The organism is Pseudomonas sp. B21-032 (genome assembly GCF_024748965.1).
GTDB lineage: Bacteria > Pseudomonadota > Gammaproteobacteria > Pseudomonadales > Pseudomonadaceae > Aquipseudomonas.
This window is the reverse complement of the sequence record NZ_CP087180.1, coordinates 1,536,693-1,593,550: the sequence shown is the minus strand read 5'-3', so window position 1 is coordinate 1,593,550 and position 56,858 is coordinate 1,536,693. Positions and strand designations below refer to the sequence as shown.

Below are 56,858 nucleotides of genomic sequence, written 5' to 3'. Positions count from 1 at the left end.
GCAGCCTGAATCTGACCCTGGTGTTCGAAGCCGAGCTGTCTGCCAAGGCTTTCGAAGTGCGCGAGTCGACCTCATTGCGCAGCAGCGGGCAGTTCGCTGCCCCGGCCTCCGGCAGCACTGCCGAACTGGCTCTGCAATGGCAGATCCAGCCAGCGGCCTGCACGCCATTGCTGTCCCAGGGCGGGGTGGTGGACTACGGCAAGATCAGCCTGCAAAGCCTTAACAGCGACAAGCGCACGCGCCTGCCCACGCGCCAGCTCAACCTGTCGATCCAGTGCGACAGCCCGGCGCGCTATGCCCTGCTGATGCAGGACAACCGCGACGGCACGGCGGTGGTCGATTCGCTGAATTTCTACGGTTTGGGCCGCGATGCCAGCGAGAACAAAATCGGCCTGTACGAGGTGCAGATCGACCCGTTGCACATCAGCGCCGACCAGTTGCCGGCGGTGTACCTCACCCAGTCGACCCGCGGCACCGGCTGGAGCACCGCAGGCAGCACCAGCAAAGCGCTGACCACCACCACCCTGCTCGGCTTCAATGATGTCGAGAACAACAGCAACGGCCCGATCGCCATCCGCCACCTGAGCACGCCAATCAACATCATGCCGGTGATCGCCGCCACCAGCGAACTGGACAACCGCCAGGACATCCACCTCGACGGCTCGGCGACGATCGAGATCATTTACCTGTAAACGAAAACGCCCCGGATAACCGGGGCGTTTTTTCAACCGTGTGAATCAGCGCTTGAGCGAGGCCGGGGTAGCCGCTGCCGCCGCTTTGCTGCGGTTGGTTTTCAGGCTGTAGCAGACCACCATCACCAGCAGCCAGACCGGAATCGCGTAGACCGAGATCTGGATGCCCGGGATCTGCAGCATGATGCCCAGGATCAGCACCACGAAGGCCAGGCAGATGTAGTTGCCATAGGGGTACCACAGCGCCTTGAACAGCGGGGTCTGGCCGGTCTTGTTCAGGTGCTGGCGGAACTTCAGGTGCGAGTAGCTGATCATCGCCCAGTTGATCACCAGGGCGGCCACTACCAGCGACATCAGCAGCTCCAGCGCGTGCTGCGGGATGAAGTAGTTGAGCAGCACCGCGACCAGGGTCACCGCTGCCGAAGCCAGGATCGAACGCACCGGCACACCGCGCTTGTCGATCTTCGCCAGGCCCGCCGGGGCATCGCCCTGTTCGGCCATGCCGTAGAGCATACGGGCGTTGCAGTAGGTACCGCTGTTGTACACCGACAGCGCCGCGGTCAGCACCACGAAGTTGAGGATGTGCGCAGCAACATCACTGCCCAGCAGCGAGAACACTTGCACGAACGGGCTGGCGCCGTAGGTTCCACCGGCGGCATCGAGGCTGGTGACCAGGCTGTCCCATGGGGTCAGCGACAGCAGCACAACCAGGGCACCGATGTAGAAAATCAGGATGCGGTAGATCACCTGGTTGATCGCTTTGGGGATCACAGTCTTCGGCTTGTCGGCTTCAGCGGCGGTGAAACCGAGCATTTCCAGGCCGCCGAAGGAGAACATGATGATCGCCAGGGCCATGACCAGGCCGCTGACGCCATTGGGGAAGAAGCCGCCGTGTTCCCACAGGTTGCTCACCGAAGCTTGCGGGCCGCCGCTACCGCTGGCCAGCATCCAGCTGCCCAGGGCGATCATGCCGACAATGGCCAGGACCTTGATGATCGCGAACCAGAACTCGGCCTCGCCGAACACCTTGACGTTGGCCAGGTTGATCGCGTTGATGAGGATGAAGAAAGCAGCCGCCGAGGCCCAGGTCGGGATCTCCGGCCACCAGTAGTGCACGTACTTGCCAACGGCGGTGAGCTCCGACATGCCCACCAGAATGTACAGCACCCAGCAGTTCCAGCCCGACAGGAAGCCGGCAAAACCGCCCCAGTATTTGTGCGCGAAGTGACTGAAGGAGCCGGCGACCGGCTCTTCGACGATCATCTCGCCGAGCTGGCGCATGATCATGAAGGCAATGAAGCCACAGATCGCATAGCCGAGGATCATCGACGGGCCCGCCGACTTCATCACCCCGGCCGAACCCAGGAACAGCCCGGTACCGATTGCACCGCCCAGGGCGATCAACTGGATATGGCGATTTTTCAGGCCGCGTTTCAGCTCGCCTGAATGCGTGTTTTGTCCACTCATGAACGAAGTCACCTGCTTGTTTTTATCTGTGACGGAATCGGACCCACCGCGCTCGTGGCGCAGCGGAATTAACAAGGTGATTACCTTGAGGATCTTGGCCAACTGCTGCCCGTCCAGGGCATAAGCCGTGGGCGAATCAGCCGGGTGTCAGCAAGAGTGCGCGGTACGCATTGGGGTCACAGTTAAAACGCGGCGCATTGTATACCCCTACAGACGCGCAGGGGTCAACACGTTGCGTGACTGTCTGACGACAAAACGCACCGGTCCTGAGGAAGGGTTCTAGCCTGGGGAGGTAATCGGCGTACATGGCGCCTCCATTTGTTCTTATTGAATGCCCGGCTCTCCGGCCCGGCTTTGCACACGGCAATGGCGCCTATCTCACCGCTCCCGGGGCCTGCGAACAAGCTGTTGACGGGCAAGTAAAGCGCCCTGGCCCGGGGCTTTCGGCAAGTTCTGTTTACACCCATAGAAATCTCCAGCCAGGGCCCGTGTACCGGCTGACATTTGTAACGATTTATTTACACGATGGTGTAAAAACTTTCCACGGCTTACGGAAGTGTCTGTAAGACAAGGAAATTTGCGCAAAAAAAAAGCCAACCCGAAGGTTGGCTTGTTTAACCGGCCCGACTTACGGGCGCGGTTTGTTGCGGGTGCTGCCCGGACGCTTGGGCGCCGGCTTGCCGCGTTTGTTCATGTCGCTTGGGCGCTCGGCCACGGTGCTGCTGCCACGGCCGCTGTCCTTACGCGGCGCTTCACCACGCGGCTGACGGGCTGGACGCTCGTCGCCACGGGGCTGGCGAACCGGACGCTCGGCTTCACCACGAGGCTGGCGCGCAGGGCGCTCGCCGGTTGCAGCGCCGTCCTGGGCCGGACGCAGGGTGCGCACGCGCTCGCCACGGCCCAGCGGACGGGTGGACTTGCGCTGCAGGCGCTCGAGCTTGTCCTTGCTCTTGTGGTTCAGGGCCGGCATGGCCACTGGGGTCAGGCCCACTTCGGCGGCAAGAATGTCGACTTCCTGCTGGCTCATTTCGCGCCAGCGGCCCATCGGCAGGTCGGAGTTGAGAAACACCGGGCCGAAACGCACGCGCTTCAGACGGCTGACCACCAGGCCCTGGGATTCCCACAGGCGGCGTACTTCACGGTTGCGACCTTCCATCACCACGCAGTGGTACCAGTGGTTGAAGCCTTCACCGCCAGGGGCTTCCTGGATGTCGGTGAAACGCGCCGGGCCGTCTTCGAGCACGACACCGGCCTTGAGGCGGGCAATCATGTCTTCGTCGACTTCACCACGCACACGCACGGCATACTCACGGTCCATTTCGTAGGACGGGTGCATCAGGCGGTTGGCCAGCTCACCGTCGGTGGTGAACATCAGCAGGCCGGTGGTGTTGATGTCGAGGCGACCGATGTTGATCCAGCGGCCTTCTTTCGGCCGTGGCAGGCGGTCGAACACGGTCGGACGGCCTTCCGGGTCGTCACGGGTGCAGATCTCACCGTCGGGTTTGTTGTACATGATCACCCGGCGCACGGTTTCGGCAGCTTCTTCGCGCTTGATCACGCGGCCGTCGACCGAGATCGCATCGTGCAGGTCGACGCGCTGGCCAAGGGTGGCATTGACGCCATTGACCTTGATCCGGCCCTGGCTGATCCAGGCCTCGACGTCGCGGCGCGAGCCCACGCCGATACGGGCGAGAACTTTTTGCAGTTTCTCGCCTGATGGTGGCAATGGCTGGGTTTCTTGCAGGTCTTTTTCACTCATGCTGGGCACCTCCCGGTGTATTTACGAAAATCTGGTATGGCGAACAAGCGCCAAAAAGGGTCGCGAATCATACGCTGATCGCGACGTGAACGCACCTGAGACTAGCCGAAATTGCAAAAATTGCCGGGTCTATCCGCCCGAAGGCCAGGGTTACTGATGCGGCGTCTGCGGTTCGGTTGCCAACGGCTCGTCGTCCAGATCCACCTGGGTATCGTCGACCAGGTCATCGAAATCGGTTTTGAGCCCTTCTTCCATGGCGTCCAGTTCGGTCAACAGGCTGCGGAAGCTGGTTTCTTCCTGGGGCTCTTGCGGCTCGGCACTGGCATCGGCCAGGGCCTGCAGGTGCGCCGGTACCGGGGCATCGTCCAGTTCCAGTACCGGTTCGGGCTCAGGCTCCATCTCGCGCAACTCGGCCAGCGGCGGCAGGTCATCGAGGTTCTTCAGGTTGAAGTGGTCGAGAAAGGCCTTGGTGGTGGCGAACATCGCCGGTTTACCCGGCACTTCACGGTAGCCGACGATGCGGATCCACTCGCGCTCGAGCAGGGTCTTGATGATGTTGGTGTTGACCGCCACACCGCGCACGTCCTCGATCTCGCCGCGGGTGATGGGTTGGCGGTAGGCGATCAGCGCCATGGTCTCCAGCAGGGCCCGGGAGTAGCGCTGCGGGCGCTCTTCCCACAGCCGGCCGACCCAGGGTGCGTAGTCTTCGCGGATCTGCAGGCGGTAACCCGAAGCCACCTCCTTGAGCTCGAAGGCGCGGCCATTGCAGGACTTGCGCAGCACCTCCAGGGCCTTCTTGAACACCGCAGGTTCCGGGCGCTCGGCTTCCTCGAACAATTCGTACAGGCGCTCAAGGGATTGCGGTTTGCCCGAGGCCAGCAAAAAGGCCTCGAGCAGGGGCGCCAGGTCGCGCGGTTCGTTCAGGTTCATGGGCTTGCTCAGTTGTTACTCGGCGCGGGCGCGGACATGGATCGGCGCAAAGGGCTCATTTTGCACCAGTTCGATCAAGGATTCCTTGACCAGTTCGAGAATCGCCATGAAGGTCACCACCACCCCGAGCTTGCCCTCCTCGGCGCTGAACAGCTCGACGAAGGGCACGAAGCCGCCGCCCTTGAGGCGCTCAAGCACTTCGCTCATGCGCTCGCGGGTCGACAACGCCTCACGGCTGACCTGGTGGCTTTCGAACAGATCACCACGGCGCAGCACTTCGGCCATCGACACCAGCAGCTCTTCCAGGCTGACCTCGGGCAACAGCTTGCGCACCTTGGCCTGCGGCGCGTCCAGGCGCGGCACGATGACCTCGCGGCCAACCCGGCTGAGGCCGTCGATGCCTTCGGCGGCGGCCTTGAAGCGCTCGTACTCTTGCAGGCGGCGGATCAGTTCGGCACGCGGGTCGGCCTCTTCTTCCTCGACCTCGGCCGAACGCGGCAGCAGCATCCGTGACTTGATCTCGGCGAGCATCGCCGCCATCACCAGGTACTCGGCGGCCAGCTCCAGGCGCACGGTCTTCATCAGTTCGACGTAACCCATGTACTGGCGGGTGATTTCCGCCACCGGGATGTCGAGGATGTCGACGTTCTGCTTGCGAATCAGGTACAGCAGTAAATCCAGAGGCCCTTCGAAGGCCTCCAGAAACACTTCCAGGGCATCCGGCGGAATGTACAGGTCCACCGGCATCTCGGTCATGGCTTCGCCATACACCAGCACCAGCGGCAGTTCCTGCTGGGCGCCTGCTTGCGGGTCGATGCTCGCTTCGCTAGTGGTCGCCTGGCTCACGCTTCGACCATGAACGGCGCAGGGTCGCCGCAACCGACGCGGATCACTTCCGGCTCATCGCCCGCCAGGTTGATCACGGTCGAGGCCTTGAGGTCACCAAAGCCGCCATCGACGATCAGATCGACATGATGCTCCAGAGCCTGGCGAATCTCGTAGGGATCGGTCATCGGCTGGTCTTCGCCGGGCATGATCAGGCTGACGCTCATCAGCGGCTCGCCGAGCTCTTCGAGCAGGGCCAGGGCAATCGGGTTGGACGGCACGCGCAGGCCGATGGTGCGGCGCTTTTCGTGCAGCAGCAGGCGCGGCACTTCGCGGGTGGCGTTGAGGATGAAGGTGTACGGCCCCGGTACATGGGCCTTGAGCAAGCGAAAGGTGGCGGTGTCGATCTTGGCGAACAGGCCCATTTGCGACAGGTCGCAGCAGATCAGGGTGAAGTTGTGGTTCTTGTCCAGCTGACGCAGGCGGCGAACCCGTTCAACCGCGTTCTTGTCGCCGATCTGGCAACCCATGGCGTAGGAGGAGTCGGTGGGATAAACCACCACGCCGCCCTTGCGGATGATTTCGACGGCCTGTTTGATCAGGCGCGGTTGCGGGTTTTCCGCATGAATCTGGAAAAACTGACTCACGTTCTCTTCCTGTTCAGACTGCCGCGATAGGCTGCTCATGTTTGAATCGGCGCCACAGTGGTGGCAGGTCCTCTGGCAATGGCCGGTAGACACCGATCTCGCCCCAGGTGCCAGGGCCATGGAAATCACTGCCGGCACTGGCCAGCAGACCGAATTCACGGGCCAGGATCGACAGAGTGCCTACCTGTTCGGCCGGCATCATGCCGTTGACCACTTCCAGCGCCTGCCCGCCTGCTTGAATATAGTCGGCAATCAGCCGGCGGCGCTTGCTGCGGGTTAAATCGTAGTGCATCGGGTGGGCCAGGCTGACCCAGGCATCGGACTGGCGCAACGTCTCGACGGTCTCCTCCAGGGTTGGCCAGTGCAGCTTCACGTCGCCCAGCTTGCCGGCCCCCAGCCACTTGCGAAACGCCTCGGCGCGGTCTTTTACATAGCCTGCGCGCACCAGGTACTCGGCAAAATGCGGGCGCGCCGGGGCATTGCCGCTGTCGCCCAGTTCCTGCTGGATGGCCCGCGCGCCGTCGAGCGCGCCCTTCATGCCCTTGAGTGCCAACCGTCGGTCGATTTCTTCCGAACGCAACCAGCGACCACGGTGCAGCGACTCGACGGCGGCCTGCAACGGTGCGGCGTCGAGGGGGAAGTTGTAGCCCAGCACGTGAATGGTCGCCCCGCCCCAGGTGCACGACAGCTCGATGCCGCTGACCCAGTGCATGTCCAGGGCCTGGGTGGCGGCGCGGGCTTCGAGCTGGCCTTCGAGGGTGTCATGGTCGGTCAGCGAGAGCATCCGCACGCCGTGCTCATGGGCCCGGGCGACCAGAACCGTAGGCGACAAGGCGCCGTCGGAGGCCGTACTGTGGCAGTGCAGATCAACATTCATAGGTGGCGCTTTCGCTGTCATTGATGTTTGTTATTATGCCGTCACATCCTGCTTCTGGCTGCCACTGTGAAACAATTCATCGATTTCATCCCGCTGCTCCTGTTCTTCATCGTCTATAAGCTCGAACCGCGTGCCGTCGAATTTGCCGGGCACACCTTCGAACTGGGTGGCATCTACAGCGCCACGGCGATGCTGATCATCAGCTCGCTGGTGGTCTACGGCGCCCTGTTCCTTCGCCAACGCAAGCTGGAGAAAGGCCAGTGGCTGACGCTGGTCGCCTGCCTGGTGTTCGGCGGCCTGACCCTGGCCTTCCACAGCGAAACCTTCCTCAAATGGAAGGCGCCGGTGGTCAACTGGCTGTTCGCCCTGGCCTTCACCGGCAGCCACTTCATCGGCGACCGGGTGCTGATCAAGCGCATCATGGGCCACGCCCTGACCCTGCCGGAGCCGGTATGGACGCGCCTGAACATCGCCTGGATCGGCTTTTTCCTGTTCTGTGGCGCGGCCAACCTGTTCGTTGCCTTCACCTTCCAGAGCTTCTGGGTCGACTTCAAGGTGTTCGGCAGCCTGGGCATGACCGTACTGTTCCTGGTGGCCCAGGGCGTGTACCTGTCGCGCCACCTGCACGACAGCGACCCGAGCACTCCGCCTTCCACTCCCAAGCACGAGGAATGACATGCTTTACGCCATCATTGCCACAGACGTAGCCGACTCGCTGGAAAAACGCCTGGCCGCGCGCCCGGCGCATATCGAACGCCTGCAGCAGCTCAAGGAGCAAGGCCGCGTGGTACTGGCCGGCCCGCACCCGGCCGTTGACAGCAACGACCCGGGCGCCGCCGGGTTCACCGGCAGCCTGATCGTCGCCGAATTCGACTCGCTCAGCGCCGCCCAGGCCTGGGCCGACGCCGACCCGTACATTGCCGCCGGCGTCTACGCCAACGTCATCGTCAAGCCGTTCAAGCAAGTCCTGCCGTAATGCCGCAGGGCGGTGGCCAAGCCGGCACACCGCCCCTTGCAGCTTTCTCTTGGCAAATGCTCATTATTCTCGCCCGATGGCCGACAACCTCCTGAACCATCCAATGGAATCAGGAGTTCCGATGCGTCAAGGTCCGTTGTCCCTGCTGCTGTGCCTGTTGCTGCTGACCCCATTGGCCCAGGCTGAAGAGCCCAGCGGCTCCAGCACCCCGCTGTCGCTCAGTGCCGGCAGCCAGATCACCGAGCTGCAACAGCGCCTCAAAGAAAGCGAGCGCCTGCGCGAAACCCTGGTCCAACAGCTGCACAACGCCGACAGCGAACGCGAAAGCGCCCAGCTCACCCGTCTGCGCCAGGAAAACCAGAAACTGAAGCTGGCACTCAAGGAATTGCAGGCCAGCGCCGCGCCGAAACTCATCACCGAGCAGCAACAATGGTTCCTGATTGGTGGCGCAGTTGCCCTGTTTGCAGCACTCTGCGGTATCTTTGCCAGTGGCGGACACAGAAAGCGTCGGCAATGGTTGAATTGAGTGAGTCATGAGCGAGCTGTTACTGATTGATGATGACCAGGAACTCTGCGAGCTGCTCGGCAGCTGGCTGACCCAGGAAGGTTTCGTGGTACGTGCCTGCCACGATGGCCACAGCGCCCGCAAAGCGCTGGCCGAACAGGCGCCGGCCGCCGTCGTGCTGGACGTGATGCTGCCCGACGGCAGCGGTCTTGAGCTGCTCAAGCAGCTGCGCAGCGAACACGCCGAACTGCCGGTGCTGATGCTCTCGGCCCGTGGCGAGCCGCTGGACCGGATTCTCGGCCTGGAGCTGGGCGCCGACGACTACCTGGCCAAACCTTGCGACCCGCGTGAACTCACCGCCCGCCTGCGCGCCGTGCTGCGCCGCAGCCACCCCAACGCGACGCCGAGCCAGGTGGAAATCGGCGACCTGTGCTTCAGCCCGGCCCGCGGCGTGGTCAGCATCGACGAGCAAGAGCTGGCCCTGACCCTCTCCGAGAGCCGCATCCTCGAAGCCCTGTTGCGCCAGCCCGGCGAGCCACTGGACAAGCAGGAACTGGCGCAGATCGCCCTGGGCCGCAAGCTGACCCTGTACGACCGCAGCCTGGACATGCACGTCAGCAACCTGCGCAAGAAGATCGGCCCGCACGCCGATGGCCGCCCGCGCATCGTCGCCCTGCGCAGCCGCGGCTACTACTACAGCCTGTAATGTCAGCACGGCGCGCAGGCATCTTTACCCAAGCTTTACCCTTGCCTGACCGCCGCTGACCTTGATCTCCCTAGACTGGGCACATCCGGTAACGACCGGCCTCAGAAAGGAGAGTCACCATGCGCAAGACCCTTATCGCCCTGATGTTCGCCGCTGCTCTGCCCACCGTTGCCATGGCCATGCCAGATGCCGGCGGCCCGCGCCACGGCGAGCACCACCGCGGTGGAGCGCCTTTCGCCCAGCTGGACCTGAGCCGCGAACAGCGCCAGCAGATCGGCAAGCTGATGGGCGAGCAGATGAAAAGCCGTCAGGAAATCACCCAGCGCTACCTGGAAAAACTCCCGGCCGCTGACCAGAAGGCCCTGAAAGACGAGCTCAAGGCCAAGAAGGACAAGACCCAGGCCGAGATTCGCGCCCTGCTCAAACCCGAACAGCAAAAACAGTTCGACGAAATGAAGAAAAAGCAGGATGAACGCCGCGCCGAATGGGCCGAGTTCAAAGCCTGGAAAGCTGAAAAAGCCAACAAGGCCCAGTAAGCTGTCAGCCACCCGCCCGGCCTGCCCCAGCAGGCCGGGCTTTTTCCGTTAGAGGTGCCTCTTTTGCGTTCATTGTTCTGGCGCATCCTGGCCAGTTTCTGGCTGGCCATCGCCCTGGTTGCCGGGCTGTCGATCCTGCTCGGGCACATGCTGAATCAGGACGCCTGGATTCTCAGCCGCCACCCGGGCCTCAATACCCTGGCCAAGAACTGGACCCAGCGCTATGAACAGCAAGGGCCGGAATACGCCCAGCATTACCTCGAACACCGCAAGCGCCGCTACAACATCGATGTGCAAGTGCTCAACGACAGTGGCGACGCCGTCGTGCCCGGCACCTTCCCGCGCCGCGCCGCCGCCTTCGAGGCGCGCCGCCACAACGACGACCGGCGCCTGCCGTGGCGCCGCCTGACCGAGGAATACACCAGCCCCGACAGCGGCGAGACCTACCTGCTGATCTATCGCATCCCGCACCCGGAACTGGATGCCTGGCACCGCGACAGCCTGCTCTGGCCGTTGAGCGCCCTAGGCATCGCCCTGGTGGTGCTGACCCTGTTCAGCCTGCTGGTGACCCTGTCGATCACCCGCCCGCTGAGCCGCTTGCGCGGCGCCGTGCATGACCTGGGGCAAACCACCTACCAGCAGAACAGCCTGGCCCGCCTGGCCAACCGCCGTGACGAGTTCGGCGTACTGGCCAACGACTTCAACCGCATGGGTGCAAGGCTGCAAAGCCTGATCGGCAGCCAGCGCCAGCTATTGCGTGATGTGTCCCACGAACTGCGCTCGCCGCTGGCACGCCTGCGTATCGCCCTGGCCCTGGCCGAACGCGCCGAACCCGAGCAGCGCCAGGCCCTGTGGCCGCGCCTGACCCGCGAATGCGACCGCCTCGAAGCGCTGATCAGTGAGATCCTGGTGCTGGCCCGGGTCGATGCCGAACAGGCACGGGCCGAACCGGTGGACCTTGATGCCCTGCTGGCCGCCGTGCACAAGGACGCGCAACTGGGCGCGCCGGAGCAGGAGATCCTGCTGCAGCATGAACCCGGGCTCAACCTGCAAGGCTGGCCGACGCTGCTGGAACGGGCGCTGGATAACCTGCTGCGCAATGCCGTGCGCTTCAACCCGGCCGGGCAGCCGATTGAAATCACCGGGGTGCGCGAAAGCGACAAGATTGTGCTGAGTGTGCGTGACCATGGCCCGGGAGTGGCCGCAGAGCACCTGGCGCAACTGGGCGAGCCGTTCTACCGGGCGCCCGGGCAGAGTGCCGCAGGCCATGGCCTGGGGCTGGCCATTGCGCGCAAGGCGGCGGAGCGCCATGGCGGCAGCTTGAGCCTGGGCAATCATCCCCAGGGCGGGTTTGTTGCCACGCTAGAGTTGCCACTGGCAAGGCCTGACTCAATATAGCTTCGCGGGGCAAGCCCGCTCCTACATTGTGGGAGCGGCGGTGCGACGCCTCGACTTGCCCCGCGATGAGGCCCTAACCCCCCCTGCTACTCCCAGGCACTGACAAAATCAGCCGTCGCCAGCACCGGCGCGGTGCGCGGTTCATTTTGTGGAGTACCCAGGTACAGGAAGGCGATGATCTCTTCGTTGTCCGCCAGCCCCAATCCCTTGGCCACATGCTTGCTGTACGAAAGCTCACCGGTACGCCATACCGCACCAATACCCTGGGCATGAGCCGCGAGCAAAATACCGTGGGCAGCGCAACCGGCCGCCAGGCGCTGCTCGGACTGCGGCACCTTGAAGTGATCCTGCAGCCGCGCAACCACAACCACCAGCAACGGCGCCCGCAACGGCATGGCCCGGGCCTTGTCCAGCGCCGCCTGGCCGGTCTCGCCATTGAGTTTGACCGCTTCGGCGAGCAGTTCGCCAAGCTTGGCCCGCGCCTCGCCCTCGACCGTCAAGAAGCGCCAGGGCCGCAACTGGCCGTGGTCCGGTGCCCGCAGGGCGGCCTGAAACAGCGCCTCGCGTTGTGCGGTATTGGGTGCCGGATCCAGCAGACGTGGAACCGAAACCCGGTTGAGCAATGCGTCGAGAGCCTCCATTGGCTACCCCTTGTGGATAAATGTCGGGCTATTCTAGCGTTTACTTAAAAAGGTCCATAGGTAGAATGGCGCCCTTCCGTTTTGAGTCAGAGCAGATCACATGGCGTTGCCGACCTTAAGGATCATTGGTTTCATCATCGGCATCTTCCTGATCACCCTGGCGATCAGCATGGTCGTGCCCATGGCCACCCTGGTGATCTTCGACCGCACGGGCGACCTGCCGTCGTTCCTGTGGGCCAGCATGATCACCTTTATCGCAGGCCTGGCGCTGATCATCCAGGGCCGCCCCGAGCACGTGCACCTGCGCCCGCGCGACATGTACCTGCTGACGGTCAGCAGCTGGCTGGTGGTGTGCATCTTCGCCGCCCTGCCGTTCCTGCTGACCCAGCACATCAGCTACACCGACGCCTTTTTCGAAAGCATGTCCGGCATTACCGCCACCGGCGCCACCGTACTCAGCGGCCTCGACAGCATGTCGCCGGGTATCCTGATGTGGCGCTCGCTGCTGCACTGGCTCGGCGGTATCGGCTTTATCGCCATGGCCGTGGCGATCCTGCCGCTGCTGCGCATCGGCGGCATGCGCCTGTTCCAGACCGAGTCCTCGGACCGTTCCGAGAAGGTCATGCCACGCTCGCACATGGTCGCCAAGTCGATCGTGCTGGTGTACATCGGCATCACCACCCTCGGCGCCCTGGCCTTCTGGCTGGCGGGCATGAACGCCTTCGACGCGATCAACCACGCCATGTCGGCGATTTCCACCGGCGGTTTCTCTACCTCCGACCAGTCCCTGGCCAAGTGGGACATACCGGCGGTGCATTGGGTAGCGGTGGTGGTGATGATCCTCGGCAGCTTGCCGTTCGCCCTGTACGTGGCGACCATCCGCGGCAACCGCAAGGCGCTGATCAAGGACCAGCAGGTCCAGGGCCTGTTGGCGATGCTGGTGGCGACCTGGCTGGTGCTCGGCACCTGGTACTGGGCCACCACCAACCTGCACTGGCTCGACGCCCTGCGCCACGTGGCCCTGAACGTCACCTCGGTGGTCACCACCACCGGCTTCGCCCTGGGCGACTACAGCCTGTGGGGCAATTTCTCGCTGATGCTGTTCTTCTACCTGGGTTTTGTCGGCGGCTGCTCGGGCTCGACCGCTGGCGGCATCAAGATTTTCCGCTTCCAGGTGGCCTACATCCTGCTCAAGGCCAACTTGAACCAGCTGATTCACCCCCGGGCGGTGATCAAGCAGAAGTACAACGGCCACCGCCTCGATGAAGAGATCGTGCGTTCGATCCTGACCTTCTCGTTCTTCTTCGCCATCACCATCTGCGTCATCGCCCTGGCCCTGTCGCTGCTGGGTGTCGACTGGATGACCGCCCTGACCGGCGCCGCCAGCACCGTATCGGGCGTCGGCCCGGGCCTAGGCGAAACCATCGGCCCGGCCGGCAACTTCGCCACCCTGCCGGATGCGGCCAAGTGGATCCTGGCCTTCGGCATGCTGCTCGGGCGTCTGGAGATTATTACGGTGCTGGTGCTGTGTATGCCGGCGTTCTGGCGTCACTGACCGGCGGATCCTCTACCGGGGCCACCACGGCCCCGTTCAAGCGCGCCCGGTACTCGCCAGGGGTGACATCGAACCAGCGGCGAAACGCCCTGAAAAAATTGCTCGGGTCGGCGAAACCCAGAAGATAGGCAGCCTCCAGCAGGGTCATGTTGGCTTGCGCCAGGTACTGCTCGGCAAGCTCGCGGCGGGTATCGTCCAGCAGCGTCTGAAAGCTCGTGCCCTCTTCCTGCAAGCGCCGCTGCAAGGTGCGCTGCGACAGGTGCAGGGCCTGGGCGATGGTTTCGCGCTTGGGCTCGCCCTGGGGCAAAACCCGGCACAACACCTGGCGCGCACGATGGGTAACCCGGCTTTCCGAGAAGCGCGCCAGGTATTCGCCAGCAAAGCGGTCGTGCAAGGTGGCCATGGCCTCGTTGGCCGTCGGCAGCGGCGCCTCCATATCAGCGCGCTCGAACACCAGCGCATCGTAGGGCGCGCTGAACACCAGCGGGGCATGGAATGCGGTCTTGTAAGGGCCCAAGTCCTTGGGCTGCGGCCCCTGGACCAGCACCCGACGCGGCTGGATCACTCGCCCGCTGAGCCAGCTGCACAGCGCCAGGGCGCAGGCCAGCGAGGCTTCGGCACTGTGCCGGGTGGGTGGCAGGTGATCGCCATGCACGGTCAGAATCAGCGCATAGCCGTCGGGCTCAAGGCGAAAACTCAGGTCGGAGCTTTCGGCGATGATCCGCTGATAGCGCACCAGCCGCTCGAAACCTTCGGCCAGGGTGCGGCTCGACATCAGCGCGTAGCCGACCACATGAAAGGACGCCGGGCGTACCACCCGCGCCATGTTCAGGCCAATCGCCTGGTTGCCGGAAAGGTCGACCGCCAACTGCCACAGGCGGGTCATGGAGTCCTGGGTGAAGCGTGCGTCGGGATCGTCCAGCGCGGTGAAATCCAGGCCAAGTTGCTTGAACATGGCACGGCAATCGAGCCCTTCCAGTTCAAGTGCCTTGACGATCCCTGATGCCCAGCTTGCTGACGTGGTTCTTTCGCTCATGGCTGGCTTCTTTTGTTACCGACAAGCCGCTCCTGCGGCGATCTCAAAGGATACTCAATTGGCGCCTATTGTCACTGCTCTGTAGTGTTACTCACTCTAGACTCAGATCAGGCTCCACGCCGTGTATCTTCGTCAGATTGACCAGACTCTGGAGCAGTGTCGTGAACAGCCCTCAGCAATTTCGCAGTTTTGCCGAGTTCTACCCCTATTACCTCGGCGAGCACAGTAACCCCACCTGCCGGCGCCTGCATTTCGTCGGTACCAGCCTGGTCATCGCCGTACTCGCCTTTGCCCTGGGCAGCGGCAACTGGTTGCTGCTGCTGGCCCTGCCCTTTGCCGGTTACGGCTTTGCCTGGGTCGGGCACTTCTACTTCGAGAAAAACCGCCCCGCCACCTTCAAGCACCCGCTGTACAGCCTGATTGGCGACTTCGCCATGTACCGCGACATGCTGCGCGGCAAGGTCAGCTTCTGATTTCGGCCCGCAAGGTCAGAAACCCGTCCCGTGCGGCCACTGCCCCGACCAACGGTACAGGTAGAGTGCCCTGAAACCCCGCGTTTCGGAGCGCCGATGAACCAGCAAGCCCGCTTTAACCACATGCAGGACGGTACCGAGCAGGACTGGGCAATCATCGCCGAGGATTTCAGGGCCTATGCCAGCCAGCTGGCCGATCGCATCCTGGCGCACCTGCACCTGCTCGATGGCGACTTCGGCGGCTTTCCCATCGACCGCCTGAGCCACTCCCTGCAAACCGCCAGCCGCGCCTGGCGTGACGGGCGCGATGAAGAGTACGTGGTCTGCGCGCTGCTGCACGACATCGGCGACACCCTGGGCAGCTATAACCACCCGGACATCGCCGCCGCCATCCTCAAGCCGTTCATCAGCCCGGAAAACCTGTGGATGGTAGAAAAACACGGGGTGTTCCAGGGCTACTACTTTTTCCATCACCTGGGTATGGACCGGCACCTGCGCGAGCAATTCCAGGGCCATCCGCAATTCCAGCAAACCATCGAATTTTGCGCCAAATACGATGCCGCTGCCTTCGATCCGGGCTACGAAAGCCTGCCCCTGAGCTTCTTCGAGCCGATGCTGCAGCGCCTGTTCGCCAAACCCCGCCAGTCGATCTACAAGGCCGCGCTAGAGCAACCCGCCGCCACTGCCTGAATCCACCAGCTCCTCCAGCCCGGCCTGGCGCCGGGCGGCTTCGGCCTGGGCGTCGGCCAGGCGATAAAGCTCGATGCTGCCGTCCCAGTGCTCGATCAGTGCCGTGCACGACTCGACCCAATCACCGCAATTGAGGTAATCCACCTCGCCGACCTTGCGGATCTCGGCATGGTGAATGTGCCCGCAGACCACACCATGAAAGCCGCGTTTGACGCACTCATGGGCGATGGCCTCCTCAAAGTCGCTGATGAAGCTGACTGCGCTCTTGACCTTGTGCTTGAGGTACGCCGACAGTGACCAGTAGCCGTAGCCATAGCGCGCACGCCAGTGGTTGAGCCAGCGGTTGAGGGTCAGGGTGAATTCGTAGGCCGAATCGCCGAGGAACGCCAGCCAGCGGTGATAACGGGTGATCACGTCGAACTGGTCGCCATGAATCACCAGCAGGCGCCGGCCATCGGCGGTCAGGTGCTCGGCCTGGTCGACCAACTGGATATTGCCCAGCACCAGCTTGGAGTAGCGACGCAGGAACTCGTCATGGTTGCCGGTGACGTAGATCACCTCGGTGCCGCGCTTGCTCATGGTCAGCAGGCGGCGGATCACGTTGGTGTGCGCCTGGGGCCAGTACATGCCGCCGCGCAGCTTCCAGCCGTCGATGATGTCGCCGACCAGGTAGATGCGATCGGCCTGGTAACCCTTGAGAAACTGCGACAGGTGTTCGGCCTGGCAATCCCGGGTGCCCAGGTGCACGTCCGAGATCCACAGGGTGCGCACGCGCTGTTTGCGCGAGGGTCTGACAAGCTCGGCACGGGTCATCGGCAGGCTCCGGGAAGGTTTGCGCCAGCTTGCCAAGCAGCGGTGAATCGAACATGACCGCCCGGTGTCGGTCTGATGACATGCCCGGCCCGCCTGCTTGCCTGTACACTGCTGCGATTGCCGGAGGAGCCTTCGATGAGCCGCGCCCCGATACTTTCCCTGCGCCATTATCGCCACGACCTGATCGCCCATAGCCACGACCATCCGCAACTGGTGTTCGGCCTGCGCGGGCGCCTGGAGTTCGAGGTCGAAGGCCGCGGCGCGCAGCTGGACCGCCAGGACCTGATGGTGGTCCCGGCTGGCCGCCATCACACCTGCGGCAGTACTGTCGGCAGCGATTGCCTGGTGCTGGACGTCCCGGTCGACAACTGGCTGGGCCAGAGCCTGGGCGCGCACCTGGACGCCAGCCAGCGCCTGCTGGAGCGGGCCGGGCCGTTGAGCCTGGACACTCGCCAACAGCAACTGGTCGACTGGCTGGCGGCCAGCTCGATCAACGATCCGCTGATCGCCCAGCACGGTGCAGTGTTGCTGCTGGCCAGCCTGAACGGCGGCGCGGCGCCCGTTGCGCCGACAACCTCACTGCCCTATGCCCGCTTCGATGCGCATATCGAGCAGAACGCCGCCTACCCGCTGCAGGTGGCCGACCTGGCGCGCCTGGCCGGGCTTTCCAGCGCGCGCCTGCATGCGCGGTTCATGGCTGAATGCGGGGTCACGCCCATGGACTATGTACGCCAGCGTCGCCTGCTACGCGCGCGGCAGCTACTACGCGATACCCGCTTGCCGATCGGCGATATCGCCTGCCAGGTCGGCTACAGCTCGCAAAGCGCCTTTGCCGCCGCCATGCTCAAGGCGTTTGGCCGCACGCCTGGCGCCTTACGGCGCGATTGTGCCGACAATTGACGCGAGGACCGCGACAGACAGCGCCAGCGCCGCCCCCGTAAACTGGCGCCGCTGCCCTGCTCTCTGACAAGGACCACCATGAATCACCGCACTGCCCTCGGCGCCCTGCACATCGGCGCACTGTTTTTCGGCCTGACCGGCGTGTTCGGCAAACTGGCCAGCGCCGCGCCGGCGATCATCGTCTTCGGCCGCGCCGCCTTTGCCGTGCTGGCATTGGCCGTGTTCGCAGGCTTTGCGCGCAAGGCCTGGCAGCCCCTGCAGGCCCAGGACTGGCGCCGCCTGCTGCTCGGCGGCGTACTGCTGGCCGGGCACTGGGTGAGCTTTTTCATTTCGGTGAAAGTCGCCGGTGTCGCCATCGCCACCCTCGGCTTTGCCAGCTTCCCGGCCTTTACCGTGATCCTTGAAGGCCTGCTGTTTCGCGAGCGCATCCGCACCAACGAGATCGTCCTGGTGCTGCTGGTGAGCATCGGCCTGGTGCTGGTAACCCCGGACTTCGACCTGGCCAGCCAGGCCACCGGCGGCCTGCTTTGGTCGCTGCTGTCAGGCCTGCTGTTTTCACTGCTGTCATTGACCAACCGTGCAGGCTCCGGGCGCATCCCGGCGGTGCAGGCGGCACTGTGCCAGAACGCCGTGGTCGCCCTGTGCCTGTTGCCGGTGGCCGCGCCGGCGCTGGGCAGCGTCAGCGCCATGGACTGGCTGTGGATCGGCCTGCTCGGGGTGTTCTGTACCGGCGTCGCCCACAGCCTGTTCGTCGCCAGCCTGGCGGTGATCAAGGCGCGCACCGCTGCCGTGGTGTTTGCCCTGGAGCCGGTCTACGGCATCGCCATGGCGTGGTTGATCTTCGCCGAAACCCCGACTTTGCGCATGCTTATGGGCGGTGTGCTGATCATTCTCGCCATCGTCATTTCCAGCCGCCTGGCGGCCGGCAATCAAGTAGGCAAGGCGGCGGTCGCCGAGGGCTGAGGGTCAGGGCCGGTCGTTGTGGCCCAGATCACGCTGCGGGTCGATCTGGTCGCGCACGCGCTGCTTGAGCACCTTGGCTTCAGGGAAGCCGCCATCGGCCTTGCGCTCCCAGATCTGCACGCCGTCGCAGGTAATACGGAAGGAGCCACCGGTGGCGGGTTCAAGGGCCACCCGCGCCAGATCGTCGCTGAAGGTGCTCAGCAGTTCCTGGGCCAGCCAGGCGGCACGCAACAGCCATTGGCACTGGGTGCAGTAGGTAATGACAATTTCCGGTTTATGCGCGGACATACACTGAAGGTCTCCTGACAGGTGGGCGCGCTTATACTAGCGGTCTTTAGCCTTCGCTCCGAGAGTCATGATGCACCGCCTGCTGTTATCCCTGCTGCTGATGTTCGTTTGCTTCCCGCTGCTGGCCGCCGAAGCGCCCCGACCGAAAGTCGGCCTGGTGCTCTCCGGCGGTGCTGCCCGTGGCCTGGCCCATATCGGCGTGCTCAAGGCCCTGGAAGAACAGGGCATCAAGGTCGATGCGATTGCCGGCACCAGCATGGGCGCGGTGGTCGGCGGCCTGTACGCCTCCGGCTACAAGATCGACGAACTGGAAAAGCTCGCCCTCAACATCGACTGGCAGCAGGCGCTTTCCGACGCGCCGCCGCGCAAGGACGTGCCGTTTCGGCGCAAGCAGGATGACCGCGACTTTCTCGTCAAACAGAAGCTCAGCTTTCGCGACGACGGCAGCCTGGGCCTGCCGCTGGGGGTGATCCAGGGCCAGAACCTGGCCCTACTGCTGGAAAGCATGCTCGCCCACACCAGCGACACCCGCGACTTCGACAAGCTGCCGATTCCCTTCCGCGCCGTGGCCACCGACATCGCCAGCGGCGAAAAGGTGGTATTCCGTCGTGGCCACCTGCCCCAGGTGATTCGCGCCAGCATGTCGATCCCGGCGGTGTTCGCCCCGGTCGAGATCGATGGCCGGCTACTGGTCGATGGCGGCATGGTCGACAACATTCCCCTGGACGTCGCGCGCGAGATGGGCGTGGACGTGGCCATCGTCGTCGATATCGGCACCCCGCTGCGCAGCCGCAAGCAACTGGCAACCGTGGTCGATGTACTCAACCAGTCGATCACCCTGATGACCCGACGCAACTCCGAAGAGCAACTGGCAGCGCTGCACCGCGACGACATTCTCATCCAGCCACCGCTGTCGAGTTTTGGCGTCACCGATTTCGGCCGCGCCCAGGACATGATCGACGCCGGCTACCGCGCCGCCCGCGCTTTGGACGCACGCCTGGCGGTGCTCAAGCGCCCGCAGGCCAGCGACGGCGAGCTGCTGGCCGCACGCTCGCCGAGCCAGCGCACACCGGTGATCACCGCGATCCGCATCGAGAACGATTCGAAAGTCAGCGACGACGTGATCCGCTACTACATTCGCCAACCCATCGGCGAGCCACTGGAACTGGGCCGCCTGCAGACCGACATGGGCACCCTGTACGGCCTCGACTACTTCGACCGGGTCCAGTACCGGGTAGTGCACAAGGGTGACGACAACACCCTGGTGATCAACGCCCGTGGCCGTCGCGGCGGCACCGACTACCTGCGCCTGGGCCTGAACCTGTCGGACGACATGCGCGGCGACAGCGCCTTCAACATCGGTGCCAGCTACCGGGTCAACGGCATCAACTCCCTCGGCGCCGAATGGCTGACCCGCGCGCAGATCGGCGACCAGCAAGAGCTGTACAGCGAGTTCTACCAGCCGCTGGATGCCGGCTCGCGCTATTTCATCGCGCCATACATTGACCTCGGCTCGCAAAACATCGAGGCGACCCTGGACGACGACCCGATTGCCGAATACCGTCTGGAGCGCTATGGCTTTGGTCTCAACTTCGGTCGGCAGATCGGCAACAACGGCGAAGTGCGCTTTGGCGTCGGCCAGGCCTGGGGCCAGGCCGAGGTGCGCATCGGCGACCAGGACCTGCCCAAGGTCAACTTCAACGAAGGCTTCTACGAACTCAAGTACTCGTTCGACAGCCTCGACAACGTCTACTTCCCCCACAGCGGCGAAGACATCAACCTGACTTTGCGCCAGTACGACCCGAACCTGGGCTCGGACCAGCGCTACCGGCAGTGGGACTTGAACATCGACAAGGCCATGAGCAGCGGCCCCAACACCTGGGTGGTAGGCGGGCGCTACGGCAGGACCCTGGATGATGCCGAAGTGGTCACCTCAAGCTTCGTGCTCGGCGGCGCCCGGCAGCTGTCGGGCTTTCGCCAGGATTCGGTATCCGGGCAAAACGTCAGCCTGATGCGCGTGGTCTACTACCGCCGCCTGACCCCACGCGCCTACCTGCCGCTGGACTTCCCGTTGTACCTGGGCGGTTCGCTGGAGCGCGGCCGGGCCTGGAACAACGACAACGAGTTCGACAGTGGCTACATCAATGCAGCCAGCATCTTCGTCGGTTTCGAGACGCCCCTGGGGCCGCTGAATTTCAGCTACGGGGCCAACAGCGAGAATCAGAAGGCGATGTACCTGAACCTGGGTCACACCTTCTGAGCAGGATCAGGACTTTTCCAGGTTGGCCAGGATCCGCGCATGGACGCGCATGCAAATGCGCATGTCCTCTTCGTCAACACCGACGAACAGCTCGGCGCGCAAGGCGTTGGCAATGGTTTCGATCTGGTCGATCAAAGGCTTGGCCGGTGGGCAGAGGAGGATTTTTTTCGCCCGCCGGTCTTCGAGCACCGCCTGACGGCGCACCAGCCCCTGGGTTTCCAGGCTATCGAGCAAGCGCGCCAGGGTCGGCCCCTCGACGCCGACACTCTGGGCCAGCTCGCGCTGGGTCGGCGCCTCATCGAAACGGGCCAGGTGCAGCAGCACCAGCCAGCGGGCCTGGGACAGGTTCAGCCCGGCCAGGCGGCGATCCAGTTCGGCGCGCCAGCCGCGGGACATGTGTGCCAGCTGCATCCCGAATTTGTGTTGGTCGGTCAACGGCATAGAGAAACTCATCATCAGAACTAATTATTAGTCAGCTAACCATGACCGTGAGCCGCAGGCAAGGCTCATACGGCTGGCGGTGCTTCGATAATCGTTATAAATGATGACAAGGCCGGTTTTACATCTCGAATTCGGCAGCCAGCGCGGCCCGTACGCAATACAAAACACCTTCGGGCACTCGCCCGCCAAACTGCTCGGCAATCGCCGACACCGGCGGCAACTCGCCTTCACCATCGAGGAAGGCATCCTGAACTTCGCCCAGCAGGTCTTCCGGCAGGTCCAGGGCCTGGTCCAGCGACAGCTCCTGGCGGCCAATGGCCTCGGCAAGCAGGCTGTAGACGTTCTTTTCGCTGCAGTTCAGCTGCCCGGCGATCTGCATCGGCGTCATGCCGGCGCGGGCCAGGCTGACCAGTTCGTGGCGCAGGTCGGTGACGATCTTTGGCGCTTCGACGCCGCCACCCAGCACTTCGAGGAAGGCTTCGCCGTAACGCTCGAGCTTGCGCGCACCGACGCCGCTGACCCGGCCCATCTCGCTGAGGCTGGTGGGCTGGCTGCGCAGCATCTCCAGCAGGGTCGAATCGGGGAAGATCACATACGGCGGCACGCCATGTTCTTCGGCCAGCTTGCGGCGCAACGCACGCAGGGCTTCCCATTGTTCGCGCTCTTCGCCACGCACCAGCTGGCTGGCCGGGCTGCCACCACTGCTGCTGCCACCCTTGCTGCTGGTTTGTGGCTTGAGATCTTTACGCAGCTCGAGGCTGACTTCACCGCGCAGCAACGGCCGGCACGTGTCGGACAGGCGCAGGCCGCCGTAACCTTCGAGGTCGATGTCGGCCAGGCCGCGGGCGACCAACTGGCGGAACAGCGAACGCCAGTCGTGCTCGGAGCGGTCCTTGCCAACGCCGTACACGGCCAGTTTCTCGTGGCCGAAATTGCGGATCTTTTCGTTATCGCGGCCCAGCAGCACATCCACCAGGTGGCCGACGCCATAACGCTGACCGGTACGGTACACCGCCGACAGCGCCTGGCGCGCAGGCTCGGTGGCATCCCAGGTCTGCACGCCATCGATGCAGTTGTCGCAGTGGCCGCACGGCTGCGGCAACTCTTCGTCGAAGTAGTTGAGCAGGGTCTGGCGGCGGCAGCGGGTTTCTTCACACAGGGCGAGCATGGCATCGAGCTTGTGTTGCTCGATGCGCTTGTGGCGCTCGTCGCCTTCAGAGTTTTGCAGCATCTGCTTGAGCATCACCATGTCTTGCAGGCCGTAGGCCATCCAGGCATCGGCAGGCAGGCCGTCACGACCGGCGCGGCCGGTTTCCTGGTAGTAGGCCTCGAGCGACTTGGGCAGGTCGAGGTGAGCAACGAAGCGTACGTTGGGCTTGTCGATGCCCATGCCGAAGGCAATGGTGGCGACCATGATCAGGCCTTCCTCGTTGAGAAAGCGCCGCTGGTTGGAGGCGCGGGTCTCGGCAGGCAGGCCGGCATGGTAAGGCAAGGCCGGGAAGCCCTGCTCGCACAGGTAGGCGGCGACGTCGTCGACCTTCTTGCGCGACAGGCAGTAGACGATACCGGCGTTGCCGCGCCGCTCGCCGAGGAACGCCAGCAACTGCTTGCGCGGCTGCTCCTTGGGCACGATGCGGTAGAAGATGTTCGGCCGGTCGAAGCTCGACAGGAAGCGCTCGGCGTTCTGCAGGTGCAGGCGGGTGACGATCTCTTCACGGGTGCGCATGTCCGCGGTGGCGGTCAGGGCAATGCGCGGCACGTTGGGGAACAGCTCGGCCAGTTGCCCCAGTTGCAGGTACTCGGGACGGAAGTCATGGCCCCACTGCGACACACAGTGGGCCTCGTCGATGGCAAACAGGGCGATGTCGAGGGTACGCAGGAAATCGAGCATGCGCGGCTGCACCAGGCGCTCGGGAGCCAGGTAGAGCATCTTCACTTCGCCGCGGCGGATACGCCCGGCCAGTTCGCGTTGCTGCTCGGCGCTGAGGGTCGAGTTCAGCGAAGCGGCGGCCACGCCCAATTCGTCGAGGGTCGCCACCTGGTCGTCCATCAGCGCGATCAACGGCGATACCACCACCGCCAGGCCAGGGCGCAACAGGGCCGGGACCTGGAAGCACAGCGACTTGCCGCCGCCGGTGGGCATCAGGACCAGCGCATCGCCACCCTTGGCCACGCATTCGATGATCGCGCCCTGGCGACCCCGAAAACTGTCGTAACCGAAGATGTCCTTGAGGACGCGCTGAGCCTGTTCGAGCATAAAAACTCCAAAAATCGCAGAACCATCCTGGGCACAGGCTGGACGAAAAACCCGCTGGCGACACCCGAAAATGCGTAAGCGGCTTTTACCCGACCCCCGAGTTGCAAGGGCCCTGGGATAAAAGCCGGGCATTATACCGGAGCCTGCGGCCTAGCAGGATGCTCTGCGATAGACGTCTTCCTTTGCCTCGTTTGCGCTGCAAGGTGCTAGAATTCAGTATCGTTTATTCCCAAGGTAGCCCCGTAATGTCCTTCGCCGAGCAACTGACCCGCCTGCAAGCCTTCCTCGACGCCGACGAGCTGCATGAAGAGGCGCTCGACTACGTGGCCGCCCACGGCTTCCTGACCGCGCTGTCGATCGGTGCCGAAGAGGTTCCCGAGCGCGAATGGATCGACGCCCTGTTCGCCGAAGAGCCGCATTACAAGGACGACGCCCAGCGTGAAGAGATCGAAGCCACGCTGATCCAGCTCAAAGCCCACGTTGCCCGCCAGCTGGCCAGCGACGAGGAATTCGAACTGCCGTGCGACCTCGACCTGGGTGAGGACCCGGACGACTCCGACCTGCGCGGCTGGTGCATCGGCTTCATGGAAGGCGTGTTCATGCGCGAAGAGGCCTGGTTCGAGACCGCTGAAGATGAAGTCAGCGAGATGCTCCTGCCGATCATGGTCGGTTCCGGACTGTTCGATGAACAGCCAGAATTCGAAGACATCGCCAAGGACGCCAACCTGCAGGACGACATGATCGTGCAGATCCCGGAAGCGCTCACCGCGCTGTACCTGCTGCTGCACGCGCCGGACGAGAAGCCAGCCCTGCTCAAGCCTCGCCACCACTGAGTCGGCATCCATGCGCTACCTGCTGCTGGCCATCGGCTGGCTCAGCGTCGCGCTGGGGGTGATCGGGATTTTCCTGCCGGTACTGCCGACCACCCCGTTCCTGCTCCTGGCTGCTGCGTGCTTTGCGCGCAGCTCGCCGCGCTTTCACCATTGGCTGGTCAACCACCCCAAGCTCGGGCCGTGGATTCGTGACTACCTCAGTGGCGAAGGCATTCCCCTCAAAGGCAAGGTCTACGCCATCGGCCTGATGTGGCTGAGCATCGGTTTGTCCTGCTACCTGGTGCCGCTGATCTGGGCGCGGGGGTTCATGCTCACCAGCGCGGTGCTGGTGAGCATTTACATCCTGCGGCAGAAAACCCTGCGGCGCCCGTCCTGAGACTGCAGCAACAGGCCTATACGGTATCCACCTTCAACGAATGATCGTTGAGCATGCCGTTGATGATCGTCGCCGTGTCCTGCCCTGCCGCAATCACCCCGCCCGCACCTGCCGTCACACCATAGTGCTGGGCCAGGTTCACCCCTGCCAGGTCGATGGTCTGGGTCGGCGCCGCACCTGCCACCGAGCTGACCTCGATGGTCGACACCACGCTGGCGCCACTGCCGGTGACCTTGAAGTGCAGGTAGTCATCCAGCGACGCTGTCGTTGCATTCTCACCCTGCAACAGTTGCGACAGGTCCAGACGATCGGTGCCCGGGGTGAAGTCGGTGACCACGTCGTGCCCGGTATTGCCCTGCTGGTACAGGAAGGTATCGCTACCCGTGCCGCCAGTCAGGGTGTTGTTGCCCGGGCCGCCGATCAGCACATCATCACCGCCACCGCCGATCAGGGTGTCGTTGCCCAGGCCGCCGTTGAGCACGTTGGCGTTGTCGTTACCGGTCAGGTTGTCGTTGTAGTCCGAGCCGATCAGGTTTTCGATCGCCACCAGGGTGTCGGTACCGGCACCCCCGGTGTTCTGCGCTCCGACCGTGCTCAGGTTGACCGTCACCGCGCTGCCGGCGCTGGCGTAGCTGGCGGTGTCAATACCCGCGCCACCGTCGAGCAGGTCGTTGCCGGCACCACCGATCAACAGGTCATTGCCATCACCGCCGTAGAGGAAGTCGTTGCCATCCCCGCCGATCAACACATCGTTGCCCGCACCTGCATTGAGGGTATCGTTGCCGGCGCCGGCCAGCAGGGTATCGTCACCGCTGGTACCGGTGAGGGTATTGCCCTCCTGATAAACGATGTCGACATTGCCGGTGCTGCTGCCGCCATGCCCGTCGCTGACGGTATAGGTGCCGTAGGCAGTTTCATTCTGGGCGTTGGAATAGTCGACAGTCATGGTCAGCGCGTAGTTTTCAGCCGCATTGGTGTTGCTGCCTGACGAGTTGGTGAGGTTGACCAGGTGGATACTGTAAAGGCCGGCATGACTGGCGGTGAAGGAGCCGCCGTCGGCGATGGTCTGATAGCTGCCGCTCTCGTCCTTCCACTCCATCAGGATGTTGCCGGCTGCCAGGTTGTGATCGAGGGTCAGCGTCTCGCCTTTTTTCAGGGTAACGGTCAATACGTCCTCATCGTTGGCATTGGCCGTGGTTACAGCCCCCAGGTAGCCACTGACAACCAGTGCCGCCGTCATGGCATTGGCCGGGCCTCTGAAGGCACTGCGCGGCAGATCCCGCAGCTGGTTGGCGCCGGTGTTGTTGGTGCCGTTGAAGACAACCGTCGGCGGTGTCCCGCTGCCCACGGTAAAGCCTGCCCCTTTTGCCGCCCAGCCGGTATCGAAGGTGGTCGTCGAAGGCACGCTCAGGCGGTCATGGTTGGCATCGCTGTCATTGGCCAGCAGGGCTTCGGCGGGCACGGTGATGCTGCTCGACAGAATGTTGCTGATGACATGGTCGGCCCCGGCCACTGGCGCGGTATTGGCGTAGACGTTGATCACCAGGTTGGCACTGGCGGTATCGCCATCGTTGTCACTGGCGACGAAGCCGATCTGCTCGACCTGGCCGCTGCCGGTGTCCTTGGGCGGCGTGTAGGTAAAGTCGCCGGTATCCATGTTGACCACGATACTGCCGCCGATCGCCGTCTTCACGGTAATGCTGTTGGTGCCGGTATCGAAGGTGCCCCGATCCGCCGCACCGCTGGTGGCATAAGAGCCCGCACCGCCGTTGCCCTTCGGATCGTAGGTGTAGGTAGTGCCATCGATAACCAGCGACTTGATAAAGCCGCCATCAGCGCCGAACTGGCCGCCACTCATCAGACTGCCAGTGATCGGTGCGCCCTGGACGGTGCCAGACAGCACCGAGTTGAGCTGGTTGAGGTCGGTGACCACCGTGGCATTGGTGTCGGTGTGGGTACTACCGTCGTAGGACAATGGATTGAGGTTACCGGCATTGACGCCACTGCCCAGACCGATCGCGTAGGACTTGATCCCATTACTGTCGAGGAAACCCTCCCATTCAACTTCGCGCGGCGCGGTAATCGCGTGCCCCGACGTAGGTGCGCCGTCGGAGAAGAAGTACACGATATTTTGCGCACCGGTGATTTTGCCCCCGGTGGTGTAGGCCGACTGCGCCGAGGTAATCGCCGAATCGTAATAGGTCGAACCACCTGCGCTGAGGCCGTTGACGATAGCCTTGGCCTGGTCGACGGTCACCCACACGGTTGAAGGCTGGTTGGCCCCGGTAGAGAAGGTCACCAGTTGGACCTTTACATCGCCCATTTCATCGTACTTGTCGAGCAAGGCATTGATCGCCTGCTTGGCCAGTTGCATACGCGTCAGGCCCGGCACGCCGGACGCCTCATTCATACTGCCGGACACATCGATCACCAGCAGCAGGTTGGAGTCCACCTGCCCCGGAGTCACCGAGCGTTCTGCCCCGACTGCATTCGGTACGTCGTCGACAATCTTCACATCGATCGTCGCGTTGGCGGAGCTGCCATCGGTGTCGGTGGCGACGACATTGATACTCTCGTTGAGGTTGTTGATGCCATTGGCGTTCGGGTGATTTTCGTTGTCGAGCAAAGTGTAGGTGTAACTGACCACCCCGGTGGCCGGGTTGTAACCGGTGATGGTGATCGAGTTACCCAGCGGCGTAGTCCCGCTCTGTGGGAAACCGTTGACCACCCCGCCACTGACCACGCTGATGCCACCGACGGTCAGGCTTTGCAGCCCGTCAGGGGCCGTCACGGTGAAGGTGCCGCTCTGGGTCAGGGCCGGAGAGTCCGGGCTGGTGCCGTCGCTGAGGTTCTTCTCGTAGACGGTCAGCTCGCCACCGTTGACGTTCAGGCCGTCAATGGTGACCGGGTTGTCCAGGTTGCTGACATTGAGCTTGAGCGTCGCTGTGCTGGTGTCGCCATCGGCATCGCGCAAGGTGTAGGTGAAAGTATCGACACCTGTGCCACCACCGTGCAGGTTGATGAAGTCCGTATCGTTGGGGTTCAGGGTGTAGGTGTAGGAACCGTCGGCGGCCAGCACCAGGGTGCCGTAGGTGCCGACGAAGGTGCCGGCGGTGATCGGCCCGGTTACGCGGTCGGCGCCCTGTACGTCGTTGGTCAGCACATTGCCGGTGAGGGTCAGCTGTACCTCAGTGGCCGTAACTGCGTTGGTGTCGTTAACAGCGCTCGGCAGGTCATCGACGATATTGACGTCGATCGAACCGCTGGCGGTGCTGCCGTCGGTGTCGGTGGCGGTTACCGTAAAGCTTTCGTTGAGACTATTGGCGCCATTGGCCGTCGGATGGTTCTCGTTATCGAGCAAGGTGTAGCTATAGGTCACCACGCCGGTGGCCGGGTTGTAGCCGGTGATGGTCAAGGTGTTGCCCAGTGCGGTGGTTGCCGATTGCGGGAAGCCGCTGGCCACGCCGCCGCTGACCACGGTGATGCCACCGACCGTCAGAGTCTGCAGGCCGTCCGGGGCGGTGACGGTAAAGCTCGCGCTCTGGGTCAGGGCCGGGATATTCGGATTGCTACCGTCGCCAAGGTTCTTCTCGAAAACGGTCAGCTCACCGCCATTGACGTTCAGGCCGTTGAGGGTCACCGGGTCGTTGAGGTTGGTGATATTCAGCACCAGGTTGGCGGTGCTGATGTCGCCGTCGGCGTCCTTCAGGGTGTAAGTGAATGTCTCGGTGCCATTGCCGCCACCGTGCAGGTTTTTGAAGTCTGCGTCGGTAGGATCGAGGGTGTAGGTGTAGGAACCGTCAGCGGCCAGTACCAATGTGCCGTAGGTGCCGACGAAGGTGCCGGCAGTAATTGGCCCCGTGGGTACACGGTCCGCACCCTGCACGTCGTTGGTCAGCACATTACCGGTAAGGGTCAGCTGGTTCTCGGTGGCGGTGACGGCGTTGGTATCGCCCGCCGCGGTCGGTACGTCGTCGACGATGTTCACATCGATGGAGCCGCTGGCAGTGCTGCCATCGGTGTCCGTAGCCGTTACGGTAAAGCTTTCGTTGAGGCTGTTGGCACCATTGGCCGTCGGATGGTTCTCGTTATCGAGCAAGGTGTAGCTGTAGGTCACCACGCCGGTGGCCGGGTTGTAGCCGGTGATGGTCAGAGTGTTGCCCAGTGCGGTGGTTGCCGATTGCGGGAAGCCGCTGGCCACGCCGCCGCTGACCACGGTGATGCCACCGACGGTCAGAGTCTGCAGGCCGTCCGGGGCGGTGACGGTAAAGCTCGCGCTCTGGGTCAGGGCCGGAATATTCGGGTTGCTGCCGTCGCCAAGGTTCTTCTCGAAAACGGTCAGCTCGCCGCCGTTGACGTTCAGGCCGTTGAGGGTCACCGGGTCGTTGAGGTTGGTGATATTCAGCACCAGGTTGGCGGTGCTGATGTCGCCGTCGGCGTCCTTCAGGGTGTAAGTGAATGTCTCGGTGCCATTGCCGCCACCGTGCAGGTTTTTGAAGTCTGCGTCGGTAGGATCGAGGGTGTAGGTGTAGGAACCGTCAGCGGCCAGTACCAATGTGCCGTAAGTGCCGACGAAGGTGCCGGCGGTGATCGGCCCGGTTGGCACACGGTCCGCGCCCTGCACGTCGTTGGTCAGCACGTTGCCGGTCAGGGTCAGCTGGTTCTCGGTGGCGGTGACGGCATTGGTATCGCCCGCCGCGGTCGGTACGTCGTCGACGATATTCACATCGATGGACCCGCTGGCAGTGCTGCCATCGGTGTCGGTGGCGGTCACCGTAAAGCTTTCGTTGAGACTATTGGCGCCATTGGCCGTCGGATGGTTCTCGTTATCGAGCAAGGTGTAGCTATAGGTCACCACGCCGGTGGCCGGATTGTAGCCGGTGATGGTCAGGGTGTTGCCCAGTGCGGTGGTCGCCGATTGCGGGAAGCCGCTGGCCACGCCGCCACTGACCACGGTAATGCCACCGACGGTCAGGGTTTGCACACCGTCCAGCGCGGTCACCGTGAAACTGCCGGTCTGGGTCAGGGCTGGCGTATCCGGGTTGCTGCCGTCGCCGAGGTTCTTCTCGAAAACCGTCAGCTCGCCGCCTTCAACGTTCAAGCCGTTGAGGGTCACCGGATCGTTGAGGTTGGTGACGTTAAGCACCAGGTTGGCGGTGGACACATCGCCATCAGCATCGGTCAGGGTGTAAGTAAAGGTCTCGACCCCGTTACCGCCGCCATGCAGGTTGAAGAAGTCCGGATCGGCAGTGTTCAGCGTGTAGGTGTAGGAACCGTCAGCGGCCAGCACCAAAGTGCCGTAGGTACCGACGAAGGTGCCTGCAGTAATTGGCCCCGTGGGTACACGGTCCGCACCCTGCACGTCGTTGGTCAGCACGTTGCCGGTCAGGGTCAGCTGGTTCTCGGTGGCGGTGACGGCGTTGGTATCGCCTGCCGCGGTCGGCACGTCGTCGACGATATTCACATCGATGGACCCGCTGGCAGTGCTGCCGTCGGTGTCCGTCACACTGACCGTGAAGCTCTCGCCCAGGCTGTTGGTGCCGTTGGCGTTCGGGTGGGCCTCGTTGTCGAGCAGGGTGTAGCTGTAGGTCACCACGCCGGTCGAGGCGTCATAACCGGTGATGGTCAAGGTGTTGCCCAGGGCGGTGGTCGCCGATTGCGGGAAGCCGCTGGCCACGCCGCCACTGACCACGGTAATGCCACCGACGGTCAGGGTTTGCACACCGTCCAGCGCGGTCACCGTGAAACTGCCGGTCTGGGTCAGGGCTGGCGTATCCGGGTTGCTGCCGTCGCCGAGGTTCTTCTCGAAAACCGTCAGCTCGCCGCCTTCAACGTTCAAGCCGTTGAGGGTCACCGGATCGTTGAGGTTGGTGACGTTAAGCACCAGGTTGGCGGTGGACACATCGCCATCAGCATCGGTCAGGGTGTAAGTAAAGGTCTCGACCCCGTTACCGCCGCCATGCAGGTTGAAGAAGTCCGGATCGGCAGTGTTCAGCGTGTAGGTGTAGGAACCGTCAGCGGCCAGCACCAAAGTGCCGTAGGTACCGACGAAGGTGCCTGCAGTAATTGGCCCCGTGGGTACACGGTCCGCACCCTGCACGTCGTTGGTCAGCACGTTGCCGGTCAGGGTCAGCTGGTTCTCGGTGGCGGTGACGGCGTTGGTATCGCCTGCCGCGGTCGGCACGTCGTCGACGATATTCACATCGATGGACCCGCTGGCAGTGCTGCCGTCGGTGTCCGTCACACTGACCGTGAAGCTCTCGCCCAGGCTGTTGGTGCCGTTGGCGTTCGGGTGGGCCTCGTTGTCGAGCAGGGTGTAGCTGTAGGTCACCACGCCGGTCGAGGCGTCATAACCGGTGATGGTCAAGGTGTTGCCCAGGGCGGTGGTCGCCGATTGCGGGAAGCCGCTGGCCACGCCGCCACTGACCACGGTAATGCCACCGACGGTCAGGGTTTGCACACCGTCCAGCGCGGTCACCGTGAAACTGCCGGTCTGGGTCAGGGCTGGCGTATCCGGGTTGCTGCCGTCGCCGAGGTTCTTCTCGAAAACCGTCAGCTCGCCGCCTTCAACGTTCAAGCCGTTGAGGGTCACCGGATCGTTGAGGTTGGTGACGTTAAGCACCAGGTTGGCGGTGGACACATCGCCATCAGCATCGGTCAGGGTGTAAGTAAAGGTCTCGACCCCGTTACCGCCGCCATGCAGGTTGAAGAAGTCCGGATCGGCAGTGTTCAGCGTGTAGGTGTAGGAACCGTCAGCGGCCAGCACCAAAGTGCCGTAGGTACCGACGAAGGTGCCTGCAGTAATTGGCCCCGTGGGTACACGGTCCGCACCCTGCACGTCGTTGGTCAGCACGTTGCCGGTCAGGGTCAGCTGGTTCTCGGTGGCGGTGACGGCGTTGGTATCTGCCGCCGCGGTCGGCACGTCGTCGACGATGGAAACATCGATACTCATGCTCGCGCTGCTGCCATCGGTATCGGTAGCAACCACGTTGAAACTCTCGCCCAGTGAGTTGCTGCCATTGCCGGCGGCATGCGCTTCGCTGCCATTGAGGGTGTAGCTGTAGGTGACCTCCCCGGTGGCCGGGTTATAACCGTTGATGGTCAGGGTGTTGCCCAGGGCCGTGGTGAGTGATTGCGGGAAGCCATTGACCACCCCGGCACTGATTACATTGATACCGCCCACCGTCAGCGATTGCAGGCCGTCGGCGGCGGTCACGGTGAAGGTTCCACTCTGGGTCAGTGCCGCCGCATCAGGGCTGCTGCCAGCTGCCAGGTTCTTCTCGAACAGCACCAGCTCGCCGCCATTGATGCTCAGCCCGTTGAGCTCCACCGGGTCATTGAGGTTGCTGACGTTGAGCACCAGATTGGCGCTGGAAACATCACCGTCGGCATCGGTGAGGGTGTAGGTAAAGGTCTCGACGCCATTACCACCGCCATGCAGATTGATGAAATCCGGATCGGCAGTATTCAGCGTATAGGTGTAGGAACCGTCGGCGGCCAGCACCAAAGTGCCGTAGGTACCGACGAAGGTGCCGGCGGTAATCGGCCCGGTTGCTACCCGGTCTGCGCCTTGCACGTCATTGGTCAGCACGTTGCCGGTCAGGGTCAACTGGTTCTCGGTGGCGGTGACGGCATTGCTATCGGCCACTGCCCGCGGTACGTCGTCAATCACCGTGACATCCAGCGAGCCAGTGGCTACGTCGCCGTCGGTATCACTGACCAGTACCGCGATGCTTTCACCAAGCCCGTTGGCACCCGCGCCACTGGGGTGGGTTTCGGCACCGTTGAGTGTGTAGCTGTAGCTGACCACGCCAGTGGCAGGGTCATAGCCGGTAATGGTCAGCAAATTGCCCAGGCCAGTGGTGATCGACTGGCCGATGCCGGTCACCGCACCGGCAGTGACCACATTGATGCCGCCGACGTTAAGGTTGAACACCCCATCGGGTGCCTGCACGGTAAAACTGCCCGCCTGGGTCAGGGCCGCCGGATTGCTGGCCGAGCCCTGGGGTAGATTGGCCTCGTTCAACGACAGCTCGCCGCCCTCGACGGCAAGCCCTTCGAGGCTGACCGGGTTGTCGATCCCCGGCACTGGCGGGGCTTCGTCATTGTTGTTGATCAGGCCGACGTCCAGCTGCGGCAACTCGGGAAAGCCGTTGAAGCCTGCAGTGGGAAAGCCGATCTGCGGATCAACGCGCCCGGCCACCTCGTTGAGGATCACGAAGGTATGCCCGCCGCCCAGTGCCCCCGTTGCTCCGCCAGTGCTTGGCCCGGCTGCAGTGGGGTCGGCGTCCTGGCTCGGGTCGGCACCCGCAGCGATGGCTTGCTGGAGTTTCTCGACATCAGACAGTTGCGCCTGGCTGGGGGTCTGCGACTCCGGTGTATCAACATGCGGCGCGCGATCCGCCAGCAGCTCAGGGGTCAGGGTCAGGTTGCTTTCACGGCCGAGGGTCAGTTCGGCACCGTTTTGCAGGTGGACGGCGACTGCGCCAGCAAGGCCTGTGTCCAGCTGCTCGCCGGCATATACCTTGTCGCCTTCGATCAGCGGCCGGCGGCTGCCATCGCTGCCTACAGCGAAGACTTCGCCCACCACCTTGCTGACGACACCGATTAACTTAGCCATGAGCGCACTCCTCCACTGCAAATCGGTTGATTGCAGCAACGTGCGCTGAACTATCGCGTGGCCAGCCCGGCGGAATTAACCCGGGCCAACGCTAAAACAGCCCTGGAGTGCGAGATGATTTCAATGAAATCAATGACTTCGCCTGCCAGAGCTGCGGTGAAAGTGATTGAGCGAAGTGGCCTAGTGACACCTGCCAAAAATTTGTCGCCAAACTTCGCCCCGCCTCCATCCCCTCCGCTACATCCATGCCCTCTGCTGCAAAAACACGGGAACTTTCTCTGACGCCCGAAAAAATGCACCCTAGCGCTGATTCCACGGGCTGCCTGATATGAACAATGTCTCGGATTTCTTAGACCGCATAAGTTTTTTTTCGCATAACTCTTATGAAAAAATCTTCTTAGCTTCGCGCGTAAATGTTCTTAGCTCTGTTGTTACAAGCCTGATACGGTTTGACCTCAGGTTTTCGTCACTTTTTTGACGAATCGCAGGACCATTATTAGAAATCAGGGAGAAGTAACCCATGCGCGTTTTGACCCCCATCACCAGCGCAATTCTGTTGGCCATGGCATGTGCCAATGCCCAGGCGATGTCACTTAATGAGGCTGTGCAAAGCGCCGTGGATTACCACCCGGAAATCGGCTCCAGCAAAAACAGCCGGCTGTCGGCCGATGAAGACGTGAAGTTCGCCCGAGGCGGTTACTTCCCCACCGTCGACCTGGTGGCCGGTTACGGTCGACAACGCTCCGACAACACCAATACCCGTGGCTTCAATGCCGACGGCACGCGTAATCATAATAAAGAGACACTGACCTACACCCAGTCCGACCTGCGCCTGCGGCAGATGCTCTTCGACGGCTTCAACACCGCCAACGAAGTCGGCCGTACCGAGGCAGTGGTGAACTCGCGGGCCTACTACACCCAGGCCACCGCCCAGTCCGTCGCCCTGAGTACCGTCGAGGTGTACCTTGAAGTGCTCAAACGCCGCGAGCTGGTAACCCTGGCCAAGAACAACCTGCAGGCGCACCTGCGGGTCAACGACCAGATCGGCTTGCGCAGTGAGCGCGGGGTCGGCAGCAATGCCGACCGCGACCAGTCCACTGCCCGTCGCGCCTTGGCGGAAAACAACCTGTACACCGCCGAGGTCGACCTGGCCGATGCCGAGGCCAGGTTCTATAGCGTCGTCGGTCGCCAGCCCGATGAGCTGGAAACCCCGGTGACCATCAAGGGCGAAGTGCCTGCTGACCTGGCTGCTGCACGCCAGGACATGCTCGAAAACAACCCTTACCTGAAATCCGCCCAGGCCGACGTCAATGCGGCCGAGCAGCAATACGAAGTGGCCAAGTCGCCGTTCTACCCGCGTATTGACGCAGTATTGGCAACCGGTGCCAACAACAACACTGCAGGTCAGGTCGGCCACGACAACAACGACTGGCAGGCCGGTGTCGAGCTCAGTTACAACCTGTTCCGCGGCGGCAGTGACAAGGCCCGCCTGCAGTCCGATGCGCACAAGATCAACCAGGCCATGGACATCCGCAACAACGCCCTGCGCCAGCTGACCGAAGACCTGTCGCTGTCGTGGAACGCCATGAACAACGCCCGCGTGCAACTGCCGGCGGCCCGCGAGTACGCCGAGACCACCACCCGTGTGCGCGCCGCTTATCAGGACCAGTTCGGCCTCGGCCAACGCACCCTGCTCGATTTGCTCGACAGTGAAAACGAGCTGTACAACGCCAACCGCCGCTACACCGAAGTGCGCTACACCGAAGAGTTCTCCATGTACCGGGTGCTGGCCAACATGGGTGAACTGCTGAACAAGCAGCGCATCTCGCTGCCACCCGAGGCGATCGCCAAGAGCGAAGTGAAGAGCGAGGCGCGCCTGCCCGAAATGCGCTAAACCCCTCCAACTGCGGCAGGAGTAGGCGACTGTGACCAGCATGCAACCTGCGAGCTCGGCAATAGATCCGCGCCAGAGTTTCGATGACCCGCTACTCGATGGCTTGCTGATCCTTTGCAAGCTGCATGGTTGCACTGTCAGTCGCGCCGGCCTGAGTGCCGGCCTGCCGCTGCCCGAGCAACGCCTGAGCCTTGAACTGCTGCCCCGGGCAGCGGCACGGGCCGGTTTGCAGGCGCGGATCCTGCGGCGTGAGCTGGGGGCGATCTCGGCGCTCAACCTGCCGGTGCTGTTGCTGCTCAAGGACGGCCGCTGCGCGGTGCTGCGGCGTTGGGGCGATGACGGCCGGGCGCTGATCCTGCCCTGTGAAGCCGAAGGCGGCGAGCAGTGGGTCAGCCGCGAAGAACTGCTGCAAGCCTACGCCGGCGAGGCGCTATTCGCCCGCCCCCGCCATGAACTCGAAGACCTGCGTGCGCCGTTGATGCCACGGGTCAACGCCTGGTTTCGCGACACCCTCAAACTCTCACGCTGGCTCTACAGCGACGCCATTCTCGCCAGCCTGCTGATCAACCTGCTGGGGCTGATGGTGCCCCTGTTCGTCATGCAGACCTACGACCGCGTGGTGCCCAATCAGGCTACCTCGACGCTGTGGGTACTGAGCGCCGGCCTGCTGATCGGCACCCTGTTCGAATTGACCCTGCGCGTGGTCCGCGCCCACCTGCTCGACCAGGCCGGGAAAAAGACCGACCTGATTCTTTCCGCCACCCTGTTCGAACGCATCACCGGCATGTCGATGAAAGCCCGGCCGGCCACGGTTGGCGGCTTTGCCCAGAGCATTCATGACTTCCAGGGCCTGCGTGAATTCCTTACCGCCGTGACCCTGACCAGCATTATCGACCTGCCCTTCGTGGTGCTGATGCTGGCGGTGATCGGCCTGCTCGGTGGCTGGCTGGTGGTGATCCCGCTGATTGCCTTCCCGGTGACCATTTTCTTTGCCCTGTTCATCCAGGTGCGGCTGCGCGATACCGTGCAAAAAAGCCTGGCCCTGGGCGCGGTGCGCCAGGCGCTGCTGATCGAAACCCTCGGCGGCCTGGAAACCCTCAAGGCCTGCAGCGCCGAAAGCGAGCGCCAGTATCAGTGGGAAAGCACCCACGGCGCCCTCACCCGCCTCGACGCCCACGCCCGCAACCTGTCGGCGCTGGCCACCAACGGCACGCTGTTCATCCAGCAGTTCTGCGGCATGGCCACCATCGTTGCCGGGGTCTACAGCATCATTGCCGGCAACCTCAGTGTCGGCGCCCTGGTTGCCAGCTACATGCTCGGCAGCCGGGTGCTGGCACCGCTCGGGCAAATCGCCGGGCTGATCACCCGCTACCAGCAGGCACAGCTGACCATGCGCAGCACCGACGCGCTGATGGCCCTGCCGCAGGAGCGCCAGGCCGGCCAGCAACCGTTGGAGCGCACCCAGTTGCACGGCGGCCTCGACGTCAGCCATGTGAGCTTTCGCTACCACGGCCAGAACGCTGCCGCCCTCAATGACATCAGCTTCAGCGTCAAGCCGGGCGAACGCATCGGCATCATCGGCCGCAGCGGCTCGGGCAAGAGTACCCTGGCGCGCCTGTTGATGGGGTTCTATGCCCCGGACGAAGGGCAGATCCTGCTCGACAACCTCGACCTGCGCCAACTGGACATCGCCGACCTGCGCCACCAACTGGGCTACGTCGCTCATGACCTGCCGCTGCTGGCCGGCAGCCTGCGCGACAACCTGACCCTTGGCGCGCGCTATGTGAGTGACGCGCGCATGCTTGAAGTGGCCGAGCTGACCGGCGTCAGCGAGCTGGCCCGCCAGCACCCGCAAGGCTTCGACCGCCCGGTCGGCGAGCGCGGCCAGCTGCTTTCCGGCGGCCAGCGCCAGGCCGTGCTGCTGGCCCGGGCGATGTTGCTCGAACCGCCGATCATGATCCTCGACGAACCCACCAGCCACATGGACAACAGCAGCGAAGACCAGCTGCGCCAGCGCCTGCATGGCTGGGTGCAGGGCAAAACCCTGCTGCTGGTCACCCACCGCACCTCGATGCTCAGCCTGGTCGACCGGCTGCTGGTACTGGACAACGGCAAGATCGTTGCCGACGGGCCGAAGGAAGCGGTCATCGATGCACTGCGCAAAGGCCGCGTTGGCGCGGCACTCTAGGGGGTCATTCATGTCCGTAAGCCAAGGCCTGCGCAGCTACTTCCAGAGTTTCGGCAAGACCGCCGAACGCGAGTTCATGCCCGATGTGGCCGGCGCCACCCTGCAGGACTCGCCGCGTCTGTCGCGGATCACCGTGTGGCTGGCCGCGGGGCTGTTGCTGGTGGCGCTGCTGTGGGCCAAGTTCGCCGTGCTCGATGAAGTGACCATGGGCGAAGGCAAGGCCATTCCGTCGAGCAAGGTCCAGGTGATCCAGAACCTTGAAGGCGGCATCGTCACCGAGATCTTCGTGCGTGAAGGGCAGATGGTGAACAAGGGCGATACCCTGCTGCGCCTGGACGACACGCGTTTTCTCTCCAACAAGGGCGAGAGCGAAGCTGACCGTTTTGCCCTCACCGCCCAGGTCGAGCGCCTTGCCGCCGAAGCCGAAGGCCGGCCGTTCCAGCTCTCCGAAGAAGTGCGCAGCAAGGCGCCACAAGTGGCTGAAGACGAACTCTCGCTGTACCAGTCGCGCCAGCGTCGGCTGAGCAGCGAAAAGCAGACCCTCAACGAGCAACTGCGGCAAAAAACCCAGGAACTGGCCGAGTTTCGCTCCAAGGTCGAGCAGTACCGCTCGGCCCTGGCGCTGTTGCAGCAGGAGCTGAACATGTCGACGCCGCTGGTCGGCACCGGGGCGATCTCACCAGTGGAAATCCTGCGCCTCAAGCGCAGCGCCGTTGAAGCCCGCGGCTCGCTCAACGCCACCAGCCTGGCAATCCCGCGCGCCGAAGCGGCGGTGGCCGAGATCAAGAGCAAGATCGAAGAGTCCGAAGCCGGGTTTCGCTCAGAGGCGGCCAAGGAACTTAACGAAAAACGCACCGACCTGTCGAAGATCACCGCCTCGAGCATTGCCATCGATGACCGGGTAACCCGCACCACCGTGGTTTCGCCGGTGCACGGGATCATCAAGCTGCTCAAGGTCAACACCATCGGCGGCGTGGTCCAGCCCGGCAGTGACCTGCTGGAGATCGTGCCGCTGGAAGACAACCTGCTGATCGAGGCCAAGGTGCGCCCGCAAGATGTCGCCTTCCTGCACCCCGGGCAGTCGGCGATGGTCAAGTTCAGCGCCTACGACTACACCATCTATGGCGGCCTGAAGGCCAAGCTCGAACTGATCAGCGCCGACACCGTCACCGACGACAAGGGCAACGCCTTTTACCTGATCCAGGTGCGCACCGACAAGAACCACCTGGGTGGTGATAACAAACCGCTTTTGATCATCCCCGGCATGACTGCCACGGTGGATATCATCACCGGCCACAAGAGCGTGCTCGATTACCTGCTCAAGCCGGTGCTCAAGGCACGTACCGAAGCCATGCGCGAACGCTGAGGCGCTCGCAGTGGCTCAACGCAGATGATTGCGCTCGTAGGTCTCGCGCCCCATCGCCGCAATCTGCCCCTCGATCAGCGCCTCGAACGGTTTTAACAGCGCGTCAAAATTAACCGGCGCCTCCAGCACGTTGAGCGCCTGCACCAGTGCCTCCAGAGTCGATAACGCCCCCGCCTGCGGCGCTTTGCGCAGGCGATAGCGCGAAGGCAGGACCTGGGCCAGGGTTACCCGCGGCAACGTGCCAAGCAACGGGTTCACATGCAGCAACTTGCTCGCCTTGCGCCAGGTACCATCAGGCACCACCAGCTGCCACGGTCGCTGATCCTCGCCGTCGGCATAGGCCACCAGCGGCTGCGCCGCATCGCCCGGAAACAGCAAGGCACTGCGGTACCCCGGTGCTTGCAGCAGCTCAGGCAGGTCCTCAAACACTTCGCCCACGTGCAATTGCGCATTGCGCAAGCCAAGCGCCGCCAGCTTGGCGGTATTGAGCGCATGGCGCACTTCACTGGGATGCTGCAGCAACAGCACGCGGGTACGGCTGTCGAGGGAAGGGATTAGCGGACAAAGGCAATGGGTTTGTGGGCGCAGGCAGCGCTCGCAGTGGATTCTGGACATCGGGTTCTCCTGAGCGGGCAAAGTGTGCCACAGCAGCCCCGAAAAAAGCCCACTTCCCTGTGGGAGAGACGAAAAGCTTCAGCGGTTGAAACGTTCGGCCAGGCTGTACAGGTAATCGGCCATGCGTTCGAGGTCCTGGCTGATCTCGGCGCCCTGCTTGGCCTGCCCGGCGCTGTGATCGCAGAGCTGGGCAATGCGGGTGATCTGCTGGTTGATGTCCTCGGCGACATGACTCTGCTGTTCCGAGGCCGTGGCCATCTGCTGGCTCATGCCGGTGATGCGGCTGACCGCCTGGGTGATGCCCACCAGCGCCGACTGCACCGCCTCGACGCTGTGCACGCTGTCGCGGGAGATCTGCTCGCCCTTGCTGGCACTGGACACCGCCCGCTCGGCGCCGGCGCGCAACGAGGCGATAATCTGGTGGATTTCCTCGGTCGAGGTACGGGTACGCTGGGCCAGCGAGCGCACCTCGTCGGCGACCACGGCAAAGCCCCGGCCCTGCTCGCCAGCCCGCGCCGCCTCGATCGCCGCGTTGAGCGCCAGCAGGTTGGTCTGCTCGGCAATCGAGGTGATGACATCGACCACGCTGCCGATCGACTGGGTCTGGTCGGCCAGGGCATTGACCGCCTGGCCGATGTCGCTGACCGCCTCGGCCATGCTGCCCATGGCGCGCAGGCTTTGCTGCGCCAGGTCACTGCCCTGCTGGGCCAGGTGATCGGCATCGGAGGCGGCCGTGGCGGTGTTTTGCACGTTGTGCGTCACTTCCTGGATGGTCGCTGCCATTTGCGCAATCGCCGTGGCCGACTGATCGGTTTCACTGCGTTGTTTGTCGAGCATCTGCGCCTGGGCCCCGGACAGGTCGGAGGATTGCGCGGCGCGCGTCTTGACCCCGACACCGGCATCCACCAGGCGCGTCAGGGCCGTTTGCAAGCGGGCTTCTTCACTGATGATCGCCAGGTCCAGCTGGCCCTGCAGGCCGCTGTTGTCGCTGTAGGTCAGGGCCACCAGAGGGCTGGTGAAGGCTTTCGGGTGTTCGCCCAGGGTGCGGCGGATCACCCGGTTCTGCCGCGCCTCGATCAGGTACCAGGCGCTGAGCAGGCTGGCCATCAGCACACCCAGGGCGGCGTACTGGGGCAGCCACAAATAGCTGATCACAGACAAAATACCAGCGCCGACCAAGGGCCAGCCGTGTTCCACTGTCGCGCCCAGTCGAGCCGCCAGCGGCACCGGGCTGCGCCCCTGGCGCAACCGTGCATACAACGCCGTGGCCCGGCGGATCTGCTCGCGGGTCGGTACCGAGCGCACCGACTCGTAGCCGCTGATCCGGCCGTTTTCGTAAATCGCCGTAACGTAAGCGCTGACCCAGTAGAAGTCGCCGTTTTTGGCGCGGTTCTTCACCACGCCCATCCAGGGTTTGCCCTGTTTGATGGTTTCCCACATATGCCCGAACACCGCAGGGGGCATGTCCGGATGACGCACTAGGTTGTGCGGCTGATCGAGCAATTCCTCGTAGGTAAAACCGCTGATGGCGACAAAGGCGTCGTTGCAATAGGTGATGCGGCTATTGAGGTCGGTAGTGGAAATCAGCCGCTGTTCGCTCGGAAAGGTTCTTTCATGCTCAGTGACGGGCAAATTCATGCGCATCTAGGCGATCCCTGCAAAGGAGAGATGGGAAATTTCATCAAGCCAATACAGGTTTAGCAGAGCAATTACGGGGTCGCGGCCGATATTTTCAGGATTTATTGCAACCGCGACTAAATTTTTCAGGGGCCGTTTCGTTCAGGCTGGAGTGAGTTGCGCCTTGAGCAGATCGCGAAAGGTCTGGATCAAGGGTTCGCGGCTGCGGCCACGGCGAATGATCATGGAGAACGGCGCCTGATAGCCGAAGGTCGCCGGTGATAACACCCGCAAATCGCCCTTGTCAGCCCAGGCCTGGGCATAGTGTTCCGGCAGGTAGCCGATATAGGCGCCGGACAACACCAGGATCAGTTGCGCCTCCATGCTCTCCACCGTTGCCGCGCTGTGCTTGAAGCCGTGGCGGGCAAGCTCAGCCTGGCTCCAGTAACCGCGACCGACCATGCGCTGCTGGGTAATCACCTGCTCGGGAATGCGCCGCTCGTTGAAAAGCGGGTGGCGGTTGCTGCAATACAGCCAATGTTGCTCGCGGTACAACGGCTGATACACCAGCCCGCTCATGCGCGTCGAAAAGGCGCCGATGGCCAGGTCCAGGCGGTTGTCCTGCACCCCCAGTTGCAGCTCGTAGGGGCTCGACACCGACAGGTGCAAGTGCACCGCGGGGTGCTCCTGGCTGTAGGCACCGATAGCTTCAGCCAAAGGCAAGGCCCGATCGCCGACGGTGGAGTCGATCACCCCAAGGTTGAGGGTACCGCGCAATTCCCCCTTGAGCGCCGCCGCGTATTGCTCGAAACCGTCCATTTCTGCCAGCAGGCGCAAGGTCTCCTGGTGGAACAGTTCACCCTTGCTGGTCAGGCTGAAACCGCCACGGCCACGATGGCAAAGGACGATGCCGAGGGCCGCCTCGAGCTGGCTCATGTAGGTACTGATGGCCGAGGTCGACAGGTTCAGCTCGCGCTGGGCGTTGGCAAACCCCTGGTGGCGCACGATGCTGACGAAGATGCGCAGGAGTTTCAGGTCGGGCAAGGCAGAGGCCATGTGATCGCGGTCCGCAGGGCTACAGATGGCCGGATTCTAACCGCAATACCGGCATTAGTTCAGAAAAACCTGAACTAAGTATTTGCCTGTAGCGATTCTTTTCATCCACTACCTTTTGCAGACTCTGCCGCAATGCACCTGCTTGCCGGTATTTCAGGGGTTGCCCCGGGCCAGCCAGACAGGTTCCAACAACTAGAACAATCGAATCGATGAGGCCCGACCGTGGACAAGATTCTGCACCAACCACTGGGCGGCAACGAAATGCCGCGCTTCGGCGGCATCGCCACCATGCTCCGTCTCCCTCACCTGCAAAGCGCCGAAGGCCTGGATGCCGCGTTCATCGGCATTCCCCTGGACATCGGCACCTCGCTGCGCTCCGGCACCCGCTTCGGCCCACGGCAGATCCGCGCTGAATCGGTGATGATCCGCCCGTACAACATGGCCACTGGCGCTGCGCCCTTCGATTCGTTGTCGGTTGCCGATATCGGCGACGTGGCGATCAACACCTTCAACCTGCTCGACGCCGTACGGATCATTGAAGAAGCCTACGACGAGATCCTCGAACACAACGTCATCCCCATGACCATGGGCGGCGACCACACCATCACCCTGCCGATCCTGCGTGCTATCCACAAGAAGCACGGCAAGGTCGGGCTGGTGCACATCGATGCCCACGCCGACGTCAACGATCACATGTTCGGCGAGAAGATCGCCCACGGCACCACCTTCCGCCGCGCCGTCGAAGAAGGCCTGCTGGACTGCGACCGCGTGGTGCAGATCGGCCTGCGCGCCCAGGGCTATACCGCCGAAGACTTCAACTGGAGCCGCAAGCAGGGCTTCCGTGTGGTCCAGGCCGAAGAGTGCTGGCACAAGTCGCTGGAGCCGTTGATGGCCGAAGTGCGCGAGAAAGTCGGTGGCGGCCCGGTGTACCTGAGCTTCGACATCGACGGTATCGACCCGGCCTGGGCACCGGGCACCGGCACCCCGGAAATCGGCGGCCTGACCACCATCCAGGCGATGGAAATCATCCGTGGTTGCCAGGGCCTGGACCTGATCGGCTGCGACCTGGTTGAAGTCTCGCCACCTTACGACACCACCGGCAACACCTCGCTGCTCGGTGCCAACCTGCTGTACGAAATGCTCTGTGCACTGCCGGGCGTGGTTCGCCGCTAACGGTAGTACACCAGGAGTTGCAACAGGGCAGGAGCCATGACAGTCGGGCCGCAACGACGGCCCACTGAGTAGACGAATGACCCGGCGCCAGGCTTGCCTGGCGCCGGGGTCGATCTCACCATAATAAAGATAATTGGAGACACCCATGGCCTTGGACATATTCGTTGTTCTGATTTATGCCGCCGGCATGCTCGCGCTCGGCTGGTTCGGCATGCGCCGGGCAAAAACCCATGAAGATTACCTGGTGGCCGGGCGCAACCTGGGCCCTAGCCTGTACATGGGCACCATGGCCGCCACGGTACTGGGCGGCGCGTCGACCGTCGGCACCGTACGCCTGGGCTATGTCCACGGGATTTCCGGCTTCTGGCTGTGCGCCGCGCTGGGCCTGGGCATCATCGCCCTGAACCTGTTCCTGGCCAAGCCGCTGCTGCGTCTGAAGATCTTCACCGTTACCCAGGTGCTGGAAAAACGCTACAACCCCATGGCCCGCCAGGCCAGTGCGGTGATCATGCTTGCCTACGCGCTGATGATCGCGGTGACCTCGACCCTGGCCATCGGCACCGTTTTGCAAGTGCTGTTCGACCTGCCGTTCTGGGGCGCGATCCTGCTCGGTGGTGGCGTCGTGGTGGTGTACTCGACCATCGGCGGCATGTGGTCGCTGACCCTGACCGACATCGTCCAGTTCGTGATCAAGACCGTCGGCCTGATGTTCGTCCTGCTGCCCATCTGCCTGTACAAGGTCGGTGGCTGGGATCAACTGGTGGCCAAGCTGCCGGCCAGCAACTTCAGCCTGACCACCATCGGCTGGGACACCATCATCACCTACTTCCTGATCTACTTCTTCGGCATCCTGATCGGCCAGGACATCTGGCAACGGGTGTTCACCGCCCGTGACGAGAAAGTCGCCAAGTACGCGGGCACCACTGCTGGCGTGTACTGCGTGATCTACGGCCTGGTGTGCGCACTGATCGGCATGGCCGCGCATGTCCTCCTGCCGGATCTGGACAACGCCAACAACGCCTTTGCCGCGATCGTCAAATCCACCCTGCCTGACGGTATCCGTGGCCTGGTGATTGCCGCTGCGCTGGCAGCGATGATGTCCACCGCCAGTGCTGGCCTGCTGGCCGCCTCCACGGTCCTGACCGAAGACCTGCTGCCGAAACTGCGCGGCGGCAAGCAGTCGAGCCTGGGCATCAACCGCCTGTTCACCCTGCTGACCGGTATTGCCGTACTGGGTATCGCCCTGGTGGTAACCGATGTGATCAGCGCCCTGACCCTGGCCTACAACCTGCTGGTGGGCGGCATGCTGATTCCGCTGATCGGCGCGATCTACTGGAAACGCGCCACCACTGCGGCGGCGATCACCAGCATGACCCTGGGCTTCGTCACCGCCCTGGCGTTCATGATCATGGATGGGATGGATGCCAACACGCCGATCTACTACAGCCTGGCGATCGGCCTGGTGAGCTTTGTGGTAGTCAGCCTGATGTCGCGCCGCCCGGTAGGCGCCGTCAACCTGGCCTGATAGACAGGTGCACCACGGCCGTCGCATCAGCAATGATGCGGCGGCCGATGTGTTTTAGCGACGTGGCTGGCGCTTGCGCTGTTCTTCGTCGGTAGGGATCGGCACCGGCTGCAGCGGTGGCGGGATCAGGCCCAGGGCAGCGGCCAGGTCGTGGAGCCAGTTGAACAGATGGTTTCTCATAACTCCCCCTTACGGGTCAGCCTGCACGGCGAATAAATCCTGCGATGCTTCATACAGATCATAGTCCCAAGTATTGCAATGCGCATGTCTGTGCAACATGACTTGAGGGCAAGTTTGATCTCAATCAAGCCTCCTGCGCCATCTGCGCTGCCTGGGCAACTGTTTCCCCTTGTTGCAAATCGATCCAGGCGCTCAAATTCGCCCCGCGCATGCCCTTGCGCCACATCAGCCAGGTGGTGGCCTGATCGAACGGCGCCTGCAGGCGATGCACCGCCACCCGTTCGCGGCCCGGCAGGCTGTCGAGCATCGACTGCGCCATCAACGCAACCCCAGCCCCGGCTATCACACAGGCGAGCATGCTCGGGTACGACTCGATTTCCATGACCCGGCCCATGGCCGCGTGATCGTGGGCGTACCAGGCCTCCAGGCGCATCCGGTACGAACAGCCTTGACGAAAGGTGAACACCGCCCGCCCCGCGACATCGCGGGCACTGCGCACCGGCCCATGGCCGGCTTCGGTGATCAGCACCAGGGTTTCGTCGCACAGCGGCACGCCGTCGAGCCCGGCCAGGGCCAGCGGCCCGTCGACCAGGGCGGCATCCAGGCGGCCGCTGAGCAAGCCTTCGAGCAACTCGCCGCTGGGCGCCGCCTGCACCTGCAGGTTCACCGCCGGGTAAGCGCTGTGGTAACGGGCCAGCAAATCGGGCAAATGAATGGCCGCAGTGCTGTACATCGAGCCCAGTACGAACTCCCCGGCCGGCTGCCCGCCCTGCACGGCGGCAAAGGCCTCATCGTGCAGGGCGAGCATGCGCCCGGCGTAATCGAGCAGCACCTTGCCCGCCGGCGACAGCTGCAAGCGCTGGCGCTCGCGGCGAAACAGCTCAACGCCCAGTTGCTCTTCGAGCTGGCGCAGGCGTGTCGACAGGTTCGACGGCACCCGGTGCAGGCGCTCGGCGGCGCGGGTCACCGAGCCCTCCTCGGCCACCGCCTGGAAAATCCGCAATTGGCTGAGCTCCACGAGCTATTCTCCAAAACAGAACAAGTTGCTCATCATTATTCAATTTTATTGAAAGTCAACCGACTTTAGCCTGACGGTCATTCACGCTTGTGCAGGAATTGCCGCCATGTCGCCAGTTGTTCGCCTTCTCGCCTGTGCCGTTGCCCTGATGATGGCCATGGGCATCGGCCGCTTCGCCCTCACCCCACAGTTGCCGCACCTGATCAGCGAAGGGCAGGTCAGCCTGACCGCCGCCGGCCTGATCGCCGCCGCCAACTACCTGGGCTATCTGCTCGGCGCCCTGGATGCGATGTTCGCCCGCCGCCCGCGCCAGGTCAGTGCGCGCCTGCACGGTGGGCTGTGGCTGTGCGTCGTGCTGACCCTGGCGTCGTTCTCGGCCAGCGGTTTCTGGGCTCACCTGCTGCTGCGCTTTGGCACCGGCGTGGCCAGCGCCTGGGTGCTGGTGATGCTCACCAGCCTGAGCCAGCAGGTGGCAGCGGCCAGCAATCGGCCACGGCTCGGCGCCCTGGTGTTTGCTGGGCCCGGGGTGGGAATTTTTTTAACCGGAATGCTGGCGCTGATCGCCAACCTCAACGGACTGGGCTCGGCGCCGCTGTGGTTGATCTATGCCGCCGTTGCCCTGTTGATGCTGCTGATCGTGCTGCCAGCGCTGCCACGCCCGCAGACGCTAGCGCCTACTGTCAGCGGGGCGCGCGTCCAGCCAGCCGGGCAAGGAATTGCCCGCCTGGGCCTGGTGTATGCGCTGTACGGTATTGGCTACATCATCCCCGCGACCTTCATGTCGCAGATGGCCAGCGCGCGCTTTCACGGGCAGTGGCTGGCCGACCTGTTCTGGCCCGGTTTTGGTCTGGCGGCGGCGCTGGGCGTGGTGCTGGTCAGCCTGCGCCGCCCGGGCATGGGCAGCACCTCAAGCTGGCTGATCGCGACCCTGTGGCTGCAGGCCGCCGGCGTGTTCGCCTGCCTGCTGGGCAACGGCCCGGGCCTGGCGCTGGGGGTAATCCTCTGTGGCGGCCCGTTCCTGGCCTGCATGCAACTGGTAATGCAACGCTCGCGGGAGCTGGCACCGCACGCCAGCCAGCGCAATGCCGGGCTGTTGACCGCCTGTTTTGCCCTGGGCCAGCTCAGTGGACCGCTGCTGGCGGCGCTGAGCAATCAGTTCGCCGGCAGCCTGCAGGCAGCGCTGCTGATCGCCGCCAGCGGCCTGGTGCTCGCCGGCCTGCTGCTGTTGCGCCCGCAGGCTAGCCGAGCAGGCTGCGCAGGCGCCGGCGCACCCACTGTTCAGCGCTGACCAGGGTCACCCCGAGCAGCACCATGATCGCGCCGAGGACGAAATTCAGGCTCAACGGCTCGCCCAGCAACAGCACGCCGAAAGTCACCCCGAACAACGGAGTAATGAACGAGAACACCGCCAGGTTCGAGGCCAGATAGCGGCGCAGCAGCCAGAACCAGGTCAGGTAACTGAAAAACGACACGATCAGGCCCTGAAACAGCAGGCTGCCGATCGACAGCGGGGTGAACTGCACCTGGGTAACCTGGCCACTGGCGACAGCGATCAACAGCAGGCCGACAAAACCGACCGCCAGTTGATAGAACAGCGTCAGGGTCGCTGGCGCCTCCGACAGCCGCGAAGCGCGCACCACCACGGTGGTTGCGCCCCAGGCCAGGCCCGCCAGCACCCCGAAGGCATCACCGAGCAGCATTTGTGCGTCCAGATGCTCAAGGGAAACGCCACCGGCAAAGGCAAAGGCAATACCACCAAAGGCCAGCAGGATGCCCAGCCACTGCAAGGGCCGCAGCCGCTCGCTGGGCAGCATGAAATGCAAGCCCAGGGCGGTAAACACCGGTGCGGTGTAGAGGAATACCGACATGTGCGCCGCCGAAGTCAGCTTCAGGCCTTCGGCGATGAACAGAAACTCAAGGCCGAAGAGGGAACCGGCCAGTAGCCCGCCGCGCCAGGTGCTGGAGACCTGGTCCCAGCCGCCACGAAAACACATCAGCAGGCCGACCAGCACTGCCGCCATCCCCGAGCGCATGGCTTGCTGCATCACCGGGGCAATATCCGGTGCGGCCCACTTGATCATCACCTGCTGGATGCCCCAGATCAGGCACAGCACCAGCATCACTTGCAGGGCAAAGGCATCGGTAGTGCGGCGGCTGGCGCTCATCGGGCGCCCCCGGTTTCTGGCAGCAACATGGCAGGCTCTCGGCAGAAGTGGATCCAGCGCCGATTATCAGCGGCGGCGGCCGCTCAATGCCAGCCTTGTGTTACCTGCTTCAGGCAATCTGCGCCTTGGAGGCCAACTGATCGAAAGTCGCCTCGTCCAGTGCATCCTCCTGTTCATCCAGCACCTGGCGCGGGTGATCGTTGCCCGGAATGCTGCTGTCCAGCAGGCTCAGCAGCCGCGAGCCCCGCTCGGTAAGGATGAAATTCTCGCCGTTGCCGCCCTCGTCTTCCGGGCGTGAGGCAAAGTAACCGCGCTCGAACAGCAGCTTTTCATACTCACATGCCAGGGTTTTCAGATGATCGAGATCGCCAGGAGCTGCACCTTCGGCCGCCAGCTGGGCCGCATGCTGCTCGGCGTAGGGTCTGGGGGTAAAACTGTGGCCGGCGCTGTTCTGCGCTTCGTGCAACAGGCGTTCGATCAGGTCCCAGTCGTAGGTGGTCATCGGCATAGCCTCAATCAGGGGTAGGTAAGATTGTGACCGGTGTACGCGGCTGCGGTTCGACTGAACTTTCGCCGCCCGGCCAGGCTCAACCGCAAGACTTCACCTTGATTGCCCAGGAGCCTGCCGATGAAAACCCTGTTGAACATTGCAGCCGCCGCCAGCCTGCTGCTGGCCCTGCCCGGCTGGGCGTGCACGCTGGAAGAAGCGACGGCCAAGCGCGAAGAACTGGCCAAGGAAGTGAGCAAGCTCACCGAGCAGAACCCGCAGAAGGCCAAGGAGATCAACGACGAGCTGCAGAAGATGGAGCTGGGCACGGCCAGCAAGGACTTGCCGGACAAGTGCCAGCTGATCGACAAGCGGATGCAGGAATTGAAGAGCGCTGAGAAGAAGACTTGAAATCGGGGTGAAACAATCGCGGGTCAAGTCGGGTCGCCGCACCGCCGCTCCCACAAGGGCTGCAAAGAACCTGTGGGAGGGCTATGAAGCCGGCGCTTACTCCGCAGCCGGCGCCGGCTTGCGGCGCTTGAGCGGTGCCAGGCCGTCGGCGCTGGCCAGCGGCGCGTTAGGCTTTGGCTTGGCTGTTGGCTTGCGCTTGGCCACGACCTTCTTGTCGCCCTTTTTATCGGTCTTTTTCTTTTTCACACCGGCCGCCTTGCCCGAGGCCTTGACCTTCTTCGGCCCGGTGTAGGTGCCTTTGACTTCCTTGATGACCCGGCGCTCGAAGGTCTGCTTCAGGTAGCGCTCGATGCTCGACATCAGGTTCCAGTCGCCGTGACAGATCAACGACACCGCCAGGCCTTCGTTACCGGCACGGCCGGTACGGCCGATGCGGTGTACGTATTCGTCGCCGCTGCGTGGCATGTCGAAGTTGATTACCAGGTCCAGGCCGTCGACGTCCAGGCCGCGGGCGGCGACGTCGGTGGCGACGAGAATCTTGGCGCCGCCCTGCTTCAAGCGTTCGATGGCCAGCTTGCGGTCTTTCTGGTCCTTGTCGCCGTGCAGGACGAAAGCCTTGTAGTCCTTGGCCACCAGGTGACCGTAGATGCGGTCGGCCATCACCCGGGTATTGGTAAAGATGATCGCCTTGTCGTAGGTCTCGTTCTCCAGCAACCACTGCACGATCTGTTCTTTGTGCTGGTTGTGGTCCGCGGTGATGATCTGCTGGCGGGTGCCTTCGGCCAGCTGGCTGACGCTGTTGAGCATCAGGTGCTCAGGGGTTTTCAGCACCTTGCCGATCATGTCGCGCAGGCCGGCACCGCCAGTGGTGGCGGAGAACAGCATGGTCTGTTCGCGGTTCGGGCACTCATTGCACAGGCGCTCGACGTCTTCGGCAAAGCCCATGTCGAGCATGCGGTCGGCTTCATCGAGCACGATCACCTGGACATGCTCCAGGTGCAGGTTGCCGGCATTGAGCTGCTCGAGCAGGCGGCCCGGGGTGCCGATCAGCACGTCCGGCACCTTGCGCAGCATCGCGGCCTGCTCCTTGAAGTCTTCGCCACCGGTGATCAGCCCGGCCTTGATGAAAGTGAACTGGGAGAAGCGCTCGACTTCCTTGAGGGTCTGCTGCGCCAGCTCGCGGGTCGGCAACAGCACCAGGGCACGAATCTCGACGCGTTTCTGCTTGAGGTCAACCAGGCGGTTGAGCATCGGCAGGACGAAGGCTGCGGTCTTGCCGCTACCGGTTTGCGCCGTCACCCGCAGGTCACGCCCTTGCAACGCCAAAGGGATGGCCGCTGCCTGCACCGGCGTCGGCTCGACAAATTTCAGCTCGGCCACGGCTTTGAGCAGGCGTTCGTGCAGGGCGAATTGGGAAAACACGGGTGTACCTCGGGCATGTGCAAAAAATTCAGTTGCATAGGGTAACGTTTTCCGGCGTCGGAGCCGAATTTCTTTTGGCAACTTCTTGCCGATCCGCGCTCTAATGGCCTTGTTTTCGACTTGCGGACCCTTTACGACACCGTTATGGACATTCAACAGCTGTGGCAAAACACCCTGGACCTCTGGGGCACCCTTGATCAACACCCGCTACTGCACGCCGGTATCGGCCTGGGAGTATTGCTGGTGATCGCCCTGCTGCTCGGCCGCGTGGCGCGCTTTCTGGTGCTGCACGCCGCCCGTCTGCTAGGCCGCCAGCCCGCCCTGCACTGGGTCAATGACCTGCGCGAGAACAAAGTGTTCCAGCGCCTGGCCCAGACCACCCCGTCACTGGTGGTGCAGTTTGGCCTCAAACTAGTGCCGGAGCTGAGCGCCACCAGCCAGCATTTTCTCGGCAACGTGGCCCTGGCCTTCACCATCCTGTTCCTGACCCTGGCCCTGAGCGCCCTGCTCGACGCCCTGCTGGACATCTACGCGCGCACCGAGCACGCCCGCACCCGCTCGATCAAGGGTTACGTGCAACTGGCGAAGATGGTCCTGTTCGTGTTCGGCGCCATCGTTATCGTCGCCACCCTGATCGACCGCTCGCCGCTATTGCTGCTCTCGGGTCTGGGTGCAATGTCGGCGGTCATCTTGCTGGTCTACAAGGACACCCTGCTGTCGTTCGTCGCCAGCGTGCAGTTGACCAGCAACGACATGCTGCGGGTCGGCGACTGGATCGAGATGCCCCAGGTCGGCGCCGACGGCGACGTGGTGGACATCACCCTGCACACGGTCAAGGTGCAGAACTTCGACAAGACCATCGTCTCCATCCCCACCTGGCGCTTGATGTCCGAGTCGTTCAAGAACTGGCGCGGCATGCAGCAGTCGGGCGGGCGACGGATCAAGCGCAGCCTGTTCATCGATGCCGGCGGCGTGCGCTTCCTGCGCTCCGATGAGGAGCAGCGCCTGAGCGAAGTACGCCTGCTGACCGACTACATTGCCCGCAAGCGCAGTGAGCTCAGAGCCTGGAACGAGGCCCAGGGCAATGTCGCCGAACTGTCCGCCAACCGTCGCCGGATGACCAACATCGGCACCTTCCGTGCCTATGCCCTGGCCTACCTGAAGAGCCACCCGGAGATCCAGCCGAACATGACCTGCATGGTCCGCCAGATGCAGACCACCGCCCAGGGCGTGCCGCTGGAAATCTACTGCTTCACGCGCACCACGGCGTGGGCCGACTACGAGCGGATCCAGGGCGACATCTTCGACTACCTGCTGGCGGTGATGCCGGAGTTCGGCCTGAGCCTGTACCAGCAACCCAGCGGCAATGACCTGCGCGCCGGCCTGTTACCCTCGACCCTGCCCAGCCAGCAGCGGGCGCTGAGTGCCGAGACGACTGAGCCATAGCGACGCGAGGATCACCGCCCCGCCGATGAACAACCGGCCGAGCGGCTCGTGCTGGTTCCAGATCAGCAAATTGAGCAGCAAACCGACCGGCACGTGCAGGTTGTTCATCACCGCCAGGGTGCCGCCGGAAACCAGGCAGGCACCCTTGTTCCACCAGTACAAGCCCAGTGCCGTCGGGCACAGCCCCAAAAACAGCAGCACCAGCCATTGCACCTCGGTGCTCGGCAGGTGCTGGCTGTTGCCGAACAGCAAAAAGGCCGGTAGCACCACCAGCAAGGCGCCCAGGTAGAAGTAACCGAAACGCCGGTAATGCGGCAGGTCGCTGGGGTTGCGTGCGATCAAGTGACGGTACAGCACCTGCCCGGCGGCATAGGTGAAGTTGGCCAGTTGCAGCAGCAAGAAGCCGATGAAAAAGTCCGGGCTGATGCTGTCGAAGCGAATCACCGCCGCGCCGGCAACCGCCACCAACGCCGCCACCAACGCCCAGGGGTTGAAGCGCCGGTTCAGGGCATCTTCGATCAGGGTCACGTGCAAGGGCGTGAGAATGGTGAACAGCAGCACCTCCGGCACCGTCAACACACGGAAGCTCAGGTACAGGCAGACATAGGTGATGCCGTACTGCAGCGCACCGATCAGCAGCATCGAGCGCATGAAGCGCGCTTCGACCTGGCGCCAGCGGGTCAGCGGCAGGAACACCAGGCCGGCCAGCAGCACCCGCGCCAGCACGGCGAAATAGCTGTCGACATGCCCGGCCAGGTACTCGCCGATCAGGCTGAAGGAAAACGCCTGGATCAGCGCGACGATCAATAAATAGCCCATGTTGGCCCCTTGCTGTGGAGGCGGCGACCTTAACGGTTAGCGGCTAGCCCGGCAATAGTCGCTGGCAAGGCCGGCTAGCACGGCAAACCGCATAAAAAAGCCCGGTCACGCGCAAGGCAGACCGGGCAGGTACACCCAAAGGAGCAACAGGTGTCAGGCGGGAAAATTCATTGCCGGCTTAGGCCACGGCGGCAAGCTGCGCCTTGGCCTGGTTCAGGCCCTTCTCGTGGAAATCGCCGCCCATGTTCAGGCCTTCGGCGTGGATGAAGGTCACGTCATGGATACCGATGAAGGCCATGACCTGGCGCAGGTAAGGTTCCTGGTGATCGCTGCTGGCGCCGGCATGGATGCCGCCGCGAGCGGTAAGGATGTAGGCGCGCTTGCCGGTCAGCAGGCCCTGGGGCCCGGTTTCGGTGTACTTGAAGGTGATGCCGGCGCGCAGTACGTGGTCCAGCCAGGCCTTGAGGGTGCTGGGGATGGTGAAGTTGTACATCGGCGCGGCCAGCACCAGCACATCGGCGGCCAGCACTTCATCGGTCAGCTCGTTGGAGCGAGCCAGGGCCTCTAGCTCTTCGGCATTGCGCTGGGTTTCGGGCTTCATCCAGCCGCCGAGCAGGTTGCCATCCAGGTGCGGCACCGGGTTGACAGCCAGGTCGCGCAGGGTCACCTGGTCGGCCGGGTGGGCGGCTTGCCACTGGCTGACGAAGTCGCGGGTCAGTTGCCGGGAGATCGAGTCCTGCTGGCGGGCGCTGCTTTCGATGACGAGTACACGGGACATGGGGCTTGCCTCCATCGGCGAGTTCGGTAAGTCGATGGAGGCAAGATTAATGATTGACCTATCGATAAAAAAGCGTAAAAACTGGGTCCAACCTATCAGTTAAATTGTTTTATTTCGGCTTGCAGTCCAAGGTGATGCGCAGCTTGATGATTTCCCGGTTGAACTTGGCAGTGGTATCGACGCTTTTTTTCGCCGGCACATTCACCCGGCGTACCCGTGGCGCTTCCGGGCCATTGCGGAAAGTCACCTTGCACTGGGCGTCGACGTCGCCATAGTTGTTGACGCTGATCGAGCCGATGTCACGGTCAGTGTCGTAGGTGGTGTAGTCGACCTTGACGCCGTCGATGTCTTTTTTCACGTCGATGGGATAGGCCAGGGCCGTGAGCGGAAGCAGGGCCAGCAATACAGCACAACATTTCTTCATACGACGCTCTCCATGAAAGAGCGCCAGCTTAGGACAACAGGAGCCGAAGATGAAAGCGCCGCGCGTAACCCTGGATCAGTGGCGGACCCTGCAGGCGGTGGTCGATCACGGCGGTTTTGCCCAGGCCGCCGAGGCCCTGCACCGTTCGCAATCCTCGGTGAGCTATACCGTGGCGCGCATGCAGGACCAGCTCGGCGTACCGCTGCTGCGTATCGACGGGCGCAAGGCGGTGCTGACCGAGGCCGGCAACGTGCTGCTGCGCCGCTCGCGGCAACTGGTCAAGCAGGCCAGCCAGCTTGAAGACCTGGCCCATCACATGGAACAGGGCTGGGAAGCCGAAGTGCGCCTGGTGGTCGATGCCGCCTACCCCAATGCTCGCCTGGTCCGCGCCTTGAGCGCGTTCATACCGCAAAGCCGTGGCTGCCGGGTGCGCCTGCGCGAAGAGGTGCTGTCCGGGGTCGAAGAGGTGCTGCATGAAGGCATTGCGGACCTTGCCATCAGCGGCTTCAACATTTCCGGCTACCTGGGCACCGAACTGAGTTCGGTGGAGTTCGTCGCCGTCGCCCACCCCGAACACAGTCTGCACCGCTTGAACCGGGAACTGAGCTTCCAGGACCTGGAAAGCCAGCTGCAGGTGGTGATTCGCGATTCAGGCCGCGCCCAGCCACGCGATGTCGGCTGGCTGGGCGCCGAACAGCGCTGGACGGTCGGCAGCCTGGCCACCGCCGCCACTTTCGTCAGCAGCGGCCTGGGCTTTGCCTGGCTGCCGCGGCACCTGATCGAACGCGAGCTGCGTGAAGGCCTGCTCAAGCCTTTACCACTGGATCAGGGTGGCAGTCGCCACCCACTGTTCTACCTTTACTCGAACAAGGACAAACCCCTGGGCCCGGCAACGCAGATCCTCGTCGAATTGCTGCGCAATTTCGACACCGCACCGCTGGATGTGCCCTTCGCCGCGCCCGCCCAAGCCTGACAGGAATCACGCCGATGGCCTACTTCGAACATGAAGGTTGCTCGCTACACTACGAGGAATACGGCCAGGGCGAGCCGCTGGTGCTGTTGCATGGCCTGGGCTCCAGTTGCCAGGACTGGGAAATGCAGGTGCCGGAGCTGGCTCGCCACTACCACGTGATCCTCATGGACATCCGTGGCCATGGCCGCTCCGACAAGCCACGCGAGCGCTATAGCATCGCCAGCTTCAGCGCCGACCTGCTGGCCCTGCTCGAGCGGTTGCAGACCGGCCCCGTGCACCTGGTCGGGCTGTCCATGGGCGGCATGGTCGGCTTTCAGTTTGCCGTCGACCATCCCCAGTGGCTGCGCAGCCTGTGCATCGTCAACAGCGCCCCGGAGGTCAAGCGCCGCAGCCGCAGCGACTGGATCTGGTGGGCCAAGCGCTGGGCCCTGGCCCGGGTGCTGAGCCTTGAAACCATCGGCAAGGGCCTGGCCGAGCGGTTGTTCCCCAAGCCGCAGCAGGCCGATTTACGCCGCAAGATGGCCGAGCGCTGGGCAAAGAACGACAAACGCGCCTACCTGGCCAGTTTCGACGCCATAGTCGGCTGGGGCGTGGCGCAACGCCTGGGGCAGATTCACTGTCCTACCCTGGTCATCAGCGCCGACCAGGATTACACCCCGGTACAACTTAAAGAGCGCTACGTTGCGCTGATTCCACAGGCACGGCTGGCGGTTATCGAAGATTCCCGGCACGCTACACCCCTGGATCAACCTCACGTCTTCAATCAGACGCTGCTGCAGTTCCTGGCGGCGTCCACCACCTCTCAAGGATCATTGAGCCCATGCTGAAAAAACTCCTGCTCGCCACCTGCTCGGTCGTTTTCGCCACCAGCCTGATGGCTGCCGATAAAAAGGCGCCTCATGTGCTGCTCGATACCAGCTTCGGAAAGATCGAAATCGAACTGAACGAAACCAAGGCGCCGATCAGCAGCAAGAACTTCCTGCAGTACGTGGACAGCGGCTTCTACAACAACACCGTGTTCCACCGGGTGATCCCGGGCTTCATGGTCCAGGGCGGTGGCTTCACCGAGCAAATGGTGCAAAAGCCCACCAAGGACCCGATCCGCAATGAGGCCAGCAATGGCCTGCAGAACGTGCGTGGCACGCTGTCGATGGCGCGCACCTCCGACCCGAACTCGGCCACCAGCCAGTTCTTCATCAACGTCGCCGACAATGCCTTCCTCGACCCGGGCCGCGACCGCGGATACGCGGTGTTCGGCAAGGTCGTCAAAGGCATGGAAGTAGTCGACCAGATCGTCAACTCGCCCACCACAGTGAAAAAAGGCATGCGCGATGTGCCGGTCGACCCGGTATTCATCAAGTCGGCCAAACGCATCGACTGACCTTGGGCTTCACAGGGACGTGAACCAGGCCCAAGGGTCGAACTGAACAGGAGTTACCGTTTTCATGCTGTTTCGCCGCTTCGAAAAACTGATCGACATTTTCCGTGAGGCGCCCACTGCGGCGCCGCCGACCACGGTGTGGCCGTTCTACGTGTACTACCTGCGCCAGGTCTGGCCGAGCTTTGCCGCCCTGTTGGTGGTCGGCCTGATCGGTGCGCTGATCGAAGTGGCGCTGTTCAGCTACCTGAGCCGGATCATCGACCTGGCCCAGGGCACGCCGAACGTCAACTTTTTCAGCGAGCACGGCGGCGAGTTGATGTGGATGCTGGTGGTGGCGCTGTTGCTGCGCCCGGTGTTCGTCGGCCTGCACGACCTGCTGGTGCACCAGACCATCAGCCCGGGCATGACCAGCATGATCCGCTGGCAAAACCACACCTACGTGCTCAAGCAGAGCCT

49 protein-coding genes and 3 pseudogenes (2 of these 52 cut by a window edge) are annotated in these 56,858 nt (G+C 63.2%); 27 read left to right on the top strand and 25 right to left on the bottom strand.

Annotation, left to right across the window (positions count from 1 at the left end):
* Positions 1–692: the 3' portion of a DUF1120 domain-containing protein gene (locus LOY54_RS07340; RefSeq protein ID WP_258610066.1), read on the top strand. It extends 436 nt beyond the left edge of the window; the window shows 692 of its 1,128 coding nt (coding positions 437–1,128); the start codon falls outside the window, past its left edge; it ends in the stop codon at positions 690–692.
* Positions 693–737: 45 nt separating this feature from the next.
* Here the strand turns inward: LOY54_RS07340 and LOY54_RS07335 are convergent, their stop codons facing one another.
* From LOY54_RS07335 to LOY54_RS07310, 6 genes and pseudogenes are all read right to left on the bottom strand, one after another.
* Positions 738–2,159, bottom strand: a complete 1,422-nt coding sequence (locus LOY54_RS07335) for an amino acid permease (RefSeq protein ID WP_045200547.1) — start codon at positions 2,157–2,159, stop codon at positions 738–740.
* Between the two features lie 628 nt (positions 2,160–2,787).
* Positions 2,788–3,918 (bottom strand): 23S rRNA pseudouridine(2605) synthase RluB, encoded by a 1,131-nt coding sequence (gene rluB / locus LOY54_RS07330; protein WP_045200126.1) that lies wholly within the window; start codon positions 3,916–3,918, stop codon positions 2,788–2,790.
* 171 nt (positions 3,919–4,089) lie between these two features.
* A pseudogene (gene scpB / locus LOY54_RS07325) lies at positions 4,090–4,848 on the bottom strand (SMC-Scp complex subunit ScpB); the annotation flags it as partial.
* 15 nt (positions 4,849–4,863) lie between these two features.
* Complete coding sequence (locus LOY54_RS07320) at positions 4,864–5,562, bottom strand: ScpA family protein (RefSeq protein WP_177329175.1); 699 nt, start codon at positions 5,560–5,562, stop codon at positions 4,864–4,866.
* A 128-nt stretch (positions 5,563–5,690) separates the two neighbouring features.
* On the bottom strand, positions 5,691–6,320 hold the full coding sequence (locus LOY54_RS07315; protein ID WP_045200120.1) for an L-threonylcarbamoyladenylate synthase: 630 nt from the start codon (positions 6,318–6,320) through the stop codon (positions 5,691–5,693).
* Between the two features lie 13 nt (positions 6,321–6,333).
* Entirely contained in the window at positions 6,334–7,197 is an 864-nt protein-coding gene (locus LOY54_RS07310) for a PHP domain-containing protein (RefSeq protein WP_045200118.1), read from the bottom strand.
* A gap of 66 nt (positions 7,198–7,263) precedes the next feature.
* Here LOY54_RS07310 and LOY54_RS07305 point away from each other — a divergent pair, with 66 nt between their 5' ends.
* The 6 genes from LOY54_RS07305 to LOY54_RS07280 all read left to right on the top strand — a co-directional run bounded on the left by LOY54_RS07305 (position 7,264) and on the right by LOY54_RS07280 (position 11,318).
* Positions 7,264–7,872: a septation protein A gene (locus tag LOY54_RS07305; protein ID WP_195883338.1), complete on the top strand. Its 609-nt coding sequence runs from the start codon at positions 7,264–7,266 to the stop codon at positions 7,870–7,872.
* Position 7,873: 1 nt separating this feature from the next.
* Positions 7,874–8,173 carry a YciI family protein gene (locus tag LOY54_RS07300; RefSeq protein ID WP_045200113.1) on the top strand — a complete coding sequence of 100 codons (300 nt, stop codon included), beginning with the start codon at positions 7,874–7,876 and terminating at the stop codon, positions 8,171–8,173.
* 121 nt (positions 8,174–8,294) lie between these two features.
* Positions 8,295–8,699: a translation initiation factor 2 gene (locus LOY54_RS07295; protein ID WP_045200111.1), complete on the top strand. Its 405-nt coding sequence runs from the start codon at positions 8,295–8,297 to the stop codon at positions 8,697–8,699.
* Between the two features lie 7 nt (positions 8,700–8,706).
* Complete coding sequence (locus LOY54_RS07290; protein ID WP_045200109.1) at positions 8,707–9,384, top strand: response regulator transcription factor; 678 nt, start codon at positions 8,707–8,709, stop codon at positions 9,382–9,384.
* 119 nt (positions 9,385–9,503) lie between these two features.
* Positions 9,504–9,920, top strand: coding sequence for a Spy/CpxP family protein refolding chaperone (locus tag LOY54_RS07285; RefSeq protein WP_045200107.1), 417 nt, complete (start codon positions 9,504–9,506; stop codon positions 9,918–9,920).
* 63 nt (positions 9,921–9,983) lie between these two features.
* Positions 9,984–11,318: a sensor histidine kinase KdpD gene (locus LOY54_RS07280; protein WP_045200105.1), complete on the top strand. Its 1,335-nt coding sequence runs from the start codon at positions 9,984–9,986 to the stop codon at positions 11,316–11,318.
* Between the two features lie 86 nt (positions 11,319–11,404).
* On the opposite strand, the gene LOY54_RS07275 is transcribed toward LOY54_RS07280, so the two are convergent.
* Entirely contained in the window at positions 11,405–11,959 is a 555-nt protein-coding gene (locus LOY54_RS07275) for a nitroreductase family protein (RefSeq protein WP_213602085.1), read from the bottom strand.
* Between the two features lie 100 nt (positions 11,960–12,059).
* On the opposite strand from LOY54_RS07275, the gene LOY54_RS07270 reads away from it, so the two are divergent.
* The gene (locus tag LOY54_RS07270) at positions 12,060–13,514 is read left to right on the top strand and encodes a TrkH family potassium uptake protein (protein WP_045200101.1); all 1,455 of its coding nucleotides are present in this window, start codon (positions 12,060–12,062) and stop codon (positions 13,512–13,514) included.
* On the opposite strand, the gene LOY54_RS07265 is transcribed toward LOY54_RS07270, so the two are convergent.
* A complete protein-coding gene (locus tag LOY54_RS07265) occupies positions 13,471–14,550 on the bottom strand; it encodes an AraC family transcriptional regulator (protein WP_258610065.1) in 1,080 nt (359 codons plus the stop codon). The two genes, LOY54_RS07270 and LOY54_RS07265, sit on opposite strands and share 44 nt — an antisense overlap.
* A gap of 161 nt (positions 14,551–14,711) precedes the next feature.
* Here LOY54_RS07265 and LOY54_RS07260 point away from each other — a divergent pair, with 161 nt between their 5' ends.
* Both LOY54_RS07260 and LOY54_RS07255 read left to right on the top strand, forming a co-directional pair.
* Positions 14,712–15,023: a DUF962 domain-containing protein gene (locus LOY54_RS07260; protein ID WP_045200097.1), complete on the top strand. Its 312-nt coding sequence runs from the start codon at positions 14,712–14,714 to the stop codon at positions 15,021–15,023.
* 96 nt (positions 15,024–15,119) lie between these two features.
* The gene (locus LOY54_RS07255) at positions 15,120–15,713 is read left to right on the top strand and encodes an HD domain-containing protein (protein ID WP_258610064.1); all 594 of its coding nucleotides are present in this window, start codon (positions 15,120–15,122) and stop codon (positions 15,711–15,713) included.
* Here LOY54_RS07255 and LOY54_RS07250 read toward each other — a convergent pair.
* Positions 15,687–16,526, bottom strand: coding sequence for a UDP-2,3-diacylglucosamine diphosphatase (locus LOY54_RS07250; protein ID WP_045200092.1), 840 nt, complete (start codon positions 16,524–16,526; stop codon positions 15,687–15,689). The two genes, LOY54_RS07255 and LOY54_RS07250, sit on opposite strands and share 27 nt — an antisense overlap.
* A gap of 135 nt (positions 16,527–16,661) precedes the next feature.
* Between LOY54_RS07250 and LOY54_RS07245 the strand changes: the two genes are divergently transcribed.
* Together LOY54_RS07245 and LOY54_RS07240 are read left to right on the top strand one after the other, a co-directional pair.
* Positions 16,662–17,426 (top strand): AraC family transcriptional regulator, encoded by a 765-nt coding sequence (locus LOY54_RS07245; RefSeq protein ID WP_258610063.1) that lies wholly within the window; start codon positions 16,662–16,664, stop codon positions 17,424–17,426.
* A gap of 78 nt (positions 17,427–17,504) precedes the next feature.
* On the top strand, positions 17,505–18,389 hold the full coding sequence (locus tag LOY54_RS07240) for a DMT family transporter (protein ID WP_093385851.1): 885 nt from the start codon (positions 17,505–17,507) through the stop codon (positions 18,387–18,389).
* Between the two features lie 3 nt (positions 18,390–18,392).
* On the opposite strand, the gene LOY54_RS07235 is transcribed toward LOY54_RS07240, so the two are convergent.
* Positions 18,393–18,677, bottom strand: coding sequence for a SelT/SelW/SelH family protein (locus tag LOY54_RS07235; RefSeq protein WP_045200087.1), 285 nt, complete (start codon positions 18,675–18,677; stop codon positions 18,393–18,395).
* Positions 18,678–18,747: 70 nt separating this feature from the next.
* Here LOY54_RS07235 and LOY54_RS07230 point away from each other — a divergent pair, with 70 nt between their 5' ends.
* Positions 18,748–20,937, top strand: coding sequence for a patatin-like phospholipase family protein (locus tag LOY54_RS07230; protein ID WP_258597792.1), 2,190 nt, complete (start codon positions 18,748–18,750; stop codon positions 20,935–20,937).
* Between the two features lie 6 nt (positions 20,938–20,943).
* Here LOY54_RS07230 and LOY54_RS07225 read toward each other — a convergent pair whose 3' ends face one another.
* Positions 20,944–21,378 carry a MarR family transcriptional regulator gene (locus tag LOY54_RS07225; protein ID WP_045200083.1) on the bottom strand — a complete coding sequence of 145 codons (435 nt, stop codon included), beginning with the start codon at positions 21,376–21,378 and terminating at the stop codon, positions 20,944–20,946.
* 118 nt (positions 21,379–21,496) lie between these two features.
* Entirely contained in the window at positions 21,497–23,635 is a 2,139-nt protein-coding gene (gene recQ, locus LOY54_RS07220; protein ID WP_045200081.1) for a DNA helicase RecQ, read from the bottom strand.
* Positions 23,636–23,880: 245 nt separating this feature from the next.
* Between recQ and LOY54_RS07215 the strand changes: the two genes are divergently transcribed.
* Both LOY54_RS07215 and LOY54_RS07210 read left to right on the top strand, forming a co-directional pair.
* Positions 23,881–24,468 (top strand): YecA family protein, encoded by a 588-nt coding sequence (locus LOY54_RS07215; RefSeq protein ID WP_045200079.1) that lies wholly within the window; start codon positions 23,881–23,883, stop codon positions 24,466–24,468.
* 10 nt (positions 24,469–24,478) lie between these two features.
* Complete coding sequence (locus tag LOY54_RS07210; RefSeq protein WP_045200076.1) at positions 24,479–24,844, top strand: YbaN family protein; 366 nt, start codon at positions 24,479–24,481, stop codon at positions 24,842–24,844.
* Positions 24,845–24,860: 16 nt separating this feature from the next.
* Here the strand turns inward: LOY54_RS07210 and LOY54_RS07205 are convergent, their stop codons facing one another.
* Entirely contained in the window at positions 24,861–33,464 is an 8,604-nt protein-coding gene (locus LOY54_RS07205; protein WP_258610062.1) for a retention module-containing protein, read from the bottom strand.
* Between the two features lie 520 nt (positions 33,465–33,984).
* Between LOY54_RS07205 and LOY54_RS07200 the strand changes: the two genes are divergently transcribed.
* Genes LOY54_RS07200 through LOY54_RS07190 form a run of 3 tightly spaced genes read left to right on the top strand, consistent with a single transcriptional unit; the run spans position 33,985 to position 38,912 of the window.
* The gene (locus LOY54_RS07200; protein WP_258610061.1) at positions 33,985–35,358 is read left to right on the top strand and encodes a TolC family outer membrane protein; all 1,374 of its coding nucleotides are present in this window, start codon (positions 33,985–33,987) and stop codon (positions 35,356–35,358) included.
* A 40-nt stretch (positions 35,359–35,398) separates the two neighbouring features.
* Positions 35,399–37,546 (top strand): type I secretion system permease/ATPase, encoded by a 2,148-nt coding sequence (locus LOY54_RS07195; protein ID WP_371128686.1) that lies wholly within the window; start codon positions 35,399–35,401, stop codon positions 37,544–37,546.
* Between the two features lie 10 nt (positions 37,547–37,556).
* Positions 37,557–38,912 carry an HlyD family type I secretion periplasmic adaptor subunit gene (locus tag LOY54_RS07190; protein WP_045193388.1) on the top strand — a complete coding sequence of 452 codons (1,356 nt, stop codon included), beginning with the start codon at positions 37,557–37,559 and terminating at the stop codon, positions 38,910–38,912.
* 15 nt (positions 38,913–38,927) lie between these two features.
* Here LOY54_RS07190 and LOY54_RS07185 read toward each other — a convergent pair whose 3' ends face one another.
* The 4 genes and pseudogenes from LOY54_RS07185 to LOY54_RS07175 all read right to left on the bottom strand — a co-directional run bounded on the left by LOY54_RS07185 (position 38,928) and on the right by LOY54_RS07175 (position 42,200).
* Positions 38,928–39,527, bottom strand: a complete 600-nt coding sequence (locus LOY54_RS07185) for a tRNA-uridine aminocarboxypropyltransferase (RefSeq protein WP_258610060.1) — start codon at positions 39,525–39,527, stop codon at positions 38,928–38,930.
* Between the two features lie 78 nt (positions 39,528–39,605).
* Positions 39,606–40,580, bottom strand: a pseudogene (locus LOY54_RS27590) (methyl-accepting chemotaxis protein); the annotation flags it as partial.
* A 279-nt stretch (positions 40,581–40,859) separates the two neighbouring features.
* Positions 40,860–41,165: pseudogene (locus tag LOY54_RS27585) on the bottom strand (PAS domain-containing protein); the annotation flags it as partial.
* A 141-nt stretch (positions 41,166–41,306) separates the two neighbouring features.
* The gene (locus LOY54_RS07175) at positions 41,307–42,200 is read right to left on the bottom strand and encodes a LysR family transcriptional regulator (protein WP_045193391.1); all 894 of its coding nucleotides are present in this window, start codon (positions 42,198–42,200) and stop codon (positions 41,307–41,309) included.
* Positions 42,201–42,422: 222 nt separating this feature from the next.
* Here LOY54_RS07175 and speB point away from each other — a divergent pair, with 222 nt between their 5' ends.
* A complete protein-coding gene (gene speB, locus LOY54_RS07170; RefSeq protein WP_045193392.1) occupies positions 42,423–43,373 on the top strand; it encodes an agmatinase in 951 nt (316 codons plus the stop codon).
* A gap of 145 nt (positions 43,374–43,518) precedes the next feature.
* Positions 43,519–44,898, top strand: coding sequence for a sodium:solute symporter (locus LOY54_RS07165; protein ID WP_045193393.1), 1,380 nt, complete (start codon positions 43,519–43,521; stop codon positions 44,896–44,898).
* 54 nt (positions 44,899–44,952) lie between these two features.
* Here the strand turns inward: LOY54_RS07165 and LOY54_RS07160 are convergent, their stop codons facing one another.
* Positions 44,953–45,078, bottom strand: a complete 126-nt coding sequence (locus tag LOY54_RS07160; protein WP_010223057.1) for a PA1414 family protein — start codon at positions 45,076–45,078, stop codon at positions 44,953–44,955.
* Between the two features lie 124 nt (positions 45,079–45,202).
* Complete coding sequence (gene ptrR / locus LOY54_RS07155; protein WP_258610059.1) at positions 45,203–46,096, bottom strand: putrescine utilization regulator PtrR; 894 nt, start codon at positions 46,094–46,096, stop codon at positions 45,203–45,205.
* 106 nt (positions 46,097–46,202) lie between these two features.
* On the opposite strand from ptrR, the gene LOY54_RS07150 reads away from it, so the two are divergent.
* Positions 46,203–47,384: an MFS transporter gene (locus LOY54_RS07150; protein ID WP_258610055.1), complete on the top strand. Its 1,182-nt coding sequence runs from the start codon at positions 46,203–46,205 to the stop codon at positions 47,382–47,384.
* Here the strand turns inward: LOY54_RS07150 and LOY54_RS07145 are convergent.
* A complete protein-coding gene (locus LOY54_RS07145; protein ID WP_258610053.1) occupies positions 47,335–48,261 on the bottom strand; it encodes a DMT family transporter in 927 nt (308 codons plus the stop codon). The two genes, LOY54_RS07150 and LOY54_RS07145, sit on opposite strands and share 50 nt — an antisense overlap.
* A 109-nt stretch (positions 48,262–48,370) precedes the next feature.
* Positions 48,371–48,763, bottom strand: a complete 393-nt coding sequence (locus LOY54_RS07140) for a hypothetical protein (RefSeq protein ID WP_045193397.1) — start codon at positions 48,761–48,763, stop codon at positions 48,371–48,373.
* 126 nt (positions 48,764–48,889) lie between these two features.
* Between LOY54_RS07140 and LOY54_RS07135 the strand changes: the two genes are divergently transcribed.
* Positions 48,890–49,159, top strand: coding sequence for a hypothetical protein (locus LOY54_RS07135; protein ID WP_258610051.1), 270 nt, complete (start codon positions 48,890–48,892; stop codon positions 49,157–49,159).
* A 96-nt stretch (positions 49,160–49,255) separates the two neighbouring features.
* On the opposite strand, the gene LOY54_RS07130 is transcribed toward LOY54_RS07135, so the two are convergent.
* A complete protein-coding gene (locus LOY54_RS07130) occupies positions 49,256–50,581 on the bottom strand; it encodes a DEAD/DEAH box helicase (RefSeq protein WP_045193399.1) in 1,326 nt (441 codons plus the stop codon).
* A gap of 144 nt (positions 50,582–50,725) precedes the next feature.
* On the opposite strand from LOY54_RS07130, the gene LOY54_RS07125 reads away from it, so the two are divergent.
* Positions 50,726–52,027, top strand: coding sequence for a mechanosensitive ion channel family protein (locus LOY54_RS07125; RefSeq protein ID WP_258610041.1), 1,302 nt, complete (start codon positions 50,726–50,728; stop codon positions 52,025–52,027).
* On the opposite strand, the gene LOY54_RS07120 is transcribed toward LOY54_RS07125, so the two are convergent.
* From LOY54_RS07120 to LOY54_RS07110, 3 genes are all read right to left on the bottom strand, one after another.
* A complete protein-coding gene (locus tag LOY54_RS07120; RefSeq protein WP_045193401.1) occupies positions 51,968–52,846 on the bottom strand; it encodes a carboxylate/amino acid/amine transporter in 879 nt (292 codons plus the stop codon). The two genes, LOY54_RS07125 and LOY54_RS07120, sit on opposite strands and share 60 nt — an antisense overlap.
* Before the next feature lie 178 nt (positions 52,847–53,024).
* The gene (locus LOY54_RS07115) at positions 53,025–53,624 is read right to left on the bottom strand and encodes an FMN-dependent NADH-azoreductase (RefSeq protein WP_045193402.1); all 600 of its coding nucleotides are present in this window, start codon (positions 53,622–53,624) and stop codon (positions 53,025–53,027) included.
* A 109-nt stretch (positions 53,625–53,733) separates the two neighbouring features.
* Positions 53,734–54,048, bottom strand: coding sequence for a 3-phosphoglycerate kinase (locus tag LOY54_RS07110; RefSeq protein ID WP_258610039.1), 315 nt, complete (start codon positions 54,046–54,048; stop codon positions 53,734–53,736).
* A 49-nt stretch (positions 54,049–54,097) separates the two neighbouring features.
* On the opposite strand from LOY54_RS07110, the gene LOY54_RS07105 reads away from it, so the two are divergent.
* The 4 genes from LOY54_RS07105 to LOY54_RS07090 all read left to right on the top strand — a co-directional run.
* Positions 54,098–55,021, top strand: coding sequence for a LysR family transcriptional regulator (locus LOY54_RS07105; protein ID WP_258610037.1), 924 nt, complete (start codon positions 54,098–54,100; stop codon positions 55,019–55,021).
* Between the two features lie 14 nt (positions 55,022–55,035).
* Positions 55,036–55,848 (top strand): alpha/beta fold hydrolase, encoded by an 813-nt coding sequence (locus LOY54_RS07100; protein WP_258610035.1) that lies wholly within the window; start codon positions 55,036–55,038, stop codon positions 55,846–55,848.
* Positions 55,842–56,402, top strand: a complete 561-nt coding sequence (locus LOY54_RS07095; protein WP_258610033.1) for a peptidylprolyl isomerase — start codon at positions 55,842–55,844, stop codon at positions 56,400–56,402. Before LOY54_RS07100 ends, LOY54_RS07095 begins: the two co-directional genes overlap by 7 nt.
* A 64-nt stretch (positions 56,403–56,466) precedes the next feature.
* Positions 56,467–56,858 carry the beginning of an ABC transporter ATP-binding protein gene (locus tag LOY54_RS07090; protein WP_258610031.1) on the top strand. The gene runs 1,441 nt beyond the window's last position, so only the first 392 of its 1,833 coding nucleotides appear in the window; its start codon is at positions 56,467–56,469; its stop codon lies beyond the right edge, outside the window.

Bases quoted from the DNA above. Each gene is read 5' to 3' on its own strand.
- LOY54_RS07150 (WP_258610055.1), top strand. From the start codon at position 46,203: ATGTCGCCAGTTGTTCGCCTTCTCGCCTGTGCCGTTGCCCTGATGATG.
- LOY54_RS07210 (WP_045200076.1), top strand. From the start codon at position 24,479: ATGCGCTACCTGCTGCTGGCCATCGGCTGGCTCAGCGTCGCGCTGGGG.
- LOY54_RS07140 (WP_045193397.1), bottom strand. From the start codon at position 48,763: ATGACCACCTACGACTGGGACCTGATCGAACGCCTGTTGCACGAAGCG.
- LOY54_RS07310 (WP_045200118.1), bottom strand. From the start codon at position 7,197: ATGAATGTTGATCTGCACTGCCACAGTACGGCCTCCGACGGCGCCTTG.
- LOY54_RS07110 (WP_258610039.1), bottom strand. From the start codon at position 54,048: ATGAAGAAATGTTGTGCTGTATTGCTGGCCCTGCTTCCGCTCACGGCC.
- LOY54_RS07255 (WP_258610064.1), top strand. From the start codon at position 15,120: ATGAACCAGCAAGCCCGCTTTAACCACATGCAGGACGGTACCGAGCAG.
- LOY54_RS07205 (WP_258610062.1), bottom strand. From the start codon at position 33,464: ATGGCTAAGTTAATCGGTGTCGTCAGCAAGGTGGTGGGCGAAGTCTTC.
- rluB (WP_045200126.1), bottom strand. From the start codon at position 3,918: ATGAGTGAAAAAGACCTGCAAGAAACCCAGCCATTGCCACCATCAGGC.
- LOY54_RS07120 (WP_045193401.1), bottom strand. From the start codon at position 52,846: ATGGGCTATTTATTGATCGTCGCGCTGATCCAGGCGTTTTCCTTCAGC.
- LOY54_RS07125 (WP_258610041.1), top strand. From the start codon at position 50,726: ATGGACATTCAACAGCTGTGGCAAAACACCCTGGACCTCTGGGGCACC.
- LOY54_RS07250 (WP_045200092.1), bottom strand. From the start codon at position 16,526: ATGACCCGTGCCGAGCTTGTCAGACCCTCGCGCAAACAGCGCGTGCGC.
- LOY54_RS07240 (WP_093385851.1), top strand. From the start codon at position 17,505: ATGAATCACCGCACTGCCCTCGGCGCCCTGCACATCGGCGCACTGTTT.
- LOY54_RS07285 (WP_045200107.1), top strand. From the start codon at position 9,504: ATGCGCAAGACCCTTATCGCCCTGATGTTCGCCGCTGCTCTGCCCACC.
- LOY54_RS07100 (WP_258610035.1), top strand. From the start codon at position 55,036: ATGGCCTACTTCGAACATGAAGGTTGCTCGCTACACTACGAGGAATAC.
- LOY54_RS07215 (WP_045200079.1), top strand. From the start codon at position 23,881: ATGTCCTTCGCCGAGCAACTGACCCGCCTGCAAGCCTTCCTCGACGCC.
- LOY54_RS07275 (WP_213602085.1), bottom strand. From the start codon at position 11,959: ATGGAGGCTCTCGACGCATTGCTCAACCGGGTTTCGGTTCCACGTCTG.
- LOY54_RS07190 (WP_045193388.1), top strand. From the start codon at position 37,557: ATGTCCGTAAGCCAAGGCCTGCGCAGCTACTTCCAGAGTTTCGGCAAG.
- LOY54_RS07225 (WP_045200083.1), bottom strand. From the start codon at position 21,378: ATGCCGTTGACCGACCAACACAAATTCGGGATGCAGCTGGCACACATG.
- LOY54_RS07230 (WP_258597792.1), top strand. From the start codon at position 18,748: ATGCACCGCCTGCTGTTATCCCTGCTGCTGATGTTCGTTTGCTTCCCG.
- LOY54_RS07095 (WP_258610033.1), top strand. From the start codon at position 55,842: ATGCTGAAAAAACTCCTGCTCGCCACCTGCTCGGTCGTTTTCGCCACC.
- LOY54_RS07145 (WP_258610053.1), bottom strand. From the start codon at position 48,261: ATGAGCGCCAGCCGCCGCACTACCGATGCCTTTGCCCTGCAAGTGATG.
- LOY54_RS07160 (WP_010223057.1), bottom strand. From the start codon at position 45,078: ATGAGAAACCATCTGTTCAACTGGCTCCACGACCTGGCCGCTGCCCTG.
- LOY54_RS07105 (WP_258610037.1), top strand. From the start codon at position 54,098: ATGAAAGCGCCGCGCGTAACCCTGGATCAGTGGCGGACCCTGCAGGCG.
- LOY54_RS07335 (WP_045200547.1), bottom strand. From the start codon at position 2,159: ATGAGTGGACAAAACACGCATTCAGGCGAGCTGAAACGCGGCCTGAAA.
- LOY54_RS07175 (WP_045193391.1), bottom strand. From the start codon at position 42,200: ATGGCCTCTGCCTTGCCCGACCTGAAACTCCTGCGCATCTTCGTCAGC.
- LOY54_RS07185 (WP_258610060.1), bottom strand. From the start codon at position 39,527: ATGTCCAGAATCCACTGCGAGCGCTGCCTGCGCCCACAAACCCATTGC.
- LOY54_RS07265 (WP_258610065.1), bottom strand. From the start codon at position 14,550: ATGAGCGAAAGAACCACGTCAGCAAGCTGGGCATCAGGGATCGTCAAG.
- LOY54_RS07290 (WP_045200109.1), top strand. From the start codon at position 8,707: ATGAGCGAGCTGTTACTGATTGATGATGACCAGGAACTCTGCGAGCTG.
- LOY54_RS07245 (WP_258610063.1), top strand. From the start codon at position 16,662: ATGAGCCGCGCCCCGATACTTTCCCTGCGCCATTATCGCCACGACCTG.
- recQ (WP_045200081.1), bottom strand. From the start codon at position 23,635: ATGCTCGAACAGGCTCAGCGCGTCCTCAAGGACATCTTCGGTTACGAC.
- LOY54_RS07200 (WP_258610061.1), top strand. From the start codon at position 33,985: ATGCGCGTTTTGACCCCCATCACCAGCGCAATTCTGTTGGCCATGGCA.
- LOY54_RS07195 (WP_371128686.1), top strand. From the start codon at position 35,399: ATGCAACCTGCGAGCTCGGCAATAGATCCGCGCCAGAGTTTCGATGAC.
- LOY54_RS07300 (WP_045200113.1), top strand. From the start codon at position 7,874: ATGCTTTACGCCATCATTGCCACAGACGTAGCCGACTCGCTGGAAAAA.
- LOY54_RS07295 (WP_045200111.1), top strand. From the start codon at position 8,295: ATGCGTCAAGGTCCGTTGTCCCTGCTGCTGTGCCTGTTGCTGCTGACC.
- LOY54_RS07135 (WP_258610051.1), top strand. From the start codon at position 48,890: ATGAAAACCCTGTTGAACATTGCAGCCGCCGCCAGCCTGCTGCTGGCC.
- LOY54_RS07115 (WP_045193402.1), bottom strand. From the start codon at position 53,624: ATGTCCCGTGTACTCGTCATCGAAAGCAGCGCCCGCCAGCAGGACTCG.
- LOY54_RS07270 (WP_045200101.1), top strand. From the start codon at position 12,060: ATGGCGTTGCCGACCTTAAGGATCATTGGTTTCATCATCGGCATCTTC.
- LOY54_RS07165 (WP_045193393.1), top strand. From the start codon at position 43,519: ATGGCCTTGGACATATTCGTTGTTCTGATTTATGCCGCCGGCATGCTC.
- LOY54_RS07235 (WP_045200087.1), bottom strand. From the start codon at position 18,677: ATGTCCGCGCATAAACCGGAAATTGTCATTACCTACTGCACCCAGTGC.